Source organism: Oxynema mangrovii CENA135, assembly GCF_016632315.1.
GTDB lineage: Bacteria > Cyanobacteriota > Cyanobacteriia > Cyanobacteriales > Laspinemataceae > Oxynema > Oxynema aestuarii.
Map to the genome: position 1 here is coordinate 1,641,049 of NZ_JAEOXH010000001.1, position 57,671 is coordinate 1,698,719.

Annotated in this window: 39 protein-coding genes and 1 pseudogene (1 of these 40 running past the window's edge); 15 read left to right on the plus strand and 25 right to left on the minus strand. The window is 50.6% G+C overall.

Annotated features, from left to right (window positions below):
• The 3 genes from JJD41_RS06560 to JJD41_RS06570 all read right to left on the minus strand — a co-directional run.
• A protein-coding gene (locus tag JJD41_RS06560) for an O-linked N-acetylglucosamine transferase family protein (RefSeq protein WP_200665223.1) crosses the window boundary here: on the minus strand, nucleotides 1-143 show its beginning. The gene continues 3,700 nt to the left of window position 1, outside the view; the window shows 143 of its 3,843 coding nt (coding positions 1-143); the start codon lies at nucleotides 141-143; the stop codon falls past the left edge of the window.
• Nucleotides 144-195: 52 nt separating this feature from the next.
• A complete protein-coding gene (locus JJD41_RS06565; RefSeq protein ID WP_200665224.1) occupies nucleotides 196-3,210 on the minus strand; it encodes a class I SAM-dependent methyltransferase in 3,015 nt (1,004 codons plus the stop codon).
• Nucleotides 3,211-3,450: 240 nt separating this feature from the next.
• Complete coding sequence (locus JJD41_RS06570) at nucleotides 3,451-5,712, minus strand: glycosyltransferase (RefSeq protein ID WP_200665225.1); 2,262 nt, start codon at nucleotides 5,710-5,712, stop codon at nucleotides 3,451-3,453.
• Between the two features lie 279 nt (nucleotides 5,713-5,991).
• Here JJD41_RS06570 and JJD41_RS06575 point away from each other — a divergent pair, with 279 nt between their 5' ends.
• The 3 genes from JJD41_RS06575 to JJD41_RS06585 all read left to right on the plus strand — a co-directional run bounded on the left by JJD41_RS06575 (nucleotide 5,992) and on the right by JJD41_RS06585 (nucleotide 8,187).
• Nucleotides 5,992-6,501 carry a DM13 domain-containing protein gene (locus tag JJD41_RS06575; RefSeq protein ID WP_200665226.1) on the plus strand — a complete coding sequence of 170 codons (510 nt, stop codon included), beginning with the start codon at nucleotides 5,992-5,994 and terminating at the stop codon, nucleotides 6,499-6,501.
• Between the two features lie 101 nt (nucleotides 6,502-6,602).
• Nucleotides 6,603-7,352: a DUF4079 domain-containing protein gene (locus JJD41_RS06580; RefSeq protein ID WP_200665227.1), complete on the plus strand. Its 750-nt coding sequence runs from the start codon at nucleotides 6,603-6,605 to the stop codon at nucleotides 7,350-7,352.
• Nucleotides 7,353-7,761: 409 nt separating this feature from the next.
• Nucleotides 7,762-8,187: an FKBP-type peptidyl-prolyl cis-trans isomerase gene (locus JJD41_RS06585; protein ID WP_200665228.1), complete on the plus strand. Its 426-nt coding sequence runs from the start codon at nucleotides 7,762-7,764 to the stop codon at nucleotides 8,185-8,187.
• Nucleotides 8,188-8,279: 92 nt separating this feature from the next.
• Here the strand turns inward: JJD41_RS06585 and JJD41_RS06590 are convergent, their stop codons facing one another.
• From JJD41_RS06590 to folK, 5 genes are all read right to left on the minus strand, one after another.
• A complete protein-coding gene (locus JJD41_RS06590) occupies nucleotides 8,280-10,844 on the minus strand; it encodes an adenylate/guanylate cyclase domain-containing protein (protein WP_200665229.1) in 2,565 nt (854 codons plus the stop codon).
• The gene (locus tag JJD41_RS06595) at nucleotides 10,841-13,705 is read right to left on the minus strand and encodes a hybrid sensor histidine kinase/response regulator (RefSeq protein WP_200665230.1); all 2,865 of its coding nucleotides are present in this window, start codon (nucleotides 13,703-13,705) and stop codon (nucleotides 10,841-10,843) included. Before JJD41_RS06595 ends, JJD41_RS06590 begins: the two co-directional genes overlap by 4 nt.
• A gap of 751 nt (nucleotides 13,706-14,456) precedes the next feature.
• On the minus strand, nucleotides 14,457-15,005 hold the full coding sequence (locus tag JJD41_RS06600; RefSeq protein WP_200665231.1) for an NUDIX hydrolase: 549 nt from the start codon (nucleotides 15,003-15,005) through the stop codon (nucleotides 14,457-14,459).
• Nucleotides 15,006-15,156: 151 nt separating this feature from the next.
• Nucleotides 15,157-15,357 carry a heavy-metal-associated domain-containing protein gene (locus JJD41_RS06605; RefSeq protein WP_200665232.1) on the minus strand — a complete coding sequence of 67 codons (201 nt, stop codon included), beginning with the start codon at nucleotides 15,355-15,357 and terminating at the stop codon, nucleotides 15,157-15,159.
• 72 nt (nucleotides 15,358-15,429) lie between these two features.
• Complete coding sequence (gene folK, locus JJD41_RS06610; protein ID WP_200665233.1) at nucleotides 15,430-15,933, minus strand: 2-amino-4-hydroxy-6-hydroxymethyldihydropteridine diphosphokinase; 504 nt, start codon at nucleotides 15,931-15,933, stop codon at nucleotides 15,430-15,432.
• 489 nt (nucleotides 15,934-16,422) lie between these two features.
• On the opposite strand from folK, the gene JJD41_RS06615 reads away from it, so the two are divergent.
• A complete protein-coding gene (locus JJD41_RS06615; protein WP_200665234.1) occupies nucleotides 16,423-17,805 on the plus strand; it encodes a pentapeptide repeat-containing protein in 1,383 nt (460 codons plus the stop codon).
• Nucleotides 17,806-17,966: 161 nt separating this feature from the next.
• Here JJD41_RS06615 and JJD41_RS06620 read toward each other — a convergent pair whose 3' ends face one another.
• On the minus strand, nucleotides 17,967-18,536 hold the full coding sequence (locus tag JJD41_RS06620) for a type III secretion system chaperone family protein (protein ID WP_200665235.1): 570 nt from the start codon (nucleotides 18,534-18,536) through the stop codon (nucleotides 17,967-17,969).
• A gap of 320 nt (nucleotides 18,537-18,856) precedes the next feature.
• On the opposite strand from JJD41_RS06620, the gene JJD41_RS06625 reads away from it, so the two are divergent.
• Nucleotides 18,857-19,225: a zinc ribbon domain-containing protein gene (locus tag JJD41_RS06625; RefSeq protein ID WP_200665236.1), complete on the plus strand. Its 369-nt coding sequence runs from the start codon at nucleotides 18,857-18,859 to the stop codon at nucleotides 19,223-19,225.
• Here the strand turns inward: JJD41_RS06625 and JJD41_RS06630 are convergent.
• Nucleotides 19,222-20,091, minus strand: a complete 870-nt coding sequence (locus JJD41_RS06630; RefSeq protein ID WP_234488530.1) for a lysophospholipid acyltransferase family protein — start codon at nucleotides 20,089-20,091, stop codon at nucleotides 19,222-19,224. The genes JJD41_RS06625 and JJD41_RS06630 overlap by 4 nt on opposite strands.
• A gap of 334 nt (nucleotides 20,092-20,425) precedes the next feature.
• On the opposite strand from JJD41_RS06630, the gene JJD41_RS06635 reads away from it, so the two are divergent.
• From JJD41_RS06635 to JJD41_RS06655, 4 genes are all read left to right on the plus strand, one after another.
• Nucleotides 20,426-21,724, plus strand: coding sequence for an HhoA/HhoB/HtrA family serine endopeptidase (locus JJD41_RS06635; RefSeq protein WP_200665237.1), 1,299 nt, complete (start codon nucleotides 20,426-20,428; stop codon nucleotides 21,722-21,724).
• Between the two features lie 485 nt (nucleotides 21,725-22,209).
• The gene (locus JJD41_RS06645; protein ID WP_234488531.1) at nucleotides 22,210-23,655 is read left to right on the plus strand and encodes a hypothetical protein; all 1,446 of its coding nucleotides are present in this window, start codon (nucleotides 22,210-22,212) and stop codon (nucleotides 23,653-23,655) included.
• 63 nt (nucleotides 23,656-23,718) lie between these two features.
• Nucleotides 23,719-25,653, plus strand: coding sequence for a serine/threonine-protein kinase (locus tag JJD41_RS06650; protein WP_200665239.1), 1,935 nt, complete (start codon nucleotides 23,719-23,721; stop codon nucleotides 25,651-25,653).
• A 49-nt stretch (nucleotides 25,654-25,702) separates the two neighbouring features.
• Nucleotides 25,703-27,523: a serine/threonine-protein kinase gene (locus JJD41_RS06655; RefSeq protein ID WP_200665240.1), complete on the plus strand. Its 1,821-nt coding sequence runs from the start codon at nucleotides 25,703-25,705 to the stop codon at nucleotides 27,521-27,523.
• 872 nt (nucleotides 27,524-28,395) lie between these two features.
• On the opposite strand, the gene JJD41_RS06660 is transcribed toward JJD41_RS06655, so the two are convergent.
• From JJD41_RS06660 to JJD41_RS24665, 3 genes and pseudogenes are all read right to left on the minus strand, one after another.
• Nucleotides 28,396-29,952, minus strand: a complete 1,557-nt coding sequence (locus JJD41_RS06660; RefSeq protein ID WP_234488532.1) for an NAD(P)H-hydrate dehydratase — start codon at nucleotides 29,950-29,952, stop codon at nucleotides 28,396-28,398.
• Nucleotides 29,953-30,259: 307 nt separating this feature from the next.
• Nucleotides 30,260-31,033 (minus strand): SPOR domain-containing protein, encoded by a 774-nt coding sequence (locus tag JJD41_RS06665; RefSeq protein ID WP_200665241.1) that lies wholly within the window; start codon nucleotides 31,031-31,033, stop codon nucleotides 30,260-30,262.
• 218 nt (nucleotides 31,034-31,251) lie between these two features.
• Nucleotides 31,252-31,825, minus strand: a pseudogene (locus tag JJD41_RS24665) (nuclease/transposase family protein); the annotation flags it as partial.
• A 431-nt stretch (nucleotides 31,826-32,256) separates the two neighbouring features.
• On the opposite strand from JJD41_RS24665, the gene JJD41_RS06680 reads away from it, so the two are divergent.
• The 3 genes from JJD41_RS06680 (at nucleotide 32,257) to mutY (ending at nucleotide 36,239) form a co-directional block, all read left to right on the plus strand.
• Nucleotides 32,257-33,017 (plus strand): IS5 family transposase gene (locus tag JJD41_RS06680; protein ID WP_200664346.1). Its coding sequence is split into 2 segments (ribosomal slippage): nucleotides 32,257-32,683 and nucleotides 32,683-33,017, totalling 762 coding nucleotides; the frame shifts between segments, so codons are not numbered across the junction.
• Between the two features lie 133 nt (nucleotides 33,018-33,150).
• Nucleotides 33,151-35,010, plus strand: coding sequence for a protein kinase domain-containing protein (locus tag JJD41_RS06685; RefSeq protein WP_200665244.1), 1,860 nt, complete (start codon nucleotides 33,151-33,153; stop codon nucleotides 35,008-35,010).
• Nucleotides 35,011-35,084: 74 nt separating this feature from the next.
• Nucleotides 35,085-36,239 (plus strand): A/G-specific adenine glycosylase, encoded by a 1,155-nt coding sequence (gene mutY, locus JJD41_RS06690; protein WP_370583743.1) that lies wholly within the window; start codon nucleotides 35,085-35,087, stop codon nucleotides 36,237-36,239.
• Nucleotides 36,240-36,316: 77 nt separating this feature from the next.
• Here the strand turns inward: mutY and JJD41_RS06695 are convergent, their stop codons facing one another.
• The 8 genes from JJD41_RS06695 to JJD41_RS06730 form a co-directional block, all read right to left on the minus strand.
• Nucleotides 36,317-38,365 carry an ABC transporter ATP-binding protein gene (locus JJD41_RS06695; protein ID WP_200665245.1) on the minus strand — a complete coding sequence of 683 codons (2,049 nt, stop codon included), beginning with the start codon at nucleotides 38,363-38,365 and terminating at the stop codon, nucleotides 36,317-36,319.
• Between the two features lie 229 nt (nucleotides 38,366-38,594).
• Nucleotides 38,595-39,806: a glycosyltransferase family 4 protein gene (locus JJD41_RS06700; RefSeq protein ID WP_200665246.1), complete on the minus strand. Its 1,212-nt coding sequence runs from the start codon at nucleotides 39,804-39,806 to the stop codon at nucleotides 38,595-38,597.
• 75 nt (nucleotides 39,807-39,881) lie between these two features.
• Nucleotides 39,882-41,129 (minus strand): glycosyltransferase family 4 protein, encoded by a 1,248-nt coding sequence (locus tag JJD41_RS06705; protein WP_200665247.1) that lies wholly within the window; start codon nucleotides 41,127-41,129, stop codon nucleotides 39,882-39,884.
• 74 nt (nucleotides 41,130-41,203) lie between these two features.
• Entirely contained in the window at nucleotides 41,204-42,169 is a 966-nt protein-coding gene (locus JJD41_RS06710; RefSeq protein WP_200665248.1) for a hypothetical protein, read from the minus strand.
• A 40-nt stretch (nucleotides 42,170-42,209) separates the two neighbouring features.
• Nucleotides 42,210-43,760 (minus strand): asparagine synthetase B family protein, encoded by a 1,551-nt coding sequence (locus JJD41_RS06715; protein ID WP_200665249.1) that lies wholly within the window; start codon nucleotides 43,758-43,760, stop codon nucleotides 42,210-42,212.
• A 15-nt stretch (nucleotides 43,761-43,775) separates the two neighbouring features.
• Nucleotides 43,776-44,549 carry a class I SAM-dependent methyltransferase gene (locus JJD41_RS06720; RefSeq protein WP_200665250.1) on the minus strand — a complete coding sequence of 258 codons (774 nt, stop codon included), beginning with the start codon at nucleotides 44,547-44,549 and terminating at the stop codon, nucleotides 43,776-43,778.
• Nucleotides 44,550-44,565: 16 nt separating this feature from the next.
• Nucleotides 44,566-45,582 carry a UDP-glucose 4-epimerase GalE gene (gene galE, locus JJD41_RS06725; RefSeq protein ID WP_200665251.1) on the minus strand — a complete coding sequence of 339 codons (1,017 nt, stop codon included), beginning with the start codon at nucleotides 45,580-45,582 and terminating at the stop codon, nucleotides 44,566-44,568.
• Between the two features lie 170 nt (nucleotides 45,583-45,752).
• Nucleotides 45,753-45,956 (minus strand): hypothetical protein, encoded by a 204-nt coding sequence (locus JJD41_RS06730; RefSeq protein WP_200665252.1) that lies wholly within the window; start codon nucleotides 45,954-45,956, stop codon nucleotides 45,753-45,755.
• Nucleotides 45,957-46,141: 185 nt separating this feature from the next.
• Between JJD41_RS06730 and gloB the strand changes: the two genes are divergently transcribed.
• The 3 genes from gloB (at nucleotide 46,142) to dnaB (ending at nucleotide 49,976) form a co-directional block, all read left to right on the plus strand.
• Nucleotides 46,142-46,915: a hydroxyacylglutathione hydrolase gene (gene gloB / locus JJD41_RS06735; protein WP_200665253.1), complete on the plus strand. Its 774-nt coding sequence runs from the start codon at nucleotides 46,142-46,144 to the stop codon at nucleotides 46,913-46,915.
• A 211-nt stretch (nucleotides 46,916-47,126) separates the two neighbouring features.
• The gene (gene rplI, locus JJD41_RS06740; protein WP_168569336.1) at nucleotides 47,127-47,585 is read left to right on the plus strand and encodes a 50S ribosomal protein L9; all 459 of its coding nucleotides are present in this window, start codon (nucleotides 47,127-47,129) and stop codon (nucleotides 47,583-47,585) included.
• A gap of 129 nt (nucleotides 47,586-47,714) precedes the next feature.
• Nucleotides 47,715-49,976, plus strand: a complete 2,262-nt coding sequence (gene dnaB / locus JJD41_RS06745; RefSeq protein ID WP_370583744.1) for a replicative DNA helicase — start codon at nucleotides 47,715-47,717, stop codon at nucleotides 49,974-49,976.
• On the opposite strand, the gene pgmB is transcribed toward dnaB, so the two are convergent.
• From pgmB to JJD41_RS06765, 4 genes are all read right to left on the minus strand, one after another.
• On the minus strand, nucleotides 49,970-52,876 hold the full coding sequence (gene pgmB, locus JJD41_RS06750; RefSeq protein ID WP_370583745.1) for a beta-phosphoglucomutase: 2,907 nt from the start codon (nucleotides 52,874-52,876) through the stop codon (nucleotides 49,970-49,972). The two genes, dnaB and pgmB, sit on opposite strands and share 7 nt — an antisense overlap.
• A 208-nt stretch (nucleotides 52,877-53,084) precedes the next feature.
• The gene (locus JJD41_RS06755) at nucleotides 53,085-55,523 is read right to left on the minus strand and encodes a sucrose synthase (protein WP_200665255.1); all 2,439 of its coding nucleotides are present in this window, start codon (nucleotides 55,521-55,523) and stop codon (nucleotides 53,085-53,087) included.
• 99 nt (nucleotides 55,524-55,622) lie between these two features.
• Entirely contained in the window at nucleotides 55,623-55,802 is a 180-nt protein-coding gene (locus JJD41_RS06760; protein WP_234488533.1) for a hypothetical protein, read from the minus strand.
• 195 nt (nucleotides 55,803-55,997) lie between these two features.
• Nucleotides 55,998-57,071: a glycosyltransferase family 4 protein gene (locus JJD41_RS06765; RefSeq protein WP_200665256.1), complete on the minus strand. Its 1,074-nt coding sequence runs from the start codon at nucleotides 57,069-57,071 to the stop codon at nucleotides 55,998-56,000.
• Between the last annotated feature and the right edge of the window lie 600 nt (nucleotides 57,072-57,671).

The window sequence follows — 57,671 nt, forward strand, 5'->3', positions numbered from 1 at the left end:
TGCGGATCGGGCGGCAAAAGAGAAATAATGCGATGGGAAAATTGCCCTAATTTTGAAATATATTTAGCTGTCGCTAGGAGCGATCGCGACGCCCCACCCCCACACAAATGTTGAATAACGTGAACGATTTCGATCGAATTCATTGTTGTAATTTTATGGTTGTGATTTTACGGTTGTGATTTTACGGTTGTGATTTTAGTTGAGAGGTTTACGATACGCCCGTAAAGTCGAAGAAACGCCAGGAATAATTGGTAAATGGGCGGCAGTCGAACCTGGTGCGGTAGGGTAGAGTAAAGGTAAGTCTAAAAGTTGACAACCATAGGTATTTTCCATTAATTCCTGACAGGCTTGACGGATTCCCGGTTCGTTTCCTTCGTGATGAAAGAAAATGGCTTCTCGATTTTCTGGAGTGAGTGGCGGTAAATAATCGTGGAAAATAGCGACTCCCCCGGGAGCTAATAACGGAAAGTAATCAATAATATCTCGTTTTACGCCTTCATAGGTATGGTCGCCATCGATAAACATCAATGAGGGTAAATGTCCGTCGCGATCGAAGATTGCTTTTAATTTCGGAGCGGCTTGATAGGAGAACAAACGCAGATGGGTGACATCATTTTTTAAATTAGGTAAGACGCGATAGAGTTGGGAATGTCCCCCGGGATCGATCGCGAATCCTTGAATTTGTGAAACCCATCTTTTTAACGCCCGAACGATAAAAAATAGAGAAGCCCCAGCATAAGAGCCAATTTCAATAAACCGTAACGGCGATCGCGTTTGTGGGAGCAAATGTCGCACGGCGTAATAGAGCTGGAAACGCTCGTTTAATGACATTTGACTTTCGATCCCGTGGCGGGTCGGATCGTCCTCTTCAAATTCACGGATGAGTTGCGAATCTAAGTTAGTATTTAGCGCCCATCTTTGCGGACAAATGACGCTAAATTCTGCTTCTTTGACTCGATATTTTGACGAATGAATGCCGAGGCGATCGAAGATTGGAATCCAGGAGGTATCACCGATCTGGATGGCGCCTTCATTGACAATTTGATCGGTTAATCGATCTATATTTTCCTCGGAACAGTTTGACGGTTGGCTTGCTAAATGAAATAACGAAATTAAACCGAGAATCGGTTGGAGTTTTGCTAAAGATTCATTCAAATTACCGCGCACTAATTTAACGACTGAATTAAGATCGAGTTGAGTACACAGTTCGCTTGTTTTTTGGAGGCGATCGCCGTCATTTCCCACGAAACTATACAGCCAGCGCGGTTGGCGGGAATAACGCCGCACGATCGCCGCTAATAAAGCAGTAGAACCGCCATTGTCTTCGCTAATTTCTACAAAATTCCCCGCGATATTTTTCTGACAAATTTGCTTGGCTTGTAAAAATAGAGAATACAAATATCGATCGCTGAAATGAGTGTAAGAACCAATGCGATCGCGTAATTCTCGAAATTCTAGATCTTCAATCGCTGCGGTTTTAGGAAGGGAAGATCTAGATAAATTGGGTTGGAGTTCGGCGAGGAGTTGCCGTGCTTTGAAATGTTCGGGAAAGGCGACGAGTAATTGCTCTAAAATCACAATCGCCTCCTGAATTTTTTGCGATCGGGCTAAGGCGATCGCTTTTCCATAATTAATTTCAAGGGCGTTAGAATCAAACGAAAGCGCGCGATCGAATAACATTAAAGCTCGCTCGTTATCATTACCATTTAAAGCGGCGATCGCCTGTTCTAAAATTTGTTTATTTTGCGGTAAAAATTTCATCTTCGATCGATTCTGTTTTAACCCGATATCCGATCCCACGTCTAAACCGACCTCGGCAATTAGATCGAATAAATCCGGTTGAATTTTAACCCCTTTAAACAACCCTTCGTAAATTCCTTGAGCTTGGTAATACTTGAATTCAACCCCATAACTATTGAGATAATACCCATACATTAACGCTCCTGTTTTATCTTTTGGCAGTAACTCGCGATCGAGCATTTCCATCAACTCGTCATGAGTTGCGGGATTGTAGGTACTATCTAAATTTCGATAAAGACATTTCCCCGCTAAAATCGAAGGTGTTCCCCAATAAACGGCTTCAATCCCGACGGTCGAGCCGAAACTAATTACTTTTGAAGCTTTTTTAAGTAGGGTGTAGGTACTGACCGGGCTTTCTGCAGGAATCAAAGTTAAATTGGGAAATTGCAGGCGATCGAGTCGGGTAGTTTGTTCGTTTTTAACATTTTTGAGGTTGGGATGAATGCGAATATAAACGTGAATATTTTCTCGATCTTTTAAAGAATTAACAATGTTTTCTAACCCTTCAATCTGACTGGGATAAAGGGGATTTTTCCATAATTCGCCGATCGCGGCAAATTCATCTTCAGAACTGGTGAAAATGACAATATTTGTTTTGCGATCGTCCCAATTATCCGGTAAGAGATTATCTTGTTGATCTTTTGTAAAAGCAATCCAAGTTCGCGAAATTCCTTGGGCACGTTCTAAGAAAAATTCTTCGGCAATTTGCTGACGGCGATCGCGATCGCCTCCCGCCGCTTCCCATGCTTTTACGATTTGGCGATCGATATAGTCGATATCGTGAATGGTCGTGTTTTCAAATAAAGCATAATGGTGGATCGTTCGCGATTTTTCGTGGGTAAAACATTCGATTTCCATGCTTTGACAAGCTCTCAAAACCGCACGCATGGGAGCGTAACGACCGTTATAAACGTAAACGCGATCGACGGGATCTATAGCTAAATAATTCTGGAGCGATCGATAAATTGAAGCGGAAGATTTTATTAATTTTGTAATTAAATCTACATATTTTTTAAGATCGGGTTTCGGATCTCTAACTGCAGAAATTAATGATGACAGAACAGCATAACCGAGATCGAAGTTATCGATGCTAAAACTTTTTAACTCATCCAAAGATGCGAAGGTTTTGGGGAGGCGATCGATTTCTACTACATTTTGGGGGGTTAATTGATAAATCGGTTTGACCGTTACTGGTTTCGAGAGTAATTTCAAACCCGATTGACGCCTACCGATGCACTGCAAACAGGGCGAGATGTAGTGCAGCATATTGACATCGCAGGCTTCTAAATGGGCGTTGCAGCCTAATAAAACGACTTCATCTCCAGCATCTAGGTGATTTTGGATGATTTCCAACTCTGTCTCGAAGTGAGGGGTGTTAATCGCATACAGGGCAACGACTAAAATCTTCATTTTTAATTCAAACGATTCTCAATTAGGGCGAATCACGATCGCGGCTGTTGGATGTATCTTATAACAAATTGGTAACCGATCGGTCCGATTGGCTTTAATTGAGAGTACATGCGATCGCCTCGATCTGGCGATGTGCCGATCGCAAATTGAGACCGCCCTCTCGAAATCGTTTGAAGAAGAGCTACAAAAGCAATTCAAACCGAGATTTTCCCGGTTTGAATGTGCGAATTTTCAGTTAGCTTATAGTTGATTGACGGGAAGGGGTTTTACCGCCCGATCGCGATCGTGGAGAATGCGCGGTTTTAATAAGATTTTAAACAACAAAAAGAACGATTGCCATTCTCCGGGAGTTTCGCGATACTGCCATTGTCCGCAACGACAAAATAGCAATTCAACTAAGCGGCGGTGTTGTTCTAAATTGAGAGGGTCGAAGGCCATTTTTACCGTATAATATTCCCCTCTCTTTTCGATCGCTTGAATCTGTCCCGATAATGTTAATTTTTCTCCCAGTAATTCTAAAGTTAGGCGATCGCCGTGAAACGATAGAGGTGGTTTAAATTGCAATTGCGCCCCAGTTTCGGATAAGGCGATCGTTCTTCCCCAAAATTGAGCGGAATAGCGATCGCTTTTGGGGTCAGTTTCTGTGAGGAGAACTTGACGACGTAATGCCAACCAAGGATGAAGATCCCCGGTAGGAACGTCGATCAGGATAAATAGGGCGATCGCGATCGTAATAAAGTTATATAAACTCCAGATCCACGCTAAATTAATGCCTTCAAAAGCTGGAGTTTCGGCATTGCCTAAAGCTATGCTTAAATTCTTGACAAAAGCAAACCCCATTGCGATCAGAATAAGCACTAAAGGCCAAGCAATTTTCCAATTAAAATAAAAGCGATCGCTAGTCTTTCCTTTGGGGGTGACATTAAATTGTTTAGAAAATGGATTGAGCAGAACTTGAAAAACAGTAATTGTCAGAGGAATATAGGTAACAATCGAGTAAAACTCCGATAAAATTGCCGATCGAGATCGGCGGTTTAACCAGGCAAAAGTAGAGATCGAAATCAAATAATAAGGCAGGAAAAAATAGGTGAATTCGGCTAAATTAACTTTAATCGGAACGATACCCAAAAAGGTGTAACCTAAAGGCATCAACAACAGTGCCAGTCGGGCAATATTGCCAAACCAATAGATTAATCCTTCTAAATGAGCAATGCGTTGAACGAAGGTTAATCCGGGAATCGTCAGGGGATTGGAATCAATAAAAAAGGCTTGTAAGGTACCGCGTACCCATCGCAAACGTTGAGCAATATGGTCGCCGATATTTTCAGCCGCCAATCCGGCGCTCAATTTTTCATCTAAATAAATCACTCGATATCCTCGGGCGGCGAGGCGAATTCCTGTAAAGTAATCTTCGCTGAGGGAATCGGTGACAAAGTTGCCAACTTCGGCTAAAGCACTGCGGCGAACGACAAAAGAAGTTCCCGCACAAATGACACTACCGACCCCATCGCGAATCGGCTGAATGTAGCGATAAAAAACTTCTTCTTCTGGGGTCAGAATATCTTCTAAACCGAGATTGCGGGCGATCGGATCGGGATTGTAAAAGCTTTGGGGAGTTTGAACGAGGGCGACGTTACTATCTTGAAAAAAGCCGACGGTACGCTGTAAAAAGTTACGTGTCGGGATAAAGTCGGCATCGAAAACAACGATTAATTCCCCCGTGGTATGAGCGATCGCGTGATTGAGGTTGCCTGCTTTGGCGTGCAGGTTATGAGGACGGGTGACATAACAACAGCCTAATTCTCGTGCGAGTCGGGCAATTTCGGGGCGTCGGGTATCGTCGAGGAGATAAATATTTTTACGGTCGTAATCTAAGGCTTGAGCGCCGATAATGGTGCGTCGCAGAATAAATTCCGGTTCGTTGTAAGTGGGAATTAAAATATCGACGGATGGGGTGTATTTTCGTTCGGTAACGGCGATCGCCCGTCGGTCGGCTTCGCGGCTGCGGTCTTGAATTCTGAGGGTTAAATAAACTTGAATTAAACGACTCGATATCAGTAATAATTCTAACCCGAATAACCCGAGGCTGAATAAGCCATTAATCGGGGTGGATAAGTTAAGAGTGGCGAACGATCGCCACAGTAAATAGCGCAAGGTTACGGCTAATAAAATGGCAACGACGATCGCCCGCGATCGGGTGCGCGGTACGGTAGAAAATTGAGTCACGAGGGACGCGATCGCCAATAAAATCAGGGAGGGCATCCACAAAAATCGATCGCCGAATGAGGGGACTTGCAACCAAATGGGGGGATTTTCTTGAACTCGATGAAGGTGCACAAACAGAGTCTGAATCGGTTCAAATCCGCCAATCCAGGCTGCCGCGATCGCCCCAATGGCAAACCAAATCCCCAAGGTGACTAGGGTAGTGACGTGGGGAATACACCATTTACCGACGCAAGGACGGCTTAATTTTTGTTCGTCACCGAGATCTGAAAAACTCATACTTGAATCCCTACAATTGTGCAAATAGTCGTCAGCCACGGCGATCGGTTCCCCAATGGTGGGGGGCACACCTGAACATGAGGCCGCGTGGCTTGTCTTTTCGATCTTAGTAAAACTTTACAAACTAGGATAACCTCTCAAACCCAGCCACAGATGATTTTTCCCTGAGTTGTTGCTGAGAGTTGACGAACTACAAATTCCCAGGAATTTCTCAGGAAACACTCATGGCGCTCTCGGTTACGGCGCTTAGAGTGGGTACGATACGTTAGAGGAAATCCGATGAAACTTAGCTACTTAACTGTTTTAGCCGTCGTCTCGATATTGAGCTGGGGAAGCGTCGCCAGCGTCACCGTCGCTTCGAGTGCAGTGCGGACCCAAACGACAACAATAGCACAGATGAATTCGTCCGCGATCGCCGGAACCTTCGTCTCGGCGGAACATCCCACCGAAGGAATGGCTCGCATCGTCATGGAAAATGGCAAATACTATCTCGAACTCGACGAAAACTTTAAAACCGATCCCGGACCGGACTTATTTGTAATCTTACATCAGTCCGCACAACTACCAAATTCAGGAATCGAAGAAAGTGATTATATTAGCTTAGGTATGCTACGCAGTATCGAGGGCGCTCAACGCTACGAAATTCCCGCCGATGTAGACCTCGATCGCTTCAAAGCTGCCGCCATCTGGTGTAAGGAGTTTAACGCCACTTTTGGTTATGCCAGCTTGAGCGAAAACTCTACCAGCGTCAATCCTTGCGCGGGACACAATCCTTGCGCGGGTAAATAATTCGTCTCGACAGGGGGACCGTCTCTCGCGTCCCCCGGGGCGATCGCCGGAAATTGCCATTACAATTGGCATCAAAAATCAAAATCGAATAGTCAACGCTTATGGAACTGGTAGATTATCTAGCTCTTTTACATCCATTTCTGGCGGTGGTCGTCGTCTTTCCCACGATCGGAATCGTGCTGAACATGGCGTGGCAGACGCGATCGCGCCGTTTGCAAACCCAAGGGGGAAACAGCAAAATTCCCGCCGTCGTCGGACGCGAACACGTCAAATACGGGCAGATCCTCACCGGGACTGTGGTGGGAATTACCTTAATTGCCCTAGCCTATTCGATTTTTGTCAAAAATATTGTTAAAAACCAACTTTGGGTGAACGATCCGTTTCAAGTCATTTTCATAGTGATTTTATTGGCGGCAACGATCGCCTGTTTGGTGTTTCTCTATCAAGCGCGATCCAAACTGTGGCGCGGCGTGTTTGCCACCTTGACCGGGATGGGATTGGTCGTTCTCGGCTGTCAAGAAGGGGTATTTCGCCGGACCTACGAATGGCAGATTTCCCATTATTATTACGGAATCGCCGCCGCATTGCTGATGGTGTTTTCCCTGGCGATCGTCAACGAAATCTATCAAGATCGATCGCAGCGCTGGCGTTTGATTCATACCCTGTTAAACTGTTTTGCACTTTTATTATTTATCGGACAAGGCTTTACCGGGGCGCGAGACTTGCTCGAAATTCCCCTCAGTTGGCAACAAGAACATCTGTATCGGTGCAATTGGGAACAAAAAACTTGTCCGAGTTCCGAAAGTTCGGCAGTTCCCCTCGAAAGCTTACAAACCCGCCGTTTCCCTTAACATCGGATCGGAGATCGAGGGGTGATGGCGATCGCAACTACAGGCTTTTGAGGTCTTGCGCACAGCGATGCTCGCCCTTGGCAAAATCTAAAAACAAACATAGGCTTTCTGCAATCTTGAGTGCGGTAAGCTAGAATGCTTATTTGTAGCGAGCGGACGGCGATTTGAGACATTGCAACGGTACTGATTTCCCAAGCACTTCGATCGCAACTCACGCGAGGCTCGATATCAAAGATTACAATGTCACGCCGATTCAACCGACTGAATCAGATAATGAATTGGCATCGGTGAGTTGGTCGCGTCCGAGGGGGTGTGTTGGATTCGCCGATCGGTATCGGGCGCGCGATCGCGCCTGCAACCCCAACCCGCCCCGATCGCATGAAGCTTAGAAAATACAAGGAGAAATTATATGGCTGCAGCCAAAACGGGTGATACGGTAAAGGTTCACTATACCGGAAAACTGGAAGATGGAACGGTGTTTGATTCTTCCGTGGAACGCGAACCGCTACAGTTTACCCTCGGTGAAGGACAAGTAATTCCGGGGTTTGAAAAAGCAGCCCTCGGCATGAATCCGGGAGATAGCAAAACGGAAACCATTCCCCCGGAAGACGCTTACGGAGAACACCGAGAGGAAATGGTCGTCCAAGTCGAACGCCAGCAAATCCCGGACAACTTCGCTAAAGTCGGTCAGCGATTGCAAATCCAACAACCCACCGGGCAGAAAATTCCCGTGGTCGTGACCGAGGTAGCCGATGCCACGGTGACCTTAGATGCCAATCATCCTTTAGCCGGAAAGAGTCTGACCTTTGACATTGAAATGGTAGAGATCGGATAACAAAAATCGATCGAGCGTTAGAGTGCGATAGGCGCCCGACGCACAAAAGGTTGCCGGGAGTTTTCGGCAGCCTTTTGTTTTGGATCGAAACATTATGGGGAATCGGCGAGCCGATTTTCGAGCATGTCGAGCAGTTGTTGGGTTGGTTCCGAGACGATCCCGAGGCGTTTGAGGGCTTTGAGACGATCGCGCCTGCCCTCCGACGGGAGTTGTTCTCGCAGGCGACCGTTGAGAAAATAGGTAATCATTTCGCCTTTCCCTTTAATCTCGATCGCCCCGCGTTTTTCGAGAATAAAATCATCTTTCAAGCGTTCGTAAGTATCTTGGGTCACTTGGATGCGACCGGGAAGGCCGTGAGATTCCATCCGGCTCGCCGTATTGACCGTATCGCCCCACAGGTCGTAAATAAATTTCTTCAGTCCGATCACCCCCGCCACCACCGCCCCGGTGTGGATGCCGATGCGAATGTTGAAATTCTGTTCGTTTTCGAGATTGAACTGTTCGAGTTCGGCTTGCATGTCTAACGCCATTTGGGCGATCGCCTCGGCATGATCCGGGCGGCGGTGGGGCAAGCCACCTACGACCATATAGGCATCGCCGACGGTTTTAATTTTCTCCAAGCCGCGCTCTTCGGTGAGGCGATCGAAGGCCGAAAAAATTTGGTTTAACAAGCGAACCAAATCGATCGGGGAGAGTTCGGCGGCAATGCGGGTAAAGCCGACGAGATCGGCGAATAAAACGCTGACGTCGGCATAATGTTCGGCGATCGTCGCCGCATCTCGTTTGAGGCGTTCGGCGATCGTTTGCGGCAAAATATTGAGCAACAAGCGCTCGGTTTTTTCTTGTTGGTGTTTGAGGGCTAATTCCGATTGCAAGCGATCGGTAATGTCGCGGAAAATACCGCGCACGGCAACCGCTTTGCCATCGACCCGCTTGCAATTGAGACTGCCCTCAATCGAAATTTTGCGGCCCGATTTGGTGATCAGCGCCGTTTTGATCCCTTCGAGGATATTCCCCCGGAGGACGTGAGCGAAATGAGTCAGATAATCTCCTTTGCATTGGGGATGGACGATATCGAGCAGGCCGATCCGGGTCAAATCGTCTTCGGAGTAGCCTAACGTTTCCTTCCAAGCGCGATTGACATAAAGAAATCGACCCTGGGGATCGACGCTGAGAATCAAATCGCTGGCATTTTCAAATAAATCCCGATAGCGTTCTTCACTTTCGCGCAAGGCGGTTTCCGCGCGTTTGCGTTTGATGAACTGCCCGAACTGACTGGCCAATCCCTCGACGGTTTCCATTAAATCGGGGTCGGGGGTTTGGACTTCATCCGTCCAAAAGGCGAGGACGCCGAGAATTTCCGAATGACAGGCAGAGGTGTCGGCGGGATCGCAGCTCTCGTCCGTATCGCCGACAATGGGAAAGGCAAAGGCGGCGCCCGTGCCGACGGATCGGGCTTCCGGACGGGCGATTTTCCTCCGGAGACGCTCCGCGATCGCCGCTTCCGCGTCCTGACTCAGATCGAGGATCGCCCGCCCTCGTGCGTTTTCCCAGACCCAACCGGGTAACCCTTCGCCTTTACCCAAATAGCGATCGCGCCGCCCTTCCACGGGAGGGGCATTCGGGGACGATCTCGCCCACGACGTCACGCAATGGAGCCGTTCCGGTGGGGCGATCGCCCCTTGAGTCGAGTGGACGCTGCCCGGATTCTCGACCCCCCGCTCGCAATCGTCCCCGGTCATCCAAATTTCGCCCACGTCCCAGCCAAAACTTTCGCAAATCGCCGGAAGCAGTCGCGGGGCCGCCTGTTGGAAAGACACGGACTCGGATAAGATCCGGGTGGTCGCCGCCTGGGCGAACTGGCGTTGCTGCACCCGTTTGCGTTCGGTGATGTCGCGACCGATATAGACAAATTCCCGGGCGTAATTGCCCTGCTCTTGTTCGAGGGTAGAACAAGAAAAGCCGACGTAAATCTTTTTACCGCTTTTGGTTTTGCCGACCACTTCGATCGCCTCGCTGGCGCCGTCCCCATTCCCGGAATCCTCAGTTTCGATCGCCGCGAGTAAGGCGCGATATTCCGGAACCAACGGGGCGATCGACTGGCCGATCAATTCCGTTTCGCTATATTCAAATAACTCTTGTGTTTTGCGATTGATCGTCTTAATCTTGCCATTTCCATCGGTGACGATCAGCGCTTCTGCCATCGAGGCGAGAATGCTATCAATATAAGATTTAGACTTAGAAAGGGCGTTAAATAATAAATTCGTTTCATTGGTGGCTTGCACCAACTTTTGTTCTAGTCCCATCCGCTCGCTAACATCGTCGAGCAGGACCACGAGCCGTTTTTCTTGGGTGACGAGATCGCGCTGGGGGAGAATATAAATATCAAAATAAATCGGACGATCCGGGTCGTTAAAGCGACCGATCGATTTCAACTCGAAACTGTCGCGCGTTCCCGCCAAGACTTCATCGAGCATCGGTTCGATCCCGATCGATTCGGGAAAGGGAAGATCGAGGGGATTGCCGACGGCGATCGCCTCGGGAAAATCCGCAAACCGATAAGCTTTGGGCGAAGCACTGACAATTTCAAGTCCAGCATCTAAGGTCACGTATTCCATGCCGCGCGCGGCCAAGAAAGAATCTAAAAGATCGTTCATTTTTCTTGCAGTAATTCTTCTACAAAGACCACCACTTCTCGATAAACGCCATAGAGGTTATCGAGAAGCCCATTAATCTGCTCGTGCCGTCCTTGATGGGCTTCATATTCTAACTCTTTGGCCAAATCGTACAGTTTAACTGCACCCACATTGCTGCTCGAACCCTTTATATAATGGGCTTCGCGCTCGATAAAGTAAAGATCTTGCACATCGGCACCCTGCAAACTGGCGATATGGGCGTGTAAATCTTCTAAAAAGATTGCTAGCAGTTCTCGAATAAAACCGGAATCTCCTTCAGAAATCCGGTCCAAACGCCCTAAATCGAACAAATCGGGGGGCTGACCCGGGCGCGATCGCGGTTCCGGTGCCGAGACGATTTCCCCTGAGTTTAATTGCGCCCCCCACTTACTCAGAATCGCTTGTAATTGTTCGGGGTGAACGGGTTTGCTGATATAGTCGTCCATGCCTGCAGCGAGGCATTTGTCCCGGTCTTCTTTCATCGCGTGAGCGGTCATCGCGATCACGATCGGAACGGGAGTGACGCGATCGCGCGCGCGGCGATCGCCGTAGAGACGGCGGATTTCTCGGGTGGTCTCGTAACCGTCTAATACGGGCATTTGGCAATCCATCAAAATTACATCGTAGCGATCGCGGGACAATCGTTGCAGCACCTGTTCCCCATTGGCGACGACATCCGCTTTAAATCCCTCAATTTCCAACTGCTTGAGGGCAACTTTTTGATTGACCGGGTTATCTTCTGCCACCAAAATTTTCAAGGGAAAACGTTCTCCGACTCGTTGCACCGAACCGTCGTGGGTCGGGATTGCCGCCTCTGGCGCGTCCTCGATCCCAAAACATTGTTTCAGACTCGCCAACAAGCGCGAGCGGCGGATCGGTTTGACGAGATAACTGGTGAAGCCGCTATCGAGACAGGCACGAGCCCGATCGCGCTCGTTACTGCGAACCAACAACACCAAAGGAGTATCGGCAAACGCGGGAGAGGTTTTGAGCCGTTCTCCCAAGGCGATCGCGTCGATCCCATCGAGCTGTAAGTCGAGGGCGACCAGGTCGTAAGTCGCCCGACGCTTGCCCCGCTTTTCTAAAAAGCGCTCGAAACTGCCAAGATCCATCGCTTCCACTCGCATCCGCCAACAGGCGCCCCAATGGGCGATCGCCTCTTGGGTGGTCGCCCGATTGCCTACGGTCAGCAGCGCGCGCCCCGCCAACTCGTGAATACCGCGATCGGCGTGGGTGCGCGGGTGGCCGTTGACGCGGGCGAAAGGAATGGCAAACCAAAACTTCGAGCCGCGCCCCACTTCGCTGTCTACCCCTATTGTTCCCCCCATCAAGCCGACAATTTGTTTGCAAATGGCCAATCCCAATCCAGTTCCCCCGTAAACTCGCGTCGTGGAGGCATCGACTTGGGAAAAAGGCTCGAAGAGGTGGGTCCGGTCTTCCCGGGCGATCCCGATGCCCGTGTCGATCGTCGAAAAGCAAATCTGCACTGCTTGCGGCGGGGCTTTCGGCAGACTGACGGGCGATCGCTCGACTTTGACGAAGACTTCTCCCTCGGCGGTAAACTTAATGGCATTGCCGATTAAATTGGTCAGCACTTGCCGCAGGCGATAAGCGTCGCCCCTTAATATGTCTGGCAGGTCCGGGGCGATCGAGGTGGTAATTTCTAAACCTTTGGCGTGGGCTTGGGGGGCGAGTAACTCGACGACTTCTTCGACGCAATCGGTCAGGTCGAATTCTTGCGTCTCTAATTGCATCTCCCCCGCTTCGAGTTTGGACAGGTCTAAAATCTCGTTAATTAAATTGAGCAGGGCGTTGCTACTGAGGCGAATGGTTTCGATGAAATCCTGCTGTTCTGGATTTAAAGATGTCTGCAACAACAGTCCGGTCATCCCCAAAATCGCATTCATGGGGGTGCGGATTTCATGACTCATGTTCGCCAAAAAGTTGCTCTTGGTTTGCGAGGCTAACTCGGCTTGACGGCGGGCGAATTCGAGTTGTTCGGCAGCCCGCTTGCGTTCGGTGATGTCCCGTCCGATATAGAGAATTTTGTGCAATCCCGTTAATTCGGTGGGAATGACCGATCGCGAGAAGGCGACGACGAGGGATTTTCCCGATTTCGTCCGACAGGGAATTTCTAAGTTAGTTTCTAAGTGGGTTTCTAAGTCGGTTTCTAAGTTAGTTTCTAAATCTTTTTGTAAAGGGCTTTCTCCATTGGCGTCGCCAGTCCCTACAACTTCCCTCCATTCCGGGAGCAGATTGGCGGTCTCGAAGATCGTGGAAATCCCGCGATCGATCAGTTCGTCTCGGGTGTATCCAAATAAGTCGAGGGCGGCGTCGTTGACAATTTCAATGCGCCCGTTTTGTTTGGTGACCAATAAGGCATCGGCCATTGCCGTAATGATGCGATCGGTATAGGCTTTGGCCGCCGCGAGGGTACTGACGAGTAAGTTGGCTTCGTTGACCCGTTGCATGAGTTCTTGTTTGAGAATCATGCGTTCGGTGGCGTCTTCAAAGACGACTAACAGGCGAATATCTTGCGGGTTGTCTCCCGGTTCTTGGGTGACGGATAAATCGAAGTAAAACGGTTGGTTGTTGTTTTCAAACCGGGCGATGCCTTTGAGCTCGAAGTAACTTTGTTGGCCGTTGAGGATATCGTTTAAAATGGGTTCGACGCCGATAAATTCGGGAAAGGCCAGACGAATATCGCGATCGCACAGGGCCAGTTCGGGAACGTCGGCAAATCGCCCGATATTGCTAGAGGTTTCTCGCACGATCCAATCGCGATCGAGGATGGCATATTCTAAGGGTCTCGGATCGAGCAGTTTTCTGAGTAAAGGATTCATAACTTACGGGTCTCCCTCGCTGGTTCTTGACAGGGCCACAGAACGTTGGCAACATCCGACGGTCGAGAACGGTAGTTGCTCTCGGCTATCTCTGAAGTTCCCGCGATTCCCCTTACTCGACATCCATGTTTCCTCCCCGACGACCCGATCTCCCCCTCACCTCGATCGCTTGCCACAGGTCAACCAGCTCAATTCAATGGGGCGATCGTCTTCCTCGCTCGAGGGAAATAGATTCCGACCCGCGACCCAGCTCTCGAACCGAGGGGTTGCGAGCCAGGGGCCATGGGGTAAATGAGTGCGTTCGTATTTGACGACGGATTCGTCGTCTAAAAGGTCCGAGGGGAGTTGGGAGATCGCCTCGTCGAGTGGCGATCGCCACAGAAGATAACTCCTTGGGAACTCGGTTCAGGCAAATTGTACAATGTTGGGAGGTGCCAGCCAGGTTAACCTTGACGACCATCTTTCCAGCTTTCGCTACTTTTGTTCAAGTAAAAACTATCCGGCCATGGACAATGTTGCTTGAATTTAACGGCAAAGTATCGTCGTCAAGTCTTTTCCCGGCCCGAAATCGGGAAAACCAAGCTAAATCTATACAAGTTTTTTTGTAAAACCTGTACTGTCTATACATCTGAGGAACTCGGATAGCGCCGATCGCCTAGATGTAAGACCAATAAGTTTGCTTGGAGGCCATCTATTCGGTTGTTGCCCGAGCTGTATTCTTTGAATCGGCGTTTGAATCGGCGTGGGTCGTTCACGTCAAAAACGGACGCGCCAGCATATAACTCGAAATCGATTTTGCATCTACCTGTTCCCCATTTAAAATCGCCGCTTCGAGTTCTCTCGGCGTCATCAATACCGTTTCGATATCCTCATCCTCGTCTTGTTGCGGGGGACTGGGTAACTTTTCTAAATCTTTCGCCAGAAAAGCATAGATAATTTCGTCAGAATAACCGGGAGCGAGGAAAAATTGGCCTAATTTCTGCCATTTATGCCCTCGATAGCCCGTTTCTTCTTCAATTTCTCGCTTGATGGTCTGTTCGGGATCTTCGCTGTGTTCTACCGTTCCCGCCGGAAATTCTAAAATTCGTCCTTGTACGGCAAAGCGATATTGTCGCACTAAAACTAATTCCCCTTCTGGAGTCAGTGGAACGCATAATGCACCCCCCGGATGGCGGATGCATTCCCAATCGCCTTCAGCCCCATTGGGCAATCGCAGCGTATTGACATCAAAACCGAACTTCCGCCCGGAGTAAGAAAAGCGATGGCGGATCAGTTCGGGAGGTTCGTGGCCAAAGGTCATAGGATTTAAGTAAGGTTACGTGAAGGTGCAGGTCAGGAGTTGCAGGGGAAACTTGTGTGTTTCCGGCAGGAAATCAGGAACGGGCCCGATGCCCGACCCTCGATTCCCGACTCCCCTACTCTAAAATCTAAACTCCAAAATCTACAATCGCTCAAGCTTCACTGACTTCGTGACCGACGGCGGTGATGGCTTGCTCGAACGATTCCGGTGAGGCGGCAGATTCGATCGCCACGAGTTTACTATCGAGATCGATGTTGACTCGGGCTTGACCATCGACGGTTTTGACAGCTTTGGTGACGGTTTCGGCACAACCGTCACAAACCATTGAAGGAACTTTTAAATTAATAGTCATTCTGAGACAATCCTCGATACGCTAATTGATATTAGGTTTATTCTGCCCGGCGATCGCGGGTTTTGGGATCTCTCAGAGGACAGAATTTTTGATTTTTTCGATTCCCCCGCGATCTAGTGCTTGTGCGAGCTCGGCGATCGCCTTTCCGGAGACCGGATCGATCCAATTGGGGGCAATTTCGGCGAGGGGAACGAGAACGAAGGCTCGTTCTCTCAAGCGAGGATGGGGGATTTGCAGGCGGTCCGATTGGTAAATGCGATCGCCAAATAGCAATAAGTCCAGATCTAAGGTTCGCGGTCCCCATCGTTCGCCGCGCGTCCTTCCATATTGCGTTTCTATGGCTAAAAGTCGGTCTAAAAGCACTTCGGGTTCCAGTTGCACCTGGCAGGTGGCGCAGCCGTTGAGATAATCCGGTTGGGGCGGTCCGACGGGGGCGGTCCGATACCAACTAGAGGGCTTTAACTCTTTGATTCCGGGAGTTTCTGCTAAGGTGTTCAGGGCGTTTTCGAGGGTGCGGCGGCAGTTGCCGAGGTTGCTCCCGAGGGCGATCGCGCAGTCGATCCAATCACTGTCCATAACTTTTTTTGAATTATTTTTTAAAATATCTGCATTTTTTAACCGCGACGGAGGCGATCGCTCGATTCTCCTGGGGAGACGCACGGCGATCGCCCCAATTTTTCATAAATCTTGCATTTTTAAACCCTGTCAACTCTCCCCGTAAAAAGGCGATTTTAGGAAATTGATCGAAAATTATAACAGTCTTTTTTTTGCAAGTAAAACTAAAATCTCAGAGACTTCAGAGACTGTTTATAAAATAAACATTAAGAACCCTGTTTGAGAGGAGGAGATCGCCGGAGCATCAAACGACCGATGGCAGAGATCGGGTTACCCCAACGCTCTCGACGTTTCTATGATGCCCTGTAGGGGTTTGGAAACCAAACCCCTACTCTAAAATCTAAACGTCCCAAACCAGGTTGGGTACAATCGTACTGTTCGTACTGATGGCCGACCGACGGGGTAAATGCATTTATCGGAGCTTTGCCCAGCCTTTGCAGATAAAAACATATGACATCCGAGCAAAATTCTCATCGTCCCGACCTTCAATTGGAGTTCGACCCCGACAACAGCCCTGAAGAAACCACTGAGGCGAACGGTTCCCAGGGCGATCGCGCGGCGATCGCCCAAACTCCCCAAACCGGAGGAGAAACTCGATCCTCCACCTCCACTCCTCCCATTTCACCGTCATCCCCTTCGATCTCGCTGATGGAACGCGACGCTAAGGCGACTTTATCCACCGAAAACGGACACAACAACAACCTCAAAGATTTAGAACTCACCACGCCATCCCACACCATCAACCCGGCCATTCTGATTTTAGGCTCGATCGGCACGATGATTTTAGGGTTGGCCATCGATAATGTTTGGGTCGGCTTCGGTGGCGCCGCAGGCACCCTGCTGTTTTCCCTGCAGGTAATTTGGCCGAATTGGCGTCACATTTGGTTGCAACTGGTTCCCCAACAGTGGCGCGCTGTGGTGGTCGCCGCCTTGGGACTCCTCGTCGGCGTGATCGGCTTGTTGATGCTCAGTGGCGCCAACCAACAGCCGGGAAGCCGCAATATTCAGATTAACTGGGATGCGATCGGCGCCGTCGGCGAAGTGGTCGGCGCCTTGGGTCAAATTTTAATCGCCATTCTCGCGGTCTATGTCGCTTGGAGACAATACGTGATCTCCAAAGAACTGACCATCCAGCAAAACCGGATTACCCAACAACAAACCATTGATGCTTACTTCCAAGGCGTTTCCGAACTGGCGTTAAATGAGGAAGGATTGCTTGAAGACTGGCCCCAAGAACGGGCGATCGCCGAAGGACGCACCGCCGCGATCCTCAGTAGTGTAGACTCGGAAGGAAAAGCCAAAGTTATCCGTTTTTTATCTCAATCCAAGCTGCTCGCCCCTCTACGACGGGATAGCCATCTCGGACGCCCCATTCTCGACGGTTCGGGGGGTTATGCGGAAGATCGCGCCCGGGGAGTGCGCGTCGTAGACCTGGGAATTATGCTCGCAGGCGCCGATCTGTCGGGAACCGATTTGCGCTGGACTGAATTAAGCGAAGCCAACTTAGTGCGCGCCAACCTCAGCTACAGCGATCTCGTCAAAGCCAATCTCTCACGCGCGATTTTATACGAAGCGGATTTATCGGGAGCTGATTTTAAAGGCACTCGTTTCTACTACGGCAAGTTAGAAACTGCTTCGCCGCGCAGTCGAACCGATCCGCCGAACTACAAAACCGGAGAAGGAACGGGAGCAGTCATCGAAAATGCCGATTTTACCGACGCTCAACGGATGTCCGAATCCCAACGGTATTATTGTTGTGCTTGGGGGGGCTCGAAAACCCGAGAGACGATCCCCGGCGGCTGTGAAGGGATTCCCAATCTGTTGGGACGTTAGGGAGTCGAGTATCGGGTCTCGGGATTGGTGAAAAATAATCAGAGTAAAATCAGAGTAAGCGGTTGAGCGGTTTTGAAGGCGATCGCCGCTCCAGGTGTTGCTGGATTCCCGCTTGCGCGGGAATGACAGATCGGGAGAGGACTTTAAGGGGGAGAAAATGTCTATGATTTATCTTCTTCTGCGGGAAAAATGCCTCGGTTTTTGCGCGCTTCCATTGCGCGTTCGAGTAATTCTAAAATGCCGGGGGCTTCTTCTTGAAGGGTGAGCAACAATCGCTCGCCGATATCTTCATCTCCCGGATCGGTTCCCGTTTCCATGACGGCTTTTAATCGGGGCATGGCAATTTCATCGACGATCTGAATGAGTCCACTTAAACAACGGTTAAATTGTTTTTCTGTTAAAATGGAGTCTTCTAAAGGAAATTCAATAATTGCCCGAATTTCTCCATCGGAAGGGTCGTATTCCCATTGCAACATTTTTGTTTCCCAAGAAATGCATAACATAGACTGTAAAATGGCTTCTTTATGGGGATGATCGATAATTCCGGAAATGACTTGCGGGGCGAATAGTTTGAAAAATTCTCCATCTTCATCGAGTTGGATGACGAGTAAAAAGTTTTCGAGGTTATCGGCTTGAACTCCGGTAATAATGCGATTGTTGTCTTCTTCTAGTTCGTATGACCAACCTCGATTGTCCAAATAACGGGCAATTTGTTCTAAAGTAGCTGCCATATTTTTTATCCTTGAATAAGCGTTTGGATTCTTATTTTAAACGCTCTTTAGGGGCGATCGCCAGATACTTAAAAACTTGAGGTTTGCGGAAGTTGAAGCGTCCTTGCTTCTGGTTCCGGTGACCCGCGAGCTTCTAGGTGGCCAGAATACTAGCCCAGAATACCAGAAGCGAGACAAGATGGTTTTTGTATACTTAAGCTAATTCTCACTCTTTTTGTTGAAAGAGAACGCCTTAAAGTATATAATATTCTCATCGATCGCCGATCGCCGCCGCGACCAATGTTTAAGATCGATCTAAAATCTGAAATCTAAAATCTAAAATGCCTTCCTGTCCCCATTGCCAGCAATCGATCGATACCGAGGCGATCGCCTGTCCCTTTTGTCGGACGCCACTTAAAGGGTTCGGTCATCCTGGAATTCCCTTGCATCAAGCCAGTGGAGACGAGTTTCTCTGTGAGAGTTGCACCTATCACGAGGACGATACTTGCACCTTTCCCCAACGTCCCCAGGCAAAAACCTGTACCCTGTACCGCGATCGCGCGCAACCGATCGCCGATCCCGCCGTTAACCCTTATTTGAGCAGCCATCCCCTGCGACGCTGGCGCTTGTGGCTGACCCGTAACGCCGCCGTAATGGCGATCGCGGCGATCGTGGCGATCGCCGTGCTGCTGGCGTCGATCCAACGTTAGGATCGACCTTCGACCTTCGCGATTAAGTCGTCGAGCGATCGCTGCATGGCGGTGACGACGCGGTGATAACATTCGTCTACGTAGTCGCGATCGTGGGCAGCTTGCGGACCGGAGCGGTCGAAGGCGATCGGTTCGCAAAAACGGGTGTGAATTTGCGCCGGAAGGGGAAAATTCGGTAACGGCCCGATCGCCAATAGCCAGGGCAATCCGACATACACCGGAAACACTTCCGGATCGAGATCGAACAGCCAGGGAATCCCAAATTTTTCGTGCAGTTGGCGCATCCCGTCGTAAAGATCGCCGAGGACGAATAAGGTATCGTGAGCGCCGTGAGAAACAAACGGCAAAATCGGCACTCTTTCACGCAAGGCCAATTTAATAAAGCCCTTGCGATCGTGGAAGTAAATGCGATCGCGCAAGGCGTGAGGACGGAAGACATCTTGCGCGCCACCGGGAAACACCAACACCGACGCCCCCCGCCTAAAAGCGGCGATCGCCATGCGCGGGTGAGCCTGTACGGCGCCGCAGACCGTCGCGTGACGAGCCATCTCGGGAAATACCTTCCAGACCATCGGATGCATCAAGCCGTAGATGGCGCGATCGGTTCCAAACCGTCGAAACCAGTCATACATTCCCATAAACATATCCGGCGCCGCCAAACCGCCATTATGAGAACCGACAATCAAGAACTGCCCGGTTGGGGGGACATATTGCCAACCATCGCTCGTCACGCGAAAGTAATAGCGGTACAACCATTCCCAAATCGGCATTAACTGAGCGATCGCCTGGGGGTCGCGATCGTCCAAGGACCAACCATCGAAAGGATCCCCGCGTTCGATCGCCCCTTCCACATCTGGTATCAACAACCCTTTTAATCCCTCAAACAAGCCTGTTTTCGCTCCTTGCAACGCCTTATCGCGTCTTTAAGGATAGTCTGGGGATCTCGGATCTCGCAAATAGGGAAGCTTCAGTCTCTATAGGGAACAGTGCAACTCAGAAATCACTCAATCTAAAATCTAAAATCTAAAATTCCATCTCCGTGTGACAGCAACTTCACACCAGCGTCACATCCCTCTTCTAAATTCAAAAGTACAGCCATCCAGGACGATTGTTCTTCGCGCCCTCAGTTGTCATCCCCTCTCAATTGTTTCTGGAGGCTGTTCCTTCCCTACCGCATCGAACCTAGAGGAGCAACTTATCATGCAGACTCAAGATCCCCAATCCCTCAACTCCTTGAATTCTTCCAAAGCAACCCCAAGCGATGCAGGTTCCGCTTCTGCTAGATCTCCGGCGACCTGGAAAAAAACCACGACCTATTTATTAACCTTCCTCCTCGGTGCAGGAGTCACCTTGTCGGGAAGTCAATTACTGCACGCCCAAAACCTCCTCGGAGGAGAAAAATCCGCCAATGGAAATGTGGAACGAGCGACTAGCCAGGTGGCGCCCCTACAAGCGGCTTTACCTGCGAGCAACGATAGCAATTGGATTAGTTCCGTCGTTCGTCAAGTTGGACCGAGTGTGGTTCGCATCGATGCGTCGCGAACCGTGAAAACGGATATTCCCGACGTGTTTAACGATCCGTTTTTCCGCCAGTTCTTCGGTTCGCAAATTCCCAGCCAACCGCAAGAACGAGTCGAACGCGGCACCGGATCGGGATTTATTCTCAGTGAGAACGGCCAAATTTTGACCAACGCTCACGTGGTCGATGGCGCCGATACGGTAGAAGTGACCTTAAAAGACGGTCGCAGTTTTACCGGAAAGGTGGTGGGAACGGACCCGGTGACCGATGTAGCGGTGGTCAAAATTGAGGCGAATGATTTACCTGTAGCGAAGTTAGCCGATCCGGAAACGATCGCCCCGGGAGAATGGGTCGTGGCGATCGGCAATCCCCTCGGATTGGATAATACAGTCACGGTGGGCATTGTCAGCGCCACCGGACGCAGTAGTTCCCAGGTTGGCGTCGCCGAAAAGCGGGTGAATTTCATTCAAACCGATGCGGCGATTAATCCTGGCAATTCTGGCGGACCGCTTCTCAATCAACGCGGCGAAGTGATTGGGGTGAATACGGCGATTATCCAAGGGGCCCAGGGTCTCGGTTTTGCGATTCCGGTGGATACGGCGAGCCGGATTGCGCGAGATTTGATTGCTGACGGTCAGGTGGAACATCCCTATCTCGGCATTCAGATGGTGGAATTGACGCCGGAAATTAAACAGAAAATTAATAGTAATCCCAATTCCGGACTGACGGTAACGGAGGAAAAAGGGATTTTAGTGGTGAAAGTAATGCCCGATTCTCCGGCGGCGGCAAGCGGTTTGCGCGCGGGGGACGTCATTCAAAAAATTGATGGAAATCAGGTCAGTAATGCAACAGAGGTACAGCAAATCGTGGAGAAGAGCGCGATCGGTAAAGCTCTATCCATGCAAGTGCTTCGCAACGGTCAACCTCTGAGCTTAGATGTGCTTCCCGGTGCTTTCCCCGTGGAGAACAACGCCGGATAGTGCAGTACATAGGGCAGATTCTGATGCAGACCCTCGGGAGAACCGGGGGTTTTTTTTACGGCGATCGCCTTGACGAGCGATCGCCTTGCCGAGCGATCGCCAAGATCTATATTAATTTTTTTGCCGATCGCCCCAGGTCGAAAAAAATTATCGATATGATGAACAGTAAGCTTTCTTCAAGCGATCGGTTGCATAAAGGGGGAACGATACCCCGGCGCCCTTTGAGTAAGAAAAAAGTTCTGGCATTATGCAAGCGATCGCGGTAAACTGAGAAGGTTAAAGTGAGTGCGATCGCGTGCAAATACCACCGTTGCGGCAATTAGAGATGAAGTGGACAAGGGATAAAACAAGAAATCAACATCAAAAACCGATCGCCGCTCCCGACGTAGGGAGACAGAATTTTTCGCCCCTACTGAGATTTATCTCTTGATTCAGCAAAGCCGAAATTGCGGCTTTTGAAAAACGTCAATCTTTGGGTGAGAGTTATGGCGCGTTTGAACGAGAAAGCGTATGAAATCTTAGTCGGCGAGCTGAAAAAGTACGGTCAAAAGAGCGATATTGCTAACGTAGAAGCCAAGATGGTGACTGAAGCGTTAGACAAACTGCGTGCCGATCCGGGATCTCCTGCTTCTTTTGAAGATATCAAAGCTGAAATTATCGGTCATTTCGAAGACTTCCCCGAAGCGGTCGTCACCCGCGCCGCCAAAGCTAATGGAGGGGAGAGTAAAGCCCAATCTGCCAGACAGGGTACCCGTCAAAGCGCCCGTCATCAAAACCGCCACACCAGCGCCACTGCTGCAACTGCAGAGCAATCGAAACCTCCAGTGCGCGGACTGTGGGCTTATATTGCGGGTTCCGTTGCCGTGGGAGTTGCCGCCTTTACCGGGATCGTCTGGATTGCGAACTTACCCTATCCGATGATTCGCAAACCCGTCGCCGAAACCGTTCCGATCTTGTTGCTGCCGAGTTATATCAATATGGATCGCAACTACCGCGCCGCCACCTCTTTAGTGGAAGAAGCGGACCAATTGGTGGCGAAAGCGACCGGACCGGAAGATATAGAACGCGGCGCCGAAAAAGTGACCCAGGCGCGAGAGCATTTAGACCAACTCCCGGTGTGGTTTTTAGGCTACGAACCGAAAATGTACTGTAGTTTGTTCGGGTGTAGTTGGCGCTTTACTTTCGACGAGTTCGAGGCGGCGCGCAAAGCGATGGGACGACTGGAAGCACGGGTTTTTCAGGAACAAAACGCTCAAAAACAATTACAGCAAGCGGAAACGACGATCGCCGAAGCTAAACTCGCCTACGATCGCGCCACGACCGGGGCGGAAAAACAAGAGGCGATCGCACAATGGCAAAGCGGACTGGATTTACTCACCCAAATTGCTCCCACCCCTCTCGCCGGGACGATGGTGCGCCCTCGTTTGGCGGCGGCGGAACGGGATTTTAAAGTCGTGGTCGGATCGACGGAAAAAACCGTCCAGAATGCCACGTTTATCGACGCGGCGAAAATCTTTGCCATGCAAGCGGCAGTCAATTCGCAAAATCCGCCCCATTCGGTCGAAACTTGGCAACAAATTATCGGGTTATGGGAAGAAGCGCTCGATCGCCTCAGACAGGTTCCCAATAACGCCCCCGGTTATCTCGAAGCTCAACAAAAACTGGCGGAATATCAAGCCAACCTCGCCACCGTTCGCAATCGCCTGGAAGCGGAACGGCGATCGGTTCAAGCCCTCGAACGCGCTAATGTCTTAATTGTTACATGGCAAGAATTGGGGTTGTCCGACCCGAACAGTCCTCAATTAGCGGCGAATTTGCCTAAAATTATCAACGAATTGGAGAAAGTCGAACCGGGAACGACCGCATCCGCACAAGCGCAAGACCTCTTAAAATTCGCGCGGGAAAAATTGCAGCAGTTGGATAAATCCTGAGTTCGGCGCGAAGGGCGAGAGAAGACCTACCATAGAACTGAGTCTCGCGATCGCCCCAATCGAATGAGCTACTGTCTCAACCCCGCCTGTCAAAAGCCTTACAACCCCGACAACGCCAAGTTTTGCCTGAGTTGTCGTTCCCTACTTTCACTCAAAAACCACTATCGCGCCTTAGAACCGTTGGGCGAAGGCGGAATGGGTCGCACGTTCCTCGCCGTCGATGAGGATCGGTTGAACGCGCGTTGTGTCATCAAGCAACTGTTACCCGCGCCGGAAATTCAAGGCAATTCCCAGGCGATGGCGAAAGCGACGGAATTGTTCGAGCAAGAAGCCAGACAGTTGCTACAATTGGGCGATCGCCACCCGCAAATCCCCTCGTTACTCGCCTATTTCGAGCAAGAAAAGCGCCTCTATTTAGTCCAACAATTAATCGAAGGGGCCGATTTACTCACCCAACTGCAACGGCGCGGACCGTTTGACGAGGAACAAATTCGCGCCCTCCTGTTCGAGTTGTTACCCGCGATCCAATTCATCCACGATTCCGGCGTCATTCACCGAGATCTCAAACCCTCGAACATTATTCAAACGATCCCGGAACCGGGGGGACAAACCCGACTCGTGTTAATTGATTTTGGCATTTCTAAATCTTTAAGTGAGACGGGGTTGGCGAAAACGGGAACGCGAACGGGAACGGAAGGATACGCCCCGATCGAACAATTGCGCGGCGGTCGCGCCTATCCGGCGAGCGATCTGTATAGTTTGGGGGTCACTTGCTTGCAGTTACTCTGCGGCGCGCCTCCGAGTCAGCTTTACGACCCGATCGCATTGCGCTGGGTTTGGCGGGAAGTCCTTCGCCGTCAAGGGCGCGATGTCGGCGACGCGATCGCCTATATTTTAGATAAAATGGTCGCGGAGGCGATCGAGTCGCGCTATCTGTCGGCGCACGACGTGCTACAGGATCTCGATCGCGCCCTTTCTAACCCCGATCGTCGCTCCGATCCCGTCCCTTTTTGGGAACAACCCGCACAACCTCCCCCGGTAAGGGTTTCGGCGCCCGTTGCTTCCCCGGGAGTCGTCCCGAGTTTGCCCCCGTGGGACTGCATCGCCACTCTCACCCACCACGGCGGCGCCGTCCGCGCGATCGCCGTCACGCCGGATGGAAGTACGGGAATCAGTGGCGGCGACGATCGCGCGATCGTTATTTGGAATATGGATAGCGGCGAAATTCGTCATCTTTTAAGCGGACATTCCAGTGCGATTTTAACCCTTGCTATTGCCAAAAATAGCAAGATTTTTGCGTCGGGAAGTGCGGATAAAACCATTAAAGTTTGGCAAACCGAAACCGGGTTTTTATTGCGGACGTTAACGGGACATTCGGCGCCTGTTTCCGCGATCGCGATCGCGCCGGACGGACAAACATTAGTGAGTGGAAGTCTCGACCGCACGATCAAACTTTGGGATTTGCGATCGGGTCGTTTAAAACGGACTTTTCCCCAGCGATCGAGTGGAGTCGTTTCTCTCAGTTTGGGTCGGTCGGGGAAATTGTTAATTTCTGGAAATGAAGACGGCGCGATCGACATTTGGCAGGTGCATAATGGGTATTTACAAAAGACCCTCGCCGGACACGCCGATGCGGTTAGCGCGATCGCGATCTCCCCGGATGAAACCACCGCCGTCACCTGCAGTCGCGATAAAACTATTCGAACTTGGCAACTGAAAACCGGACAACTGTTAGCCCAACCCAAACCCCACTCTAAACCATTCTACGCGATCGCCTATCTTCCAGTTGCTGCGAGTGCAAACCAGACGGGCGATCGAATTATTGCCAGTGCGGGAGAAGATAAAACAGTCAAAATTTGGCATTTAGAAACAGGAAATCTCTTGCAAACTCTTAACGGTCATACCGATACAATTTACCAGTTGTCATCAGTTGAGATATCCGAAAAATTGTTAACTGCCAGTGCCGACAGAACTATTAAAATATGGCATAAAATATAGAAGAACAATCTCAATTTTTCTCCCATCTAAAATCTAAATCTAACATGTCATGAGTTTTTGCTTCAATCCAAGGTGCGCCAAACCCAAAAATCCCGACAGTAATAACTTCTGTCAAAACTGCGGATCTAAACTTTTACTACGGGAACGATATCGCGCGGTTAAATTCCTCGGAAAAGGAACGTACAGCCGTACTTTTTTAGCCGTTGATGAAGATTTGCCCTCTAAACCCGCTTGTGCGATCAAACAACTTTTATTAACTTCTCAAGGAAATCACGAACAAGCGAGTCTGCAATTTAAGCGGGAAGCAATGCAACTGGACTTATTAGGGAAACACCCGCAAATTCCGCAATTACTCGCTTATTTTACCCAGGATAACGCTCAATATCTGGTACAGGAGTGGATCGAGGGCAAAACTTTAGCCGCCGAACTTGCAGAAACTGGCGGATTTTCCGAATCTAAAATTATTGAATTACTCGAAGATATTTTAACTGTTTTAAAATTTGTTCACGGACAATCTGCCATTCATCGAGATATTAAACCTGCTAATATTATTCGCAGAAAGACGAAAAGTTTCTTGAATGAATTTGAAGAACAAGAGTTGGCAAAAAGGCGCGATCGCCTCGTATTAGTCGGTTTTGGTTCCTCGAAGCTTTTGCCTCGAACGCCTCCCGGAGGAAGTAGCACAATTATCGGATCGGCGGAATATGCGGCGCCGGAACAACTCTCGGGACAAGCTGTATTTGCCAGCGACCTGTATAGTTTGGGCATGACTTGCATTCAATTAGTCACCGAAAGCGACTTATTTAGCTTGGCGCAAGGGGAAGAGGGACTGTGGAAAACCCGGATCGTGCGTCCGATGAGTACCCGTTTGGTCGAAATTATCGAAAAAATGGTGCAACCTCTCACGCGACGCTATACGTCAGCGACGGCCATTTTAGAGGATTTGGCGAGTTTACATCCGATCGCCTGGGACTGCGTAGAAATACTCACCGGAGTCGAGCGAGTGCGCTGCGTCGCGGTCAGTCCCGATGCGCGGGTCGTCGTCGGCGGTGGCGAAGACAGTCAGGTTAAATTGTGGGATCTCGGCGGACAGGGAGGCGGGGACAGTCTGGGAAACTGGATGTCCGGCCATTCTGGGGGGATCCAGGCGGTGGCTTTTGCGCCGGATGGCCAGCAGATTCTCACGGGTAGTAGCGATCGCTCGATCAAAGTGTGGGATCGGGGGACGCGCAAGTGCGTGCGATCGCTCGGCGATTGGTTTGCCAAGCATTCCGGTCCGGTCAATGCTCTGGCGATTTCCGCAAATGGTCAGTTCTTCGTCAGTGGCAGCCAGGACGCCACCGTGCGGGTCTGGAATCTCGCTAAAGGTAAGAGTTTGGCCACTTTAAGCGGTCATCTGGCCTGGGTCGAATGTGTGGCGATCGCCTCCAATCATCGCTACATTGCCAGTGGCGGGGGCGATCGTGAGGTGAAATTATGGGATGCGGAGTCGGGAAAATTAACGGCGACGTTGACGGGTCATGAAGACACCGTGAAGGCTCTGGCGTTTAGTCCGGACGGCGAAGTATTGGCCTCCGCCAGCCGCGATCGCACGGTTATTTTATGGCAAGTGAGTACAAAAGAACGACTAGCGACGCTCACTCATCGCGAAAGTATCGAGGCGATCGCCTTCCATCCGCGATCGCCTTTGTTGGTGGCGGGCGATCGTGCGGGATGTGCGGTTTTATGGAATCCTTATACCTTTGCCAAACTGGGCGAATTTAGCGCCCATCAAGCCGCAGTTACGGCGCTGGCGTTCGCACCCGACGGCGCAATTTTGGTCAGTGGGAGTAGCGACAGCAGCGTTAAAGTCTGGAAACTGGCGCGCTGAATTGTTGACAAAGTGCCCCATTCCGCGATTTGTTCCTTCAGCCATCCCCGCAAGCCCCGTATTAGCATTGTTGCACCTACGGTTTCTCTTAGTTGCAACACCTCGCTGACTTTCGAGACAGGCAGAAATTGCCGAGGAACGGGTTCGTCAACTCGAAGCCCGTTTGGGCGAACTCGAAGGTCGGGGCAATGGGGAACCTCCTGCTTAACTTTTAAGGGGTTCGGGCAGTTTGGCGATCGCAACGGCGCCAATTCGATCGCCTCGGTCTGGCGGCGACCGGGTTCCTAGCCAAATCGAGCCAAAGTCTGTCATGCTTATTGGGCGCGAGATCTCGGGGATCGCCCGTCGCCTTAACTTCACATCTAGTTACAAAATTTGAAAGTATTAACTCAGTCTGGAGTAAACTTTGGTATCGATCGCTTGCACTTATTTGAATCCATCCTTAAAGTAGAAATTGAAGCAATCAAGGCTTCCCTGGCAGATACAAACAGCCCAGTTCAAGTTAAATAAGAAGAGGTTCAAAGCTGTTCAATCTCATATCTGTCTCGTTAAACTCCAACAACATCACCCAACCAGAGGGTCGATATTTCCTCAAATAAAACAAGGGCAGCTCTGCCACTGAACGATTGAATCGGTGTCATCTGCAAAATGTTAAAAAAGAGAGGAAATCACTCGGCGAGTATGGCTTGGGTGTTGTTGTTTTTGAGCAGATTTGAGAAAATTTGAACGTTATTTGAAACTGAATTTTTCTGAATCTAATTCTTCAGGATCGTGAATAGCAATTCACTGGAGGGGCGAAAAATGTTTTGCCCCTCTTTGAGTTAAAAAAATGGCTCGAATGGATTTGTAGGCTGAAAGCATACCTACAATACCTACAGGTCAACGATCGACGCGATCAAATAATCCGTTAACGTGCGAGCGTCAACACCCAATTCCGATCGCTCGCGGGCGGCTAACCGTCCAGCTTGGGCGTGCCACCATACCGCCGCTTCCACCAGGGGAGCGATCGCCCCTTCACCGACCGAGCCTTGGGCGACCAAACCGCCTAACAGTCCGGTGAGGACGTCGCCAGTACCGCCCCGGGCGAGGGCTGGGGTACTCTCGGGAAGAAACGCGACGGTGCCGTCGGGATGGGCGATCGCCGTGCGGGCGCCTTTGAGAACGACGATCGCCCCAGTGGTCACCGCCGCCTGCCGGACGCGATCGCAGCGCTGCATTGCGGTCCGTTCGATCTCCGGAAACAACCGCTTAAACTCGCCGGGATGGGGGGTCAGAATCGTCGGTGCTTCCCGTGCGGACAAACGCTCCACCGTTCCGTTTTGGGCGAGCCAATTTAAGCCGTCCGCGTCGAGAACTGCCGGAACGGGACAGTCCAGAATGGCGGGAACCACCGCCGCATCGAGGGTCAGTCCGGGACCGCAGGCGATCGCGCTAAATCCTTGTAAATCTAACTCATCCGGAAAAGCGGCGATCGCCCCAGTTTCCGTTTCCGGGCAGCCGACGACCAGCGCCTCGGGCAATTGCCCGTTATACAATAACTTCAACGACTCCGGAACGGCGATCGACAGCATCCCCACCCCACTCGCACGCGCCGCCAATCCTGCCAGCAAACCCGCCCCACTGTAGCGCCGGGAACTCGCCACCAGCAACAGATGACCTTGTTTGTACTTGTGGGTAACCTGGGGACGATCGAGGGGTAATTGCGATCGCGCGCAATTCCCGACAATCCGGCGCAGTGCAGGGGGACGGTTCACCACCGCCTCGATATCCGCCAGAGGTAAATCGAAATCGATTAATTCCGGCGTCCCCACATACGCCAGGGCCTCATCTTGTACCAGTCCGAGTTTCCACAACCCCAGACAGAAGGTGCGAGTCGCCCGCACGGCGGTTCCGAGGGGTTGCCCCGTATCCGTCTGCAATCCCGACGGGAGATCGATACTCAACACCGGGGAATCCCACTCGTTTAACCGATCTACCGCTTCGGCGATCGCCCCGGAGAGCGGGCGTTCCAACCCAAAACCGAACAAGCCATCGATGAAGACATCGCATCCCTCTAACGCCGAGATCTCCTCGTCAAACGGCACGCCTAAACTCGCCAAATACTGGGCGTGTTGACTCGTCAGTGCTTTTAACTTCGATAACGGCTGGTAAACGGAGATCGCGTAGCCCTGAAAGTGCAACTCTCGCGCCACCACCAGCGCATCGCCGCCATTGTGTCCCGGTCCGACGAGGACGCCGACCCGCGAGACCTCCGGCATTTGCTGTAATAAGGCTTCGATGCGACGCGCGACCGACCCGGCGACCTTTTCCATCAACGCCGCGACGGGCATTCCCGCCTCGAACACCCGAGCTTCGATCGCCCGCATTTGCTCGGCGGTGACGAGAATCGATTCAACCGTTACCTTCCTGCGATCGGTCCGTGTCATCATTGCTATTGGATTTGGCTACAGAATTAGTTTAGATCGCGAGCGCAGCGCCGAGGGTCGGCTGAAACCATGCAAAAAGCAGGAGAAGCCCGGACGTGGGAACTTCTCCTGCTTTTCAGATCTTCGGAACGGAAAATAGGAACTAGAATTCCGGATCTTAGGGAGGCGATGCGTTGGACTCTTGTGGGTCTGTTCAATCATCGCGATCGAACTTACTTATATTCTAAAACAACTAGCGGGAGTTGGATCGGGGGCGATCGCCCATTTTTGGAGAATTTTCGCAGAAAACCGTAAAAATACGCCAAATGGCTTAGAGGCCACTCCGAACCCGCGCGTCAAATCCGAAGTTTTGAAGATAACCACTTTCCTGTTGAGCCGTGACGCGATCGGGATACGGCCCCAACTGTAAATAGGTTCCCAACGACGAATTGCGAGGGGTAATGTCCTGAGTGGGAATTCCCGCTTCCACCAGTTGGCTGACCGTCGCGTCAACGTCGCGGGCGTCAACGGGAACAATGACAAAATAAGGATCGCTCACCCCGTAAGTGGACGGGACCGTCCCGGTAAACGTCGGCGGTGGGGGCGGGTAGTTCGCCGCAAAATCGCTCGTCGTCGCGGCGGGGAGACTGGCAACGGGAGGCGATGTTTCTTCCGTAGCGATCGCCGATCGCACCCCGTAAAACTCCAGTTCTCGCGATCGCCGTTGAGCATTGGCGTAATTTTCAAACACCCCCACTTGAATCACCGTTCTGCCCCGATATTGCGTGTAAAACGCTTCCGGTTCCACCAGGCGGACTTGCTGGAAAACCCGCTCGTTTTCCCGAGGGATATAAACGAGGTAACGTTTGGAATCGGGAGCTGGGGGGGCACTGGGGGGCGTGTAGGGCGGCGGTTCGTAAGTCCCCAGGGGTGGTGAAAAGCGATCGTCGTCGGGTTCTACATCCTGGAAAACCGGGATTTCCGGCAGAGGTTGGGCGATCGCGGCGCCGCAATGGACGGAGATCGCCCAACCCCCTCCCACCAGGGCCAAACATCGAATCGCGGTAGTCATCCGTTGGCTGAAGTTAGACCGAGACAAGTTCATGGGAATTCCTAAAACGCAGATAGAACCTTCCGACAAACGCAGACCTGCAGGGATTACGTGAATCTGCTTTATTTATTGTGAGATCTTCCAACACCGACCCTAACAGCTAGGGTGCTGGCTTCCTCAGATCGCTCCTAAGAGTTGCCTGCTTCATCCCTCCTCCCTAGAATGTTGCTATTCCCCGGCAAAAAAGTCACGATGTTAGTAGCCGCGTTCTGGTCTCTACCTAATGTGCATCCACATCGACAAACATGAGTTCGAGTTGATAGAGATTTTTGAACCGTTTCGATCGGAAATTGAACAGAGTAGCCATCACCACGACGAATCAATCTAACCCGTTTGATTTGTTCGAGCGGGTAGAAATTTAAATCCCACGTTCCTTTGAATTTAAGCTGGCCGATGCCCTTTTTATCGGTAAAGGTTATCTGCTTGCGAGTTTCTGATAGTTTCCACCCAGAAGTCTTGTATTCAACTGAACGACAGTTCTTTTTGAACTTTGGATAGCCTTTCTTGCCTGGAATGGCTTTCCGGCAGTTATCGTAGAACCTTGCCATCGCAGAATAGGCTCTTTCAATGGAAGCTTGACAGGCACGCTTAGTTCAAGTCTTGAGCAAAGGGAAACTCATCTTTAAGTGTTTTGCTGATGCGATACAAATCCTTCTGCCCAATTCCTGAACGATCCATCCAGAAACGGACGGCTTGATTGCGGATGAACTGAGCCGTTCGGATCGCCTCATCAATGGCACTGTATTGAGTTGACTTCCCTTTGGCTTTAAACTCTAGTACAATCATTTGCGTGGGATAGCCTTACGCAAAATAGTGTAGCATGAAAAGCCATCCTAGAAGCCTTGCCCTGAGCTAAGTCCAAGGGGCTTGCCCTGAGCTAAGCGGCTTCCTAGTTTCTACCGCCGAAGCCTCCAGAAAGCAAGTTTTCTATGGGTCTGACGCGGCGTCCGTAGGCTCAACCGCGTCAGACCCAGGGTTGTTAAGTTTTTAGACCCTTGGGTTTCGCCCTTGGAGTGGGTGTTCCAACAAGATCGAAGATTGTAGCAGGGAAGTGGGGAGTCGGAAGTCGGGAGTCGGGGGTGAGTGAGCAAGATTTCGGCTCTTTCCCGATTCCCTCAATCTAAAATCTAGGGTCTGTCATCAATTAAGAAAATTGACAAAAATAGTGAAATGTGTGTAGCCTGCTACCCGTTCACTCAAGATAGCTCAAAACCGGGATGAAACGGCGTTACGCTTTACGAGACGACCAATGGCAACGCATTGAACACCTGCTTCCGGGTCGTCCGGGTACAGTTGGGGTCACAGCTAAAGATAACCGTTTATTCGTCGAAGCCGTGTTGTATCGCTTTCGAGCAGGGATTCCTTGGCGAGATCTTCCCGAACGCTTTGGGGATTTTCGAGTCGTCCACACACGCTTCACTCGCTGGTCAAAAACTGGGGTGTGGGAGCGCGTTTTCCAAGTCCTCTGCGAGGAAGCCGATAACGAATATGCTGCCATCGATTCCACCATTGTGCGAGCGCATCAGCACAGTGCTGGAGCATCAGGGAGTTCAGCCGAAGAGGAAAATATCGGTCGTAGCCGAGGCGGGTTGAGTACGAAAATTCATGCGGTGGTGGATGCTTTGGGGAATCCCATATCTTTTTTTTAACTCCCGGTCAGGCCAGTGATCTAGTCGGTGCCGAGCGGTTGCTACCATCAGTGGAAGTCCAGGCACTGCTAGCGGATAAAGCTTACGATGCCGACGAACGAGTCAGACAACCGTTGCACGAGCGAGGGATTGAAGTCGTCATTCCCTCGAAAAAGAATCGAAAACAAGCCCACGATTACGATCGATTCTTGTATCAAACCCGACATCTGGTGGAAAACTTCTTTGCCAAGCTCAAACAGTATCGAGGGATTGCCACTCGTTATGACAAGCGCTCGGTGAACTTCCTGGGTGGCATTTACCTGGCTGCATCCGTGATTTGGCTGGCTTAAATGTCCGCAGGCGCTTTCCTCCACATTTGGTCACTTTTGTCAACCTACATAATTGATGACACGCCCTAAGGTTTAAACTCTAAAATTTAAACTCCAAACTCTCAAAAGCGCAGCCATCACTATAACAAAAGGTGTGGCCTTCTTGTCTGCCTTCATGAGTTATTGTATCAATCCCAATTGTCCGGACCCCCACAATCCCGATGAGGCGTTATTCTGTCGAACTTGCGGGTTGGACTTGCATCTGCAAGGGCGTTATCGGGTGGTGGGAGGCTTGAAAACTGGGGGATTCAGCCATACTTACGAGGCGATCGATCGCGCGACGCCTAAAGTGTTGAAAGTTTTAGATTTAGCCAATTTTGGCAGGAAGGGCGATCGCGAGAAGGCGTTGCGGTTGTTCGACCAAGAAGGACGGGTGTTGTCGGAACTGAATCATCCGGGGATCCCGAAAGTAGATGCGACGGGACATTTTACGGTAACTCTGCCCGATGGTGAGGGGGTGTTGCATTGCTTGGTGATGCAAAAAATGGCGGGGTTGAATTTAGAAGATTGGGTGGCGGACCACGGTTGCGGGATCGACGAAGGACGGGCGATCGCCTGGTTGTGGCAACTGATCGACATTCTCGATGCGGTACACCGCCAGCATTTTTTCCACCGGGATATCAAGCCGAGTAATATCATGCTGCAGCCGAGTGGGAATTTGGCGTTGATCGATTTTGGCAGCGTGCGCTCGATTACCCGGACGTATTTAGCGAATATCGGCCACGGGTTGGCGGGGACGGCGATCGTCTCGAAGGGTTACGCGCCGCCGGAACAGGAAAACGGTTGGGCGGTGGAACAGTCGGACTTTTTTGCGTTAGGGCGCACGTTTGTTTACTTGCTCACGGCAGAACATCCGTTGACGTTTTACGATGCTTATACGGACGAGTTGCGCTGGCGATCGCGCGCGCCCCAAATCGGAGACGATCTCGCCGATCTCGTCGATCGCCTGATGGCGCATTTACCGCAACAGCGCCCGCCTTCGACGGCGGCGATCGCCCGGGAATTGGCGGCGATCGGCTCCCCCGATCTCCCACGAGGGACGACGCTGCAACCGACTCCCTCACCGCAGATCGAGCTCGTTCGCACCTTAAAAGGGCATCGAGATGCGGTCTGGTCCGTGGCGATCGGGCCGCGATCTCGCTTCCTGGTCAGCGCTAGTTGGGATTGCACGATCCAGGTCTGGAATCTCGCCACCGGGCAACGCTTGCGAACCCTCGCGGGACATCAGGACGCGGTGTGGGCGATCGCCTTGAGCGCCGATGGCAACACCCTCGTCAGTACCAGTTCCGATCGCACGGTCAAAATTTGGCACCTGCCCTCGGGCCAACTCCTGCGAACTCTTCACGGTCACGGTCACTGGGTCACCTGTGTGGCCCTATCTCCCGACGGAGAAACGATCGCCAGTGGCAGTTCTGATAAAACGGTGAAAATTTGGCACCTCCCCACCGGGAAACTGCTGCATACTCTCCAAGCGCACACCTACGCCGTCACCTGTGTGGCGATCGCCCCGGACGGTCACACCCTCGCCAGTGGTAGTGGCGACAAAACGATTAAATTCTGGGATTTACGAACCGGACAACTCCAACGAACCCTACTGGCCCATTCCGCCTCGGTGACCTGTCTGTGTTTTTCGCCGGACGGTCGAACCCTCGCCAGTGGGACGGTCAACAAAACCTTAAAACTGTGGGACGTGACCACGGGACAACGGTTACATCTGCTCGTCGGCCATTCGGATAAAATTTGGGCGGTGGCGATCGCCCCGGACGGCCAAACCCTAATCGGTGCCAGTCGCGATCGCACGATCGAATGCTGGGATTTAAGCGACGGCAGCCTCAAAGCTATCCTTAACGAACATTCCAGTTCGGTCAACGCCGTGGCCATTTCCGAAGATGGTCAACTGCTCGCCAGTGGTAGCAATGATTGTACGATTAAAATTTGGTCGCTGGGTGCTTGAGTCGCGCCCTTCCCGCGATCCGTGCCATGTGTCTCAATGGTGCGCTCTCAATGTCGCTCTCTCAATGGTGCTCCATGTCTCCCATGTCTTCCGATCGCCCTCTGGCTGCCGAACCCAACCGCAAGCCGATTACGCCGGGCGAGATCTTCTCCGATCCCGTCCTGATGCAGTTGCGGCGATCGCTGCTGGGGTGGTACGGCTCGCGCGGTCGGGATTTACCCTGGAGACACACCCGCGATCCTTACAAAATCTGGGTTTCCGAGATTGCCCTGCAACAAACCCAAGTTAAAACCGCGATCCCGTACTACCATCGCTTTCTCGATCGCTTCCCGACGATCGCCGATCTGGCGGCTGCGGACTTGCAAGACGTTCTCAAAGCATGGCAGGGTTTGGGTTACTACGCCCGGGCGCGCAACCTCCATCGGGCCGCGCAGGCGCTCGTGTGCGATTTCGGCGGTGTCTTTCCCCGCGAATTCGACTCCGCGATCCGACTCCCCGGGATCGGACGCACCACCGCAGGGGGCATACTCAGTGCCGCTTTTAACGCTCCCGTGCCGATTCTCGATGGCAACGTCAAGCGGATTTTAGCGCGACTCACCGCCCTCGAAGTCCCGGTCAAACAGGCTGAAAAGTCCTTGTGGGCGTTATCCGATCGCCTCCTCGACCGCCGTAACCCCCGAGATTTCAATCAAGCGCTGATGGATTTAGGGGCGACGGTGTGCACCCCGAAAAATCCCACCTGTTTGCTCTGTCCCTGGAGCGATCGGTGTCAAACTCGTCAGTACAACTTACAGTCACAAATACCCATGCGAGAAACTTCTGCGCCCATTCCCCACAAAACCATCGGTGTCGCCGTCATTTGGAACGATCGCGGCGAACTGCTGATCGACCGCCGCCCCCCGGAAGGATTATTAGGCGGCTTGTGGGAGTTTCCCGGCGGCAAAATCGAGCCGGGAGAATCGATGGAAGAGTGCATCGCCCGCGAAATTCGCGAAGAACTCGGCATCGAAATCGCGGTGGGCGATCGCCTGATCGAAATCGAACACGCTTACACCCATTTTCGCGTCACTTTGACGGTTCATCACTGCCGTCATTTGAGTGGGGAACCCCAGGCGATCGAATGCGACGAAATTCGCTGGGTCGATGTGGACGAACTCGATAACTTCCCCTTCCCCAAAGCCAATGTCAAAATTATCGAGGCATTGCGCGACAGTAATTTTCGCGGATAGTCCGTAGCGCCAGCCACTTGAGCGCCTCCTCCGTCGCTAGAACGGCGATCGCCCTCGATCTAAACTCTAAACTCCGATCACAACTTTTCCGCTTCCAAATCTGCAGAGGTAGTGCGAATTTGATTGCGGGCATTATTTTCCAAAAATTCCAGGGTATGGAGGAGGCGCAAGGCGGATTCGTAAGATTCGAGAATCAGTTCGTTGCGTTCGTCGGAAGAATCGACGATGTCATCGACGAGTAAACGTAAAAAGCCGATCATCGGATTGAGGCGGGTTCGGATTTCGTAAGAGGTACCGATTAGGGTTTCGTTGCGCGCTTGTTTGATCAAGTCGCGGGTATCTTCCGAGAACTGCATCGCGTAGAGATTGGTGTAGTAACCGCCTTTTTCGAGCAATTCGTGATGGGTTCCCGTTTCGACGACGCGCCCTTTGTCCATGACGGCGATACAGTCGGCATTTTGGACGGTAGAAAGGCGGTGGGCGATTACTAAGGTAGTGCGATCGCGCCGCAAGGTTTCTAATGCTTGTTGGACCAGATGTTCGGAGACCGTATCGAGGGCGCTGGTGGCTTCGTCGAGAATCAAAATTTCTGGATTGCTTAATAAAGCCCGGGCGATCGCGATCCGTTGGCGTTGTCCCCCGGATAGCATGATCCCGCGATCGCCGAGAATCGTGTCGAACCCTTTGGGCAGATCGACAATAAACTCGTAAGCATTGGCGCGTTTGGCGGCTTCGAGAATCTCTTCATCGGTGGCGTCCGGACGGGCGTAGGCGATATTCTTGCGAACCGAGTCGTTGAACAAAAAGGTATCCTGACTGACGATTCCCATGGCCCGCCGCAGCGATCGCATGTCAAATTCTCGGATATCCTTACCGTCAATCGTAATGCACCCTTCCGTCGGGTCGTAAAATCGCGGCAGCAAATCCGCCAAGGTCGATTTCCCTGCCCCCGACCCGCCGACTAAGGCTAAGGTACTACCTTTGGGCAACCACAAGTTAATCTCTTTGAGAACGACTTCCGTATGTCCGGGATAGGAAAACCAAATCCCATTAAAGCCAATCCCTTCTTTAAAGCCCCGATACGGTAAGGAGCCGTTTTCGAGTAAGAGCTTATCGTCCCGACGCAGGAAGTTGTTGACTAAAATCGTACTCGGCACGAAGTTGGCAAATTCACTGCGGCTGTTGTTGAGTTGGCCGAGAACGGGAAGCAATTTATATAAAAATAACAGATAAGGTAATAAATTCGCCGAAAGTGCGTTAATTTGTTCGGAGAAGAACGCGCGACCTAATAAGACGATCGCGAACAGTCCGAGCAACCCGGTCATTTCATTAATGGGGTTGATCAGCGCAAAGTTAATCTGAGAGTCCATCTCAGCTTTTTCTCGTTCTTCGATCGCCTGTTTCAGTTTTAAATATTCGTATTCTTCGTTACTCGTCGATTTGACCAGACGAATGCCATTTAACGCTTCTAAAAACGAGCCGGAATAAACCCGAGATTTATCGGAAAGAATTTGACCGTATTTCTTAGAACGCTTGACAAAATATTGGCTGACTAAGGGGAGGCAAACTAAAACTAATGTGGAGGCTAAAGTCAGTTGCCAAGAAATCGAAATTAAAAAGGCCAAATAAATCAAAATTGTAATCATTTGAGTCGTCATTCGGATCCCGGTCCGAATGGCGTTGGCCGTGCGGTTTATTTCTTGATTGATGCAGTTAATGATATCGCCGATTTTGGTTTTTGAATAATAATCGAGTTCTAAGTCTAAAACCAATTTAATTCCAGAAAGGCGAATGTTTTTAACCACCGATCGCGAGAGATAACCGCCAAATACCGTACTGGCGATCGAAGTAATATTTTTGAGCAAAATGGCCAGCAAAATAGCCGCCGTCATCACTGCCAATTGATACTCTTGCGGAATGCCAGTAAAGACGGAGCTGACCGCTTTCACCACTGCCGGACTTTGCTGGAGCATCAAATCTTGTCCCAGAAACACTAACAGTACTGGGACGATTAACGTGGTACTGACCCCATTAAATAATGCTCCTGCCCAACCGAGTAAGACGGTAAAAATAAGTAATAATGGGCGCTGAAAAGCATATTGCAGGAGAAGTTTATTAGGAGACATTCAAGATTTCCTGCGTCACTAATTTATGCACGAGTTTGACAGGGGAGTTTGACCCGATCGCGCGATCGTCTCATGGCTATCCCTTTCCGGGGTTTAAATAAATTTAAACACAATGATAGCATTATAGATTTTCTGCTTTTAACCGTATAACTCCCATTTCAATTGTCGATTTAAGCATGGCATCACGGCAATCGCTCCATCAGATGGTCTCGAAAAAAAATTCGCAGTCTTAAAGAGGTCTGTCCAGTTCGGCAAAAAGATTGAAAAGAATAGTAGACATGGCCTCAAAACTGTAAAGTTTAACGCATCTTTCTCGCGATCGCCCGGCTCGGTTGGCGGCGGCGGCGAAATCTTCAAAAATGGTTTCGATCGCCCGGGCCAACTGTTGGGGAGCGTGGGGATCGACGAGATATCCAGTGTCTCCTAAAATCTCCGGGATGTCTCCCACCCGCGTCGCGAGAACGGGTTTGGCCATTGCCATGCCATCGGTTAATTTTAAAGGAAATTGGGCTTTGGCTGCCGGGGTATCCCGTTGGGGAACGACGATGACATCGGCGGCGGCAATGACTGCGGGCATCTGTTGGGGCTCGACCGTGGGCAACTGCACGATCCAATGGCCCCAACGGCGTTTGAGACGCTCGTCGTAATCGTCGTAAGGGCTGCCCCCGACGATCGCCAAGCGATAATCGGGATGTTGTAACAGATCTAGCGCTTCGAGGACATCTTCGACGCCTTTATAAGCGCGGGGCGCCCCGGGAAACATTAACACCCGATAGTCGCTCAAACCGTAACGAGATCGCGCCGCCTCGCGATCGTACAAACTCGGATCGAAAAGATGCACGTCTTTACCGTTGGGAAGGTAACAACCGCCAAAACGCTGCTGTAAAAAGGTGGTATGGGTCGTGACGCGATCGGCTCGCGAGACCCAACGTTCCATCCATTTTAAATAGAGGGTATAATCTGGATTTCTCAAGGAACCGTTCGGTTTCAACAAGTCGCGCCCGAATTGTTTGAGATCGGACGGGCGATACTGCCACCCATCTCCCCCATGCCAACTGAGTTCCCAATCGTCGATATCGAGCAGTAAGGGCCGTTTGGTCAGAAATTTTTTCAAAATTCCCAACCCAAAACTACTCGGTTTTGGCTTATAAGCATAGATAATATCCCCGTCGAGGCGATCGAGCAACTGGCGCGCCCCGTTGACGAATCGCGGGTAATTCTCCCCGGGGATATAAACGATGGGAATGCCTAAATTCGGCTCGAACGGCGGTTTTTCGCCAAATAAAAAGCCGACGATTTCGACCTCGTAATCGAGCTTTTGCAGCACCCGGGCGAGCAGAAACGGACGGACTGCGCCCCCCCAACGCCCGGCCCCTCGCACGGAAAGGTCGCTGACGACGATTGAAACTTTTTTCGGTTTGGGCGGATTCGCTAACTTCAAGATCGACTCGCGATAATGGTGTTGAGTTTAACGATAACAATTGACAGGAGGGGGCAGCCCGACGATCGCTCGCCCTCACATGCGATCGTTGACGATGCGTCGGCGTAACAAAAACGGAACCGTTTGCCAGACTTGGCTGGGGAGCGATCGCCCCGGGTATTCCTCGCGCACCCGTGCCATTAATGTTTGTAGTTTAACCGCACGGCGCGACCAATCAAATTCGGCGATCGCCCGTTCCCTCCCGAATTCGCCCATTTGCGCCCGCAACGGTCGATTTTCAAGCAAGCGAACGATCGCGGCGGCGATCGCTTCCGGGTCTTCCGGATCGACCAAATACCCGGTTTTCCCGTCTACCACCGCATCGGGAACGCCCCCACTGCGACCCGCCACCACGGGCAACCCGCAGATATTGGCTTCCAGATAGACGATGCCGAACCCTTCCACTTCGTGAGATCCTTGGGGCTGACGACTGACCATCGCGAACACGGTCCCCAGATGGTACGCCGCCTGGAGATCCGCGTCGGACATCGCCCCCGTAAACCGGACGGATTGCCCTAAATTCAGCTCTTCCACCTGTCTTGCGAGGCGATCGCGGTCGGGACCGTCTCCGACGACGAGATAGACCGTCTCGGGGAATTTAGCCAGCACTCGCGGCAGGGCGGCGATCGTGCGATCGATCCCCTTGCGTTCCAACAGGCGACCGACGCTTAAAATCACCGGGCGATTTTCCAGGTCGTAGCGCGCGCGCAAAGCTTGCAAATGCTCCCCCTCCGGGACGTTCCGCCACTGGCGCACGTCGATTCCCGGCGTAATTCGCACCACCTTTTCCGGCGCCACTCCGCACGCTTTGACCAACTCTCCCGTGTAATGGCTGTTAGAAACAACCCGCGCCGCCTGGGAAAACACCAGATTCATCAACAAGTTCTTTTCCGAATCCCGTTGATTTTCTAAAACTTCTTTTCCGTGGGTGTAAACGATGTAAGGAATCCCTAATGTTTGCCACAATAACCACCCCGTCATCCCGTCGGGAAGTACCACGCCACAATGCACGCAATCGAGGGGCGATTTCCCGTGAATTTCCGCTAAAATTTTCCACCATTTCCAGCGTCCCGGACGTCCCCACTTAAACCACTTTTGACTGAATTCTGGAATCCGCAGAATCGGCAAGGGGTAGGCGCGATCGAACTCCTGCCAATTCCCCGTTAAATCTGGCGTGGCGATCTTTACATTTTCCCCTTCCAGATGGGTAAATAAAGCATGATAGTAATTTTCTCGTCCGCCAATCCGGGGCAAAAAAGTGTCCGTAACTAAAAGTGAATTCACGATTAAAATAATTTAGAAAATTTAGAACTTATTCGATGTTTTTACTCCATTCAAAAACCATTTGTAAACAACGGTTAAACCCCCTCAAAATCCAAACTTTTTACAACTTCCCATTGTTCTTGCTGGCTGTATCTCTGCACGCGGATATAACTGGGATAATACGCCTCTTTTACCGTCACTTCAGCCAACTTATCCGCCGCCACATCCTCGCGCGCGAAAAAAGCATTAACGCCATAAGAATCGCAACCTACCAGCCTGTAACCTTTAACTTTAGCTAATTTAGTAAATGCGGCGAGAGAGGCGCCGTGATAAAACCCAGTCGGATGTTTTTCAAAGCGATCGAAAACAGGTTCGTATTTCACCGTTAACGCTGCTTCGTCGCCGAGAGAAGCATTATACTCGACAACCACCACGCGCGGCGAAATCACAGAAATCGCTTTCCAGACCCAATAATCGTTACTGTCAATATCGATTGAAAGCAGATCGATCTCGCCTTCTATTCCATTCTCGACCAGTTTTTCGTTAATATTTTCTGCCGTTACCAAACAGCGATCGATCTTCACCCGATCTGCCTGTTGACCGAGCATCTTTTGATAGTATCTTTTGGCAGCATTAAAAAAGTCTTCGTCCGCTTCCATTAGCAATCCTTCCCAGCCAAAATTGAGAGAAAGATTGGCACTATTGCACTCGCGACCGTCTTGGATACCAAATTCGACAAAGCGGCGATTTGTCGTTCCAATTTTAGAGAAAATATAGAGTAAGATTCCATCTTCCCCATATTGGGAATAGAGTTTAAATTCTCTACTATTTAAGTCAGTTTTCGGCGATCGCCTCTCCTGCAGTTCGGGATATTTTTCTGATAAAATCAGCGTCGATAAATTTTTAACTCGCCTTTCGCTTTCTTCCAAAAGGCGAATTGTTTCATTCAGTTTTTGTTTTGTTTTCGCGAGTTGACCCGGGAGACTGAGATATTCTTGGATCTCGGTATTCCAGGATCGGGGAATTAAGGTTTTAACGAAGGACTTGAAGGGATTACTCATCAGTTTAGTTGGATTCAATGTAAGTTTTTAAAATCACTCATTATTGGCAAAGCTGATTTTGCTTGAGTAAATCTTTCCAAAAGATAGTAGAAACAAAAAAGGCGATCGCCGGAGTACGGTTTTGCTGTTTTTGGTGTTCGTCTACGATCGCATCCACGATTTTAGAATCAATTATATCGGATAACATCTGCGCGCCATCGCGCACGAAATCGGCGATCGTTGGAGTAGCAAACCATTCGGCATAATTCGCATAAGGACTCACCGGATATTGATTATTTCGCTTCCAATAAAGTAGGGGTGGTTTGGCCGACATTTTTAAGCTTTTTCCCTCTTCTGGAAAAGCTAAAAGTTGAGCGCAATTTTTCTGAATGGCAAATCGATGCCAGTGGGAACCCAATTTCCAAATTCGGCTTAAGTGCCAAATTGTATTGACCCAATTCTGGCTTAAAAAAGGCGCCCGCCAGCCGATATTGGCACCGTAGAGGGTCAAGCCGTTTCCCATAAAATTTTTGACTCGCTGTTCGAGATAAAATCGATCTAAACCGGGTAAGAATTGATGGTAAGATAGATCGATTAAGTGTTCCACGCGATCGCGCCGTCCCGTCTCGTCTAATTGCCGCCCTAACTCTGGGGTTAAATGATGCAGTTCTTCCGGTTGAAAAACCCGTTTTAAATACCCTTGCCAAAGTCTCGCCAAACTTGCCTCGGGTTCTTTCCATTGTTTCTCGATCGCTTCCCAACCGCGATCGTAGAAAAAGGTGCGGGCAAATTCCCCGTTTGTCCCGACAAAAAAGCTGGTATTGGGGTTTAATTGAGCTTGTTTGACATATAAATAAGTATGCCAATGGCGCGCTGTTTTAGTTCCGTTGGTTAAGCGGACAATTTGGGAACCGTAGGTTAAATAATCTTCGAGTTTGAGTTGGGAAACGGCTAATTTTAAGTTAAATTTTTTGGCAATTTGTCGGGAAATGATAACATCGGTACTTCGATCGAATCCCATGGTGAGCAAATCGGGTTTGCACCCTTGTCGCAGAAAGCTGCTGAGAATTAAACGCGAGTCAAATCCGCCGGACATGGACACGACAGGCTGAGTATTCGTCCAGCATTGAATTTCTCGATTGAAGTCATCGAGTGCAGTGTCGGGGTCGGTGTAAATTTGGGGGTGAATTTCGTCCCAAGTCAAGGTTTTTTGGTTTAACTGACCGTTTTTAAAATGGAGAATAGTTCCCGGGGGGACGCGGTGAATGTCCGGGTGCAAACTTTCGTTTTCTAAAAGATGTTCTAATCCGAGTAAGTTTCCTAATGCTTCCCAATTCCACGACCAGGATAATCCACTTTTTTGTAAGACGCCGAGAACGGTTTCGTCGTGGAAAATTTTGCCGTTTTTAACGGTATAATAGTATTGACAAACGCCGTAAATTGAGGTAATTAAATAAGTCTCTGAAGGGTGGGCGATCGCGATCGCGTAATTTCCACCGAGACGAGGGAAGTTTTCCACCCCATCTTGTAAAAATTTCTGCAAGAGGCGATCGCGGTTTAAGGAACAATATCCAATAATATTAAGCTGATAATCTTGAGTCTCGTCCACCATCAATTTAATTCCTATTTATTGGTGTTCGTCCGCATTCGATCGCGTGTTATTGCTGGGATTCACCCCAACGGCAATTAAGTTTTTGCCACGAACGACATCGACCTCGAAATGCATGACTTCTTTTAAGAAGATGTGAAAGGCATTCCACAAGAGGCGATCGTAAAACCATTGTTTTAAGCGTCGTTGATGTAGGGAAAATTCGCCTTTAATGTCTAAAATTTCATATCCAGTGACTTGCAAAATTTGACGCAAACTATCTTTAGTTAACGGGAGTTCGTGGGTGAAATCTCCAAAAAAGGTGCGAATATTAAAGGGATTGCTCATGTTAGGAACGCGCACGATCGCCCGACCTCCGGGAACGAGGCGATCGCGGACTAAAGACAAGGTTTCGAGGGCTTCGGACTTACTCAAATGTTCGAGAACGTCACTCATGACGACGATATCAAACTGTTCGTCGCACTGATGTAAGTAACTCAAAACATCGGTACATTCGACTTGAGTAAAGCCGCGATCGTGGCAAAACTGCACTAATTCTGGGGAGAGATCGATCGCGCGCAATTCCTGATATCCCAACTGCTGACAGCACCGTAAAAAAGCACCGGGTCCGCAACCAATTTCAAAGATTTTTGCGTTTCTATTCTCCGGTAAATAAGGACCGAAATAACGGGCGTATTGGTCGGCTTTATATTGCAGTAATTTGTCGTTTAAATTACTTCCCGGATCGTAGGTGGTGGTCAGATATCGTTCGTAAAGTTGGGAACGATAAGACAGTTGGGAATTGTCGGACATGGTTTATTCTCCGAATTCACTCTCCGGCGATCGCGCTACCGTGGCGTTTTTGGTGCCACTGCCACGCATGACTTATGATAGCTTCGAGATCGGGATATTGGGGAGTCCAGCCGAGAATTTTGGCGGCTTTTTCGCAACTTCCGACTAAACTGGGCGGATCTCCGGGGCGGCGATCGCCGATTTGGGTGGGGATTTTCTGCCCCGTCACTTTTTCGGCTGTTTCGATGACTTGTTTGACTGAAAAACCGCCGCCACTGCCTAAGTTAAAAAAGTCAGTTGTCCCTCCTTTTAGTAAGTATTCTAAGCCTAAAACATGAGCGGAAGCTAAATCGTTGACGTGGATGTAATCGCGGATACAAGTTCCGTCTGGAGTGGGATAATCGGTGCCGTAAATGGCGATCGATTGGCGCATTCCTAACAGGGTTTGCAAGACTAGGGGGATTAAATGAGTTTCGGGGTCGTGATCTTCGCCGAGTAACCCGTTCGGATCGGCTCCGGCTGCGTTAAAATAGCGGAAACTCACGGATTTAAAATCGTAAGCGCGATCGAAATCAATTAACATCCGTTCGACCATTAATTTGGTCATTCCGTAGGGATTGATCGGGTTTTGTGGGTGGTCTTCGGTTAACGGTAATTGTTGCGGAATGCCGTAAGTCGCGCAAGTCGAAGAAAAGACAAATGTTTTGACTCCAGCCGCTAACATGGCTTCGAGTAAAGTCAGGGTTCCGGTGACATTATTGCTGTAATATTTCGCCGGATCGGTGACGGATTCGCCGACATAAGCATAAGCGGCAAAATGCATGACGGCGGCGATCGGGTGGGTTTGAAAGAGGCGATCGAGTAAGGGACGATCGCGGGTATCTCCCCTCACTAATTCGACATCGAGAACGGTTTCGACAAGTTCTCGATGTCCGTACACTAAATTATCGAGAATGACGACGCGATATCCCGCCCGTTTTAAGGCGAGAACGGCATGAGAACCGATATATCCGGCTCCGCCTGTTACGAGAATTGTAGAGTTAACCTCACTCACGGTTGAGTCCTTTTTTACGGTTTTCTAAACGCTGGTAGAAATTTTCGCAGTAAAACGCAAAAATCGGGACGATCGCATCAATTTGTTACGAAAAAAAAGAGAAGAGTTCTAGCGATCGCCCGCGATCGTCCGACCCTACGGATCGCCTCGCCGGAGATCGAACCGGGGCTTTACTCGTAAACGACTTTAATTTTTCCGTATTGGAGGGCTTCAAAAATTCGATTGATTTGACGGCGATCTTCGTCGGTGATGGATTTGCCGTCGAGCATGGCACGGGTAATTTGTAGGTGTTCTTGAGGAGTGATCCGATTGGATTCTAAAATCGCTTCGGTCATGCGATCGATGGGAGGAATTTGCGGTTTACTTTGAGCCATTTGAGATCGATGTTCGGAAATGATTTAAAATAGGGAAAATGCCAGTTTTTGCCCGAATCTTTTTTTATTTTATGACCGATCGCCCGTGGAACTGGTAAATTTTTAGCCGCAAAATTGTAAAGAGTTGATAAATTTTAACTGCCCGGGCGACGATCGCGCCTTTCGTAAGCTTTCCTCTTTCTCTAATGAAAATCTACAGACTTCCGGCCTTTTCCGATAACTATATCTTTTTAATTCACGACCCCCAACGGCAAAGCGCGGCAACGATCGATCCCGGAGATGCGGGTCCGGTGTTGCAGCAACTCGATCGCCTCGGCGCCCGACTGGTGGCGATTTTCAACACCCACCACCATTTCGACCACGTGGGGGGCAATACCATTTTGACCGAAGCCTTTCCCCAGTGCGTCGTCTATGGCGGCGATCGCGATCGCGGTCGAATCCCCGGTCAGCAGGTCTTTTTAAACGAAGGCGATCGCGTCGAATTCGGCGATCGCACTGCCGAGGTTTTCTTCGTTCCCGGACATACCCGCGCCCATATCGCCTACTATTTTCCCCCAGTCGCGGGGGAAGACGCCGGAAATCTCTTTTGCGGGGATACTTTATTCGCGGGGGGCTGCGGCAGACTTTTTGAAGGAACCCCCGCCCAAATGCTCGATTCGTTGAGTAAATTGCGCCAACTCCCCGAATCTACCCAAATTTGGTGCGCTCACGAGTATACGTTGAAAAATTTGCGATTTGCCTTGACCGTCGATGGGGACAACCCGCACTTACAACGACGCTTTGAAGCGGTCAAAATTGCCCGCGATCGCGATCGACCCACCATTCCGACCTCGTTAGACGTGGAAAAACGGACCAATCCTTTCTTACGCTGGGACGATCCGTCACTACAGGACAGCGTCCACACCACCGATCCCGCGACTACCTTCGCCCGCTTGCGCGAACGCAGAGACCGCTTTTGAGTTTGACGGGGCTGGAGACAGGTTGAGTGTCCTCTCGACGGAAGGGAGATCCGGACAGGCGATCGCCCAACTTGCGATCGCACTCCAACTCACCCTAAAATAAAGAGTTCTGGCACGTAACCACCGACCGATCGCGACTCCTTGAGAAACAAAGGCGTCCGACCCAAGATCCGGTTGCAATTAGCTCGCGCATAAGACAGTAACGACAATCATGGCTAAACGAGTTCAGTTAGTTTTAAATCAAGACGTGAAAAAGCTGGGGAAATCCGGCGATCTCGTCGAAGTGGCTCCCGGTTACGCTCGTAACTATTTAATCCCCAAAGGATTTGCGGTACGCACGACCCCGGGCATTTTGCGCCAAGTCGAACGCCGCAAAGAAAAAGAGCGTCAGCGCTTAATCGAAGAAAAGCAACAAGCCGAAGCCCGCAAAACGGCGCTGGAAACCATCGGTCGCTTTACAATTTCCAAACAGGTCGGGGAAGGCGATGCCATTTTTGGAACCGTCACCGATCGCGAAGTCGCCGATGCGATCCAAGCAGTCGCCAATCAAGAAATCGATCGCCGTGGCATTACCCTTCCGAGTATCAGCAAGACGGGTTTCTACAAAGCCGAAGTCAAACTGCATCCGGAAGTGACCGCAGAAATCGAAATTCAAGTCGTCCCCCAATAAGCGGGGCGGTTGTTTTTGGCTTGGTGGGTCGTGACGGGCTGATTCCCGTCGAAAACCCCTGTTTTCTCGATGTAGAGGCGCGAGCGATCGCGTCTCTCGCTCCCAGATTTTCTCATTCGAGGCTCGATCGTGGTTGAATCCCCGAACTTTCAAGCCAGCGCCGATCGCCTTCCGCCCCAAAATATCGAAGCGGAAGAATCGATTTTAGGTGGAATTCTCCTCGATCCTGAAGCGATTAATCGCGTGGTAGACAAGCTCGTTCCCGATGCCTTTTCTATTGTCGCCCACCGCCACATTTATAACGCCACTCTCGACCTTCATCAGAGGGGCAAACCGACGGATTTGATGACCGTGACCACCTGGTTGAGCGATCGCCAACTGCTCGAAAAAATAGGCGGTCAAAGTAAGTTAGCTCAATTAGTAGATCGCACGGTTTCCGCCGTCAATATCGAACAATATGCCGATCTCGTCATCGATAAATATATCCGCCGTCGCCTCATCCACGCGGGTCACGATGTTGCCAATTTAGCTTACGAAACTTCTTTAGATCTCAAAACTATTCTCGATCGCGCCGAACAAAAAGTGTTCGGATTGAGTCAGGAACGCCCCCAACAAGGTTTAGTTCGGATCTCGGATACTCTCGTTCGCGCCTATCAAGAAGTCGAAATTCATCACCAAGGTTTAGCCTTACCCGGTTTGTCTTGCGGCTTTTACGACCTCGACGCGATGACGGGCGGTTTTCAGCGATCGGATTTGGCGATCGTGGCGGGAAGACCTGCCATGGGAAAATGTCTCGCCGCCTGTTCTGAAATTGTTTTAAATGACGGTTCTTTAGTCACGATCGCCGAGATTGTCCGTCAAAAACAGGCTCGCTTACTGACCTTAAACGAGCATCATTATAAATTTGAATTCACCGAAGCATCTGCCTTTATTGACGATGGCATTAAACCCGTTTTTCGGGTAACGACGCACTCCGGTCGCACGATTTCTACAACCTTGAGTCACCCGTATTTAACCCCCCAGGGTTGGCGACCTCTTTGGGAGTTGAATAGCGGCGATCGCGTCGCCGTTCCCGCAAAATTAACGGTTTTTGGCGATCGAAGCCTCGACGAACAAACTTTAGAAGCATTGGCAGAATCGGCGACGGGCGATCGCCCACTTCCCGCGATCGTTTTTCAATTAGAGCGATCGCAATTAGCTCGATTTTTAAACATTTTATTTCAGTGTAAAACTAAGAATCATTTATTTTCAAATTTATTTTCAGAAATTGAAACAAATGACGATCGAACGTTCGATCTTGGCGATCGTGTTGTCAACGTAGACAACGAAAAATTAGCCCGTCAACTACAACATTTACTCTTGCGATTTGGGATCCTTTCCCAACTGCGGCGATCGCCTCGTGGTTGGAGAATAGAGGGTTTATCCAGATGCAGTCTAGAACCAATGCGAACCCCGGTACCAATTCATTGGAGCGCAGTAGGGGACGGCGATCGTTCGTCAATCACTCTTTTAGAAAAACGCGATCGAAGCACGGGAGAATCCGCCGATTGTCGCGAAATTAATAGCGAAGTTCATAGCGAAATTTATTGGGATGAAATTATCGATATCGTTCCCCTCGGTCGCCAACAAGTTTATGACTTAACCATTCCTAAAACGCATAACTTTGTGGCTAACGATATCTGCGTACACAATACCAGTTTTGCCCTGAATATTGCCCGTAATATTGCCGAACATCACGAGTTACCCGTCGCCGTCTTTAGCTTGGAAATGTCTAAAGAACAACTCGTGCAACGGATGCTCGCTGGCGATGCAGGAATTGAAAGTAACCGTTTGCGATCGGGTCGCATCAGTCAAAACGAATGGGAACCGCTCACGAACGCCGTCGCGATGCTCTCGGAGTTACCGATTTTTATTGACGACACCCCCAATATTACCGTCACCGAGATGCGCTCTAAATGCCGCCGTTTGCAAGCGGAACAAGGCGGAAAAATGGGGTTAGTCTTGATCGATTATTTGCAATTAATGGAAGGGAGCAATCCGGATAATCGGGTTCAAGAATTATCAAAAATAACCCGAAGTTTGAAAGGGTTGGCACGGGAATTGAGCGTCCCGATTATTACCTTATCTCAACTCAGTCGGGGCGTAGAAGCGCGCAATAACAAACGTCCGATGATGTCCGACTTACGCGAATCCGGTTCGATCGAACAAGATGCGGATTTGGTGATCATGTTATATCGAGAAGAATATTATATGCCGGACACCCCCGATCGCGGCATCGCCGAAGTGTTGATTACCAAACACCGTAATGGACCGACAGGGGTGGTGAAATTATTATTCGATCCGCATTTAACGAAGTTTAAAAATTTAGCGCGATCGCCGGGAAATTATTGAGATTTTAGTCCTAACTTATCTAATAAATCTTCCCAACGAACGCCGTCTAAATTGGGTAAAACTGCATGAGCGTTACCGACGCGGTTGGTCGGCCCCAAACCGACGGCGTACATCCCCGCCGCTAAGGCAGCTTCGACCCCCGAGGCGGCATCTTCGACTACGAGACACTGTGGTGGAGCCACCCCAATTAACGAGGCGGCGTGGAGGAACAGATCGGGAGCGGGTTTGGACTGTTCGACGCTGTGACCGTCGGCGATCGCATCGACCAGAGGGGCAATTCCGAGCCGTTCTACGACCAATTGGGCGTTTTTACTGGCCGATCCGATCGCGATCGCGATCTGGTGCGATCGCAACTGTTCGAGTAAAGGAACGACCCCGGGAAGTAGGTCTTCCGGTCCCATCGTGTGGGTGAATTCCACGTAATACTCATTTTTACGAGCCATCATCCGTTCCATTTCCGCTTCGCTGAGGGGGCGATCGCCCAACATCTGCAACAGGGAATCGCGGCGAGACAGTCCGCGCATCGCTTCGTTCATCTCGCGATTGAAGGGAATCCCTTCTTCGTCGGCGAGTTTCTGCCAACTGCGATAGTGGAACTCCGCAGTATCGGTCAGTACGCCGTCGAGATCGAAAATCACACCGCGAATCATTGAATTTTTCTGTCCATTGCGATCGTCGTTCGTCGAATCGGAAGCGTTTAAATCGAACTCGTAAGTTTTACCCCGCCATTGCAACTTAAACTTGAGTCGGGTCCACCCGGGGGGAAAATGGGGGGTGGCGATCGGTTCGTCCCCGGGGACGATTCCCGGCAATTGGACGCCGCCAAAGCCGAACACCACCGCCTGCCAGACCCCGCCCGCCGAGGCAGCGTGTATGCCGTCGGCAGCATTTCCCCGCACGTCTTCCAGGTCTACCATAGCCGCGAGCATGAAATCTCGATAAGCTTCCTCGGGTTTGTCCAGATCGCAGGCTAAAATCGCGTGAATTGCCGGACCGAGAGAGGATCCGTAGGTGCGATCGGTACGCGGCGCGTAGTAATCCCAGTTCGTTCGCAGCACGTCGCGATCGTAGTACAACAAGTGATTTCCCGGGGACGCGATCGCCGGACCACTCCCGCGCAGCACGTACAGCAGCATTAACACGTCCGGTTGTTTGAGCACTTGGCGCTTGTTCGCCCCTTCGATCCCGAGGATCGCCTGCATCGATCGCGTGCGCGGTTCGTATGCTTCCAGGTCGATATCTTCGAGTTGAAAGAACTTTTCGCACTGCTCGATCGCCCCCGTCGCCGGATCGTAGGGAATCCACAAGCCGCGCACGATATCGGCCCAACGCTGTTGGCGTTCTTCCGTTAAATCCAGTTGAGTTGTCAACGTCGCGCAGCGATCGCCGTCGTATTGCGCCAACCATTGCAAAATCGCCAACGCCGTTTGTAAGTGCCACTGCACCATCCGATTCGTAAAGGCATTATTATCGACCCGTTCGTGATATTCGTCCGGACCGATAACATTGCGGATCTCGTAGCGTTCCCGTTTGCCATCCCATTCGACGCGACTGCCCCAAAATAAGGCCGTATCGAGGATAATTTCGGCGCCGTAACGGCTCATCCACTCGTCATCCCCGGTGGCTTGCCAATATTGCCAAATTGCATAAACGACATCGGTGGTGATGTGCAGTTCGCGATCGCCGCACCAAATCCGAATCGGTTCGGTTTCCGGATCCGTAGACAACACCCAACGCGGGGTCACTTCATCCCCCGTGTCCGCACTTTCCCAGGCAATCAACGCCCCGGGATAGCCACTGGCTTTCGCTTTGCGCCGACTCCCGGGTAAGGTGTGGTAGCGGTAGGTGAGCAAGTTGCGGGCCAGTTCCGGCTGGGTGAAGGTCAACGCCGGAACGATGAAAATTTCCGTATCCCAGAAAATATGCCCTTTATAGCCGAAACCGGACAGGGTTTTCGCCGGAATGCTGACGCGATCGTCGTCCCGTGGCGTGGCGATCGCCAGTTGAAATAAGTTGTAACGGACCGCGAGTTGTGCTTTGAGGTCCCCTTCGATGGTGATGTCCCACTTGTCCCAGGTGGCGGCCCAAGCCTTTTCGTGGCGCGATCGCAACTCGGTATAATCCCCTCGTTCGCTTAAATGGGCGATCGCCTCGGCGGCGGGATCTGGCGTTTCCCGGGTCGTGAATACGGTCAGAACTTTCGCCAAACTCACGGTTTGACCGGGACTGGCGCTAAAGGTCGCCGCGATCGTCGGGTAACCTTCGCATCCTTTCAGTTGAATGTCGGGATCGTTGGCCCCGCGTAAGTCGATCCGGGACGCCATCCCCAATTGGATCCGGGAATTGCGGGTCTGCACGTGCAACCACACCCCTTCGAGTAGCCGATCGCTACGCCCGATCGCCCCTTGGTTGACCCATTCCCAATGCACGATCCCCTGGTTTTCCGGATAACCGTTGATACTCGATTGAATTTCAATTTCTCCTTGAAAATCCACCGGAGTCACCCCGACCATCAGCGCCAAAACGTGGCGGTCGTCCAAACTGGCGAAGCGTTCAAAACTCAAGTCGAGGGTATGGCCCCCAGGCGATCGCCAGCGCACCCGGCGATCGAGCAATCCCCGTTTTAAGTCGAGTTGGCGACTGTAACTGAGGATTTCGCCGCGATCGAGTCGGAAGCGTTCGCCTTCGATCGCGATCGACAGCGCCAACCAATCGGGACAGTTCGCCAGTTCCGTATAAACTACGGGGACGTCATCGTAGACCCCATTGATAAACGTCGCCGCCCAAGCGCCGGGATACCCTTCCTCAAAACTGCCGCGCGTTCCGAGATAACCGTTCCCGATGGTGAAAACCGTTTCTTTGTGATGTTGGTGGTGGGGATCGAATTGAGTTTCACTCAAAACCCAATCGGAGTATAAGAAGGGGTGGGGAGCAACTTTGGCGTCCATCACAGCTTTTAGAGTTTAGAGTTTAGAGTTTAGAGTTTAGATTGTAGATTTTAGATTCGGGTAGTTTTTGCAGATCCAGGGTAAATTTTGGGATCGGTCGGCGATGGTTAGATCTGAGCACAACATCGGCGAAACTCCGGCGGTCTCGATCTCCAACCCGTCAACCTTGACCATGTTCTGCGAGTAACCGCTCGGCTCTAGGCTTGTAAATGGCATAAAATAAAGCTTCCATATAGCGCAACAGCGCTTCTCGGTCTTCTTTTGCCGCCGATCGCCAAAATGCATAGGTTTTCGCGATCGCCAGCACGTGCTTGGCGTGCAGCTTCCAGTTATATTTCGCCCGCACCCGCTCGATCGCCCGTTGGGAAATTTCCGACCAGTAATCGGGATCGGCGTCGCGGCGATCGCTAAAATCGAGGATTTTGCGAGCCATTGCTTCTAAATCCGTCGGATCGATCGAAAAACCATTCTCCCCATCTTGAATAATTTCCGACGGTCCGCCGAATTGGGTCGCAAACGTCGGCAATCCGGAAATCATCGCTTCGATCGTCGTCAATCCGAAGGCTTCAAACCGCGCCGGATGCACGAAAATGCCGCGATTTTCGGCGATCGCCCGATAGACCCCGCCCGTGTCCGGCGTCGTCAGGCGCATTCCCACCCAGCGCAGCTTATTTTCGAGGGCGTAGCGGGCGATCGCCTCGTAAAGTTGTTCGATTTCCGCTTTTTCTTCTTCATCTTTGGCGCGATCGCGGTGAATCGTGCGCGTGAGAAAGACTAAGTTATAGCGCTCTTGCAACCCAGGCGATCGTCCGAAACATTCGACCAATCCCGAGAGATTTTTGACCGCCGTCAGGGGGGCGATCGCCAACATGGCGGGTTTGTCCGGATCGTCCAATTTCCCAAAAATATCCGGGTCTTCACGGGTCAGCAGCAGGCTTTTGAGGCGATCGCGCCGTGTTAGTTCCCTGTCTCCATCCGCACCCACGCGATCGGTTTCAAAATAGGGAAAAAAGATATGTTCGTCAACCCCCGGCGGGACGAGATTAAACTTTGGATCGAACAGTTCGATCCCGTTCACCACGTGATACAGTTCGGGCATGGTAAAGATTTTGTAAGATTCGTAATGCCCGACCGTATCCGGCGTTCCTACAATTTCTTGATAGGTACTCGTCAGGATAAAATCCGCCGCATTCATGGCGATCGTATCCGCCGTAAATTGTAGGGAAAAATGATAGCGCTCTTCTAAATCTTGCCAGTAAAGATTGCTAAATAAATATCTCGGTTTTTCCAAAACATGGGCGATATGACCGTAAGGGACGTCAAACTGTCTCGACAGGAGAAAAGCGACTAAGTTACCGTCGGAATAGTTGCCGAGAATCGCATCTGGCGATCCTTCAAACTCTCGAACTAATTCTGTTTGAGCATCTAAAGCGAAGGTTTCTAAATACGGCCAAATCTCTCGTTTTGAGAGCCAATTTTGGGTTAAATTGGCATTGAACTCTCGGAACGGAACTCGCAAGATCCAAGCATTCTCTGTATCTTCGAGTTTTTCGAGTCTTTGATGACAAACCGTTCCTTCACTGTTAGGGATTAATCGCGTCAAAACGATCGCTTTCGCCCGAACGCCATAACGATCTAATCCGGCGAGTTTAATTTCATTTTGCAGTTGATTTTCTAAATAACGGGCTTGATTGAGAACGTAAACTAGTTGTCCGCTTGTTTCCGATCGCCCCAAGACTTCTTCTTGCGCCACCCACCCGTGAACGGAGACTAAAACAATATTAAAAATTAGGGGAATATGAGCCAGAAAGGCTTCTAAAACGGCGCGATCTGAGGTTCCAATCGGTTTGTTGAGAAATTCGAGAACGGTACGCACTCGACTGGCGTTATAGCCCCACCCTGGCTCAAATCCGAGCTGTCTGAGGTCTTGTTCGAATACTGGGTAAGGACTGTCCGGGTCGAGGCTATCGATCGCCTTTAAGGCTTCGATCGCTTGTTGGGAAAGTTGTTCGCGATTGGTAATGCGATCGTTCAAAAATAAAGGAGTTTCTCGATAGGTGCGATCGCGCAACAAATCGAAAACAACGGACAACCATTGTTCGGGTTCGTGAAATCGTTTTGCCGATAATTCGCTATTGAGAAACTCCAGTCCACTGCCAATATTGCGCGCGTCCCGGATACTGGGAGAATGAGCGTAAAAGGGCGTCATATCAATTTCGAGTAACCCGCCCTTTTCTGGGAAAAAACGACCGACTATACGATCTCGAAAAGCGAGTAAATCTCGCACGTTTGCTGGTTCTACGCGATCGCAATCCCGATCGAGTTTGCAAATCTCTTGCGAGGCGATTCTCGGACGCAATAAAAACCAGATTTCGCGATCGTCGAGAATCAGTTCGTGGGTGTAATGGATTAATTCTCCCAAGGAGGAAGAGTGAAAAAAATAGGCGGGTTTTTCGCGATCGCTGCAATATTCTGAAAAAGCTTGTAAAATTTGATTCCGGAGGAAATAGCGATCGCTATCTTTACTTAATTGCGCGATAAATTCATACAGATCGACTTTTTCACTGCTTTTTAAAACCGCTTGAACCAGTTCGGACATAATTCCCCCATACTGGATCGAAAGAGTTATAAAATAATCTTTTTTGACTTTAGATAAAATGAGACCATCGAGGCGGGCAGTTCGCCCGCCTTCTTGAGTTTAGGCGATTGAAGAAAATTTGGTTTTGTTATTAGGAGTTAGCACCGTTGGACTCTGCGGAACCGACGGCGCGATCGCCTCGTCGGGGAGTTCTTGCCAACAGTGGGTACAAAACCAATACACCCTTCCTTTACGGGCGTGGCGCAGCAAAGCATCACCACAGCAAGGACAAGTATTCATTGCCATTCTTCTGAGACCTCCTTTTGTGGTTGCCGATCGTTGCTTGGAGGAAGGAAGGCAAGAGGCAAAAAGCAAGAATCCAAAGGCTACAAATCTAATTCTGTAGTGCGGAAATCTTGCCCGCGCCTCTGCTCGAAAGTCCCCTCAATTCATATTTCAGACTTCGGACTTTTGAGTGCCAACTTCCCCATTCAATTAGGCAACTAATTGCCCAGAACTGACCCGTCCGTTGCGGTTCATACTTTCCGCGATCGCCTTTTGATAGGCGAGTTCGTAATCGTCTACCATGCGATTGACGCTAAAGCGGCTAACCACATAATCGCGGCAAGTTTGGCGATCGAGTTGCAGTGCTTTTGGAAGTGCCTCGACCATTTCATCGACATTATTGCAGACAAATCCAGTTTTTCCATGAGCGATCACTTCGGGAACCGAACCCAAGTTCATCGCCAGAACTGGGGTTCCCGTACACATGGACTCGATCATCACTAAGCCGAAGGGTTCTCTCCAGGTAATCGGGAAGAGAGTGACCGCCGCGTTGCCGAGTAATTCGACTTTTTGTTCGTGAGTGGTTTCGCCGAGATATTCGATTTGGTCGCCGTCGAGGTACGGTTTAATTTCCTGTTCGTAGAATTCGAGATCGACGCGATCGATTTTCCCGGCCATTTTTAATTTCCACCCGGTTTTTTTGGCAATGGCGATCGCGTGATGCGGGCCTTTTTCCGGTGAAAGTCGTCCTAAAAATGCTAAGTAAGGGGGATTGTGCGGCTTGGCTTTAAAGGGATATTCTTCGATCGCCATGCCGTTATAAACGGTACTGATGTAATTGAGTCCTAAATCGGTTTCCCGTTGGGCGTCGCTAATGCTGATAAAGTTTTGATCTCGATGTTGTTGGTAAATTTTGCGACTGTCTGCGGTGAAAATGCCGTGAATCGTGTGAACGATTGGGGTTTTGGCAAAATCGGCAAACGGAAGCGCCGTAAATCCGGTATGAAAATGGATTAAATCAAAATTTTGAGCGCGCTGACAAACTCTTTGCAGTTGCATTAAGTCGTAAACGCCGGGTTCTTTAACACTCGGGTCGAGGCGTAAGGCCCTCGGGGCGATCGATTCGAGTTGGGCTAGGGTTTGCGAGTCGCCGGAGGCGAATAAGGTGACGTCGTGACCGCGACGGACCAATTCGTCGGTGAGGTGACCGACGACTAATTCGATGCCACCATAACCCGGCGGGGGAACTCGTTCCCATAACGGTGCAACTTGAGCAATCCGCATATTTCTATTGTCTCCTGAAGCGTAATTTTAATCCTGAAACGAAAGGAAGAGAACGCTCGATCGTTCGAGTGAGAAATTGGATTGAGAAATAGCTAAGAAAGGATTTTCCTGCTAAGTCGAGCTTGGTTTCATGGTTTTACCCCTTAGATTGATAGTGACGCATTCGGTTTGTCGTATCGCTTACCGATGTATGCGACGTCTGGCTCGATCGAGGTTTACGATTGCAAATTAACCCGTTCTTCAAGTTGCTGGCTAGTCGGGTTAACCGTACTTTGCTTTTAGTTGACAGTTTTTCTATCTTTTTCTCCAAGGTCGCGATCGCTTTTTACGCTCAAAAATCGTTTTTTTTCAGCCGATCCAGCCTTTTTCCGGAGGTGAAGGCTTGAGGCGTCCCCAATGGCTGGTAAAAAGTAATTTAGGTTACTAAAAATCCCAGTTCAGATCCTGGTCGTTCGGCTTTTATCCCGGATTGCCGCTTTCCATTTCATGCATTTCATTGCAAATGGGTGGCGATTCGCTTCCGCCTCCCTTTAAGTAAAAAAGCTTAAAAACTTACAAAAATCCGGATTTTTCGCAAAAATTAGATTTTGCTGACTTGAT

Coding starts and splice junctions, on each gene's coding strand:
- JJD41_RS06715 (WP_200665249.1), bottom strand. CDS start 43,760: ATGGTGGACGAGACTCAAGATTATCAGCTTAATATTATTGGATATTGT.
- JJD41_RS06655 (WP_200665240.1), top strand. CDS start 25,703: ATGAGTTTTTGCTTCAATCCAAGGTGCGCCAAACCCAAAAATCCCGAC.
- JJD41_RS06625 (WP_200665236.1), top strand. CDS start 18,857: ATGCCTTCCTGTCCCCATTGCCAGCAATCGATCGATACCGAGGCGATC.
- folK (WP_200665233.1), bottom strand. CDS start 15,933: ATGGACAGTGATTGGATCGACTGCGCGATCGCCCTCGGGAGCAACCTC.
- rplI (WP_168569336.1), top strand. CDS start 47,127: ATGGCTAAACGAGTTCAGTTAGTTTTAAATCAAGACGTGAAAAAGCTG.
- JJD41_RS06565 (WP_200665224.1), bottom strand. CDS start 3,210: ATGAAGATTTTAGTCGTTGCCCTGTATGCGATTAACACCCCTCACTTC.
- JJD41_RS06605 (WP_200665232.1), bottom strand. CDS start 15,357: ATGACTATTAATTTAAAAGTTCCTTCAATGGTTTGTGACGGTTGTGCC.
- JJD41_RS06665 (WP_200665241.1), bottom strand. CDS start 31,033: ATGAACTTGTCTCGGTCTAACTTCAGCCAACGGATGACTACCGCGATT.
- JJD41_RS06585 (WP_200665228.1), top strand. CDS start 7,762: ATGGCTGCAGCCAAAACGGGTGATACGGTAAAGGTTCACTATACCGGA.
- JJD41_RS06760 (WP_234488533.1), bottom strand. CDS start 55,802: ATGAATACTTGTCCTTGCTGTGGTGATGCTTTGCTGCGCCACGCCCGT.
- JJD41_RS06635 (WP_200665237.1), top strand. CDS start 20,426: ATGCAGACTCAAGATCCCCAATCCCTCAACTCCTTGAATTCTTCCAAA.
- JJD41_RS06720 (WP_200665250.1), bottom strand. CDS start 44,549: ATGTCCGACAATTCCCAACTGTCTTATCGTTCCCAACTTTACGAACGA.
- JJD41_RS06575 (WP_200665226.1), top strand. CDS start 5,992: ATGAAACTTAGCTACTTAACTGTTTTAGCCGTCGTCTCGATATTGAGC.
- gloB (WP_200665253.1), top strand. CDS start 46,142: ATGAAAATCTACAGACTTCCGGCCTTTTCCGATAACTATATCTTTTTA.
- JJD41_RS06595 (WP_200665230.1), bottom strand. CDS start 13,705: ATGAATCCTTTACTCAGAAAACTGCTCGATCCGAGACCCTTAGAATAT.
- JJD41_RS06710 (WP_200665248.1), bottom strand. CDS start 42,169: ATGAGTAATCCCTTCAAGTCCTTCGTTAAAACCTTAATTCCCCGATCC.
- JJD41_RS06695 (WP_200665245.1), bottom strand. CDS start 38,365: ATGTCTCCTAATAAACTTCTCCTGCAATATGCTTTTCAGCGCCCATTA.
- JJD41_RS06620 (WP_200665235.1), bottom strand. CDS start 18,536: ATGGCAGCTACTTTAGAACAAATTGCCCGTTATTTGGACAATCGAGGT.
- JJD41_RS06615 (WP_200665234.1), top strand. CDS start 16,423: ATGACATCCGAGCAAAATTCTCATCGTCCCGACCTTCAATTGGAGTTC.
- mutY (WP_370583743.1), top strand. CDS start 35,085: ATGTCTCCCATGTCTTCCGATCGCCCTCTGGCTGCCGAACCCAACCGC.
- JJD41_RS06730 (WP_200665252.1), bottom strand. CDS start 45,956: ATGGCTCAAAGTAAACCGCAAATTCCTCCCATCGATCGCATGACCGAA.
- JJD41_RS06755 (WP_200665255.1), bottom strand. CDS start 55,523: ATGTCCGAACTGGTTCAAGCGGTTTTAAAAAGCAGTGAAAAAGTCGAT.
- JJD41_RS06570 (WP_200665225.1), bottom strand. CDS start 5,712: ATGAGTTTTTCAGATCTCGGTGACGAACAAAAATTAAGCCGTCCTTGC.
- JJD41_RS06600 (WP_200665231.1), bottom strand. CDS start 15,005: ATGACCTTTGGCCACGAACCTCCCGAACTGATCCGCCATCGCTTTTCT.
- JJD41_RS06650 (WP_200665239.1), top strand. CDS start 23,719: ATGAGCTACTGTCTCAACCCCGCCTGTCAAAAGCCTTACAACCCCGAC.
- JJD41_RS06645 (WP_234488531.1), top strand. CDS start 22,210: ATGGCGCGTTTGAACGAGAAAGCGTATGAAATCTTAGTCGGCGAGCTG.
- JJD41_RS06765 (WP_200665256.1), bottom strand. CDS start 57,071: ATGCGGATTGCTCAAGTTGCACCGTTATGGGAACGAGTTCCCCCGCCG.
- JJD41_RS06660 (WP_234488532.1), bottom strand. CDS start 29,952: ATGATGACACGGACCGATCGCAGGAAGGTAACGGTTGAATCGATTCTC.
- JJD41_RS06580 (WP_200665227.1), top strand. CDS start 6,603: ATGGAACTGGTAGATTATCTAGCTCTTTTACATCCATTTCTGGCGGTG.
- JJD41_RS06590 (WP_200665229.1), bottom strand. CDS start 10,844: ATGAACGATCTTTTAGATTCTTTCTTGGCCGCGCGCGGCATGGAATAC.